The sequence below is a fragment of the Actinomadura sp. 9N215 genome, from assembly GCF_044326345.1.
In the GTDB taxonomy this organism is placed as follows: domain Bacteria; phylum Actinomycetota; class Actinomycetes; order Streptosporangiales; family Streptosporangiaceae; genus Spirillospora.
This window is the reverse complement of sequence record NZ_JBIRBA010000043.1, coordinates 1-50,926: the sequence shown is the minus strand read 5'-3', so window position 1 is coordinate 50,926 and position 50,926 is coordinate 1. Positions and strand designations below refer to the sequence as shown.

At 69.3% G+C, this 50,926-nt stretch carries 52 protein-coding genes; 27 read left to right on the top strand and 25 right to left on the bottom strand.

Annotated elements, in window-relative coordinates; translation table 11 throughout:
• Positions 1-86: 86 nt before the first annotated feature.
• Complete coding sequence (locus ACH34T_RS42050) at positions 87-314, top strand: hypothetical protein (protein WP_396026612.1); 228 nt, start codon at positions 87-89, stop codon at positions 312-314.
• On the opposite strand, the gene ACH34T_RS42045 is transcribed toward ACH34T_RS42050, so the two are convergent.
• Positions 261-1,946 carry an alkaline phosphatase D family protein gene (locus tag ACH34T_RS42045; protein WP_396026611.1) on the bottom strand — a complete coding sequence of 562 codons (1,686 nt, stop codon included), beginning with the start codon at positions 1,944-1,946 and terminating at the stop codon, positions 261-263. The two genes, ACH34T_RS42050 and ACH34T_RS42045, sit on opposite strands and share 54 nt — an antisense overlap.
• Before the next feature lie 219 nt (positions 1,947-2,165).
• Here ACH34T_RS42045 and ACH34T_RS42040 point away from each other — a divergent pair, with 219 nt between their 5' ends.
• Positions 2,166-4,652: a HelD family protein gene (locus ACH34T_RS42040; RefSeq protein ID WP_396026610.1), complete on the top strand. Its 2,487-nt coding sequence runs from the start codon at positions 2,166-2,168 to the stop codon at positions 4,650-4,652.
• Between the two features lie 3 nt (positions 4,653-4,655).
• Here the strand turns inward: ACH34T_RS42040 and ACH34T_RS42035 are convergent, their stop codons facing one another.
• The 5 genes from ACH34T_RS42035 to ACH34T_RS42015 are packed head-to-tail and all read right to left on the bottom strand — an operon-like array spanning position 4,656 to position 9,269.
• Positions 4,656-5,600 carry a hypothetical protein gene (locus tag ACH34T_RS42035; RefSeq protein ID WP_396026609.1) on the bottom strand — a complete coding sequence of 315 codons (945 nt, stop codon included), beginning with the start codon at positions 5,598-5,600 and terminating at the stop codon, positions 4,656-4,658.
• Between the two features lie 4 nt (positions 5,601-5,604).
• Positions 5,605-6,747, bottom strand: coding sequence for a protein phosphatase 2C domain-containing protein (locus tag ACH34T_RS42030; RefSeq protein WP_396026608.1), 1,143 nt, complete (start codon positions 6,745-6,747; stop codon positions 5,605-5,607).
• Positions 6,737-7,408 carry a VWA domain-containing protein gene (locus tag ACH34T_RS42025; RefSeq protein WP_396026607.1) on the bottom strand — a complete coding sequence of 224 codons (672 nt, stop codon included), beginning with the start codon at positions 7,406-7,408 and terminating at the stop codon, positions 6,737-6,739. Before ACH34T_RS42025 ends, ACH34T_RS42030 begins: the two co-directional genes overlap by 11 nt.
• A 17-nt stretch (positions 7,409-7,425) precedes the next feature.
• Positions 7,426-7,878, bottom strand: coding sequence for a hypothetical protein (locus ACH34T_RS42020; RefSeq protein ID WP_396026606.1), 453 nt, complete (start codon positions 7,876-7,878; stop codon positions 7,426-7,428).
• Complete coding sequence (locus ACH34T_RS42015) at positions 7,875-9,269, bottom strand: hypothetical protein (RefSeq protein WP_396026605.1); 1,395 nt, start codon at positions 9,267-9,269, stop codon at positions 7,875-7,877. Before ACH34T_RS42015 ends, ACH34T_RS42020 begins: the two co-directional genes overlap by 4 nt.
• Positions 9,270-9,773: 504 nt before the next feature.
• Here ACH34T_RS42015 and ACH34T_RS42010 point away from each other — a divergent pair.
• Complete coding sequence (locus ACH34T_RS42010) at positions 9,774-11,711, top strand: Xaa-Pro dipeptidyl-peptidase (RefSeq protein ID WP_396026604.1); 1,938 nt, start codon at positions 9,774-9,776, stop codon at positions 11,709-11,711.
• 59 nt (positions 11,712-11,770) lie between these two features.
• Here the strand turns inward: ACH34T_RS42010 and ACH34T_RS42005 are convergent, their stop codons facing one another.
• Together ACH34T_RS42005 and ACH34T_RS42000 are read right to left on the bottom strand one after the other, a co-directional pair.
• Complete coding sequence (locus ACH34T_RS42005; protein WP_396026603.1) at positions 11,771-13,438, bottom strand: flavin monoamine oxidase family protein; 1,668 nt, start codon at positions 13,436-13,438, stop codon at positions 11,771-11,773.
• A 248-nt stretch (positions 13,439-13,686) separates the two neighbouring features.
• Complete coding sequence (locus tag ACH34T_RS42000; protein ID WP_396026602.1) at positions 13,687-14,769, bottom strand: DNA polymerase domain-containing protein; 1,083 nt, start codon at positions 14,767-14,769, stop codon at positions 13,687-13,689.
• Between the two features lie 51 nt (positions 14,770-14,820).
• Here ACH34T_RS42000 and msrB point away from each other — a divergent pair, with 51 nt between their 5' ends.
• The gene (gene msrB, locus ACH34T_RS41995; RefSeq protein WP_396026601.1) at positions 14,821-15,222 is read left to right on the top strand and encodes a peptide-methionine (R)-S-oxide reductase MsrB; all 402 of its coding nucleotides are present in this window, start codon (positions 14,821-14,823) and stop codon (positions 15,220-15,222) included.
• A 65-nt stretch (positions 15,223-15,287) separates the two neighbouring features.
• Here the strand turns inward: msrB and ACH34T_RS41990 are convergent, their stop codons facing one another.
• The 3 genes from ACH34T_RS41990 to hemG all read right to left on the bottom strand — a co-directional run bounded on the left by ACH34T_RS41990 (position 15,288) and on the right by hemG (position 18,082).
• The gene (locus ACH34T_RS41990) at positions 15,288-15,881 is read right to left on the bottom strand and encodes a hypothetical protein (RefSeq protein WP_396026600.1); all 594 of its coding nucleotides are present in this window, start codon (positions 15,879-15,881) and stop codon (positions 15,288-15,290) included.
• A gap of 73 nt (positions 15,882-15,954) precedes the next feature.
• Positions 15,955-16,653 (bottom strand): hydrogen peroxide-dependent heme synthase, encoded by a 699-nt coding sequence (hemQ, locus tag ACH34T_RS41985; protein ID WP_396026599.1) that lies wholly within the window; start codon positions 16,651-16,653, stop codon positions 15,955-15,957.
• Positions 16,610-18,082, bottom strand: a complete 1,473-nt coding sequence (gene hemG / locus ACH34T_RS41980; RefSeq protein WP_396026598.1) for a protoporphyrinogen oxidase — start codon at positions 18,080-18,082, stop codon at positions 16,610-16,612. The genes hemQ and hemG overlap by 44 nt, the downstream gene beginning before the upstream one ends.
• A 147-nt stretch (positions 18,083-18,229) precedes the next feature.
• Here hemG and ACH34T_RS41975 point away from each other — a divergent pair, with 147 nt between their 5' ends.
• Complete coding sequence (locus tag ACH34T_RS41975; protein ID WP_396026597.1) at positions 18,230-19,321, top strand: DUF4349 domain-containing protein; 1,092 nt, start codon at positions 18,230-18,232, stop codon at positions 19,319-19,321.
• Here the strand turns inward: ACH34T_RS41975 and hemE are convergent.
• The gene (hemE, locus tag ACH34T_RS41970) at positions 19,318-20,334 is read right to left on the bottom strand and encodes a uroporphyrinogen decarboxylase (protein ID WP_396026614.1); all 1,017 of its coding nucleotides are present in this window, start codon (positions 20,332-20,334) and stop codon (positions 19,318-19,320) included. The two genes, ACH34T_RS41975 and hemE, sit on opposite strands and share 4 nt — an antisense overlap.
• A gap of 195 nt (positions 20,335-20,529) precedes the next feature.
• Between hemE and ACH34T_RS41965 the strand changes: the two genes are divergently transcribed.
• The 4 genes from ACH34T_RS41965 (at position 20,530) to efeU (ending at position 23,977) form a co-directional block, all read left to right on the top strand.
• Positions 20,530-20,766 (top strand): hypothetical protein, encoded by a 237-nt coding sequence (locus tag ACH34T_RS41965; protein WP_396026596.1) that lies wholly within the window; start codon positions 20,530-20,532, stop codon positions 20,764-20,766.
• Between the two features lie 208 nt (positions 20,767-20,974).
• Positions 20,975-21,541 (top strand): DUF3000 domain-containing protein, encoded by a 567-nt coding sequence (locus tag ACH34T_RS41960; protein WP_396026595.1) that lies wholly within the window; start codon positions 20,975-20,977, stop codon positions 21,539-21,541.
• A 283-nt stretch (positions 21,542-21,824) separates the two neighbouring features.
• Entirely contained in the window at positions 21,825-23,024 is a 1,200-nt protein-coding gene (locus tag ACH34T_RS41955; protein WP_396026613.1) for an HRDC domain-containing protein, read from the top strand.
• 92 nt (positions 23,025-23,116) lie between these two features.
• Positions 23,117-23,977, top strand: coding sequence for an iron uptake transporter permease EfeU (gene efeU / locus ACH34T_RS41950; RefSeq protein ID WP_396026594.1), 861 nt, complete (start codon positions 23,117-23,119; stop codon positions 23,975-23,977).
• On the opposite strand, the gene ACH34T_RS41945 is transcribed toward efeU, so the two are convergent.
• The 5 genes from ACH34T_RS41945 to ACH34T_RS41925 form a co-directional block, all read right to left on the bottom strand.
• Positions 23,974-24,336 carry a hypothetical protein gene (locus ACH34T_RS41945; RefSeq protein WP_396026593.1) on the bottom strand — a complete coding sequence of 121 codons (363 nt, stop codon included), beginning with the start codon at positions 24,334-24,336 and terminating at the stop codon, positions 23,974-23,976. The genes efeU and ACH34T_RS41945 overlap by 4 nt on opposite strands.
• Positions 24,337-24,412: 76 nt before the next feature.
• Entirely contained in the window at positions 24,413-25,606 is a 1,194-nt protein-coding gene (locus ACH34T_RS41940; RefSeq protein WP_396026592.1) for an ABC transporter permease, read from the bottom strand.
• Entirely contained in the window at positions 25,603-26,391 is a 789-nt protein-coding gene (locus ACH34T_RS41935; RefSeq protein WP_396026591.1) for an ABC transporter ATP-binding protein, read from the bottom strand. Before ACH34T_RS41935 ends, ACH34T_RS41940 begins: the two co-directional genes overlap by 4 nt.
• Positions 26,388-27,434, bottom strand: coding sequence for a peptidoglycan-binding protein (locus tag ACH34T_RS41930; RefSeq protein WP_396026590.1), 1,047 nt, complete (start codon positions 27,432-27,434; stop codon positions 26,388-26,390). The genes ACH34T_RS41935 and ACH34T_RS41930 overlap by 4 nt, the downstream gene beginning before the upstream one ends.
• A complete protein-coding gene (locus ACH34T_RS41925; RefSeq protein WP_396026589.1) occupies positions 27,431-27,949 on the bottom strand; it encodes a hypothetical protein in 519 nt (172 codons plus the stop codon). The genes ACH34T_RS41930 and ACH34T_RS41925 overlap by 4 nt, the downstream gene beginning before the upstream one ends.
• A 237-nt stretch (positions 27,950-28,186) precedes the next feature.
• Between ACH34T_RS41925 and ACH34T_RS41920 the strand changes: the two genes are divergently transcribed.
• Both ACH34T_RS41920 and ACH34T_RS41915 read left to right on the top strand, forming a co-directional pair.
• Positions 28,187-28,408 (top strand): hypothetical protein, encoded by a 222-nt coding sequence (locus ACH34T_RS41920; RefSeq protein WP_396026588.1) that lies wholly within the window; start codon positions 28,187-28,189, stop codon positions 28,406-28,408.
• On the top strand, positions 28,401-29,000 hold the full coding sequence (locus ACH34T_RS41915) for a DUF2637 domain-containing protein (protein WP_396026587.1): 600 nt from the start codon (positions 28,401-28,403) through the stop codon (positions 28,998-29,000). Before ACH34T_RS41920 ends, ACH34T_RS41915 begins: the two co-directional genes overlap by 8 nt.
• A gap of 301 nt (positions 29,001-29,301) precedes the next feature.
• On the opposite strand, the gene ACH34T_RS41910 is transcribed toward ACH34T_RS41915, so the two are convergent.
• Complete coding sequence (locus ACH34T_RS41910) at positions 29,302-30,036, bottom strand: hypothetical protein (RefSeq protein WP_396026586.1); 735 nt, start codon at positions 30,034-30,036, stop codon at positions 29,302-29,304.
• A gap of 227 nt (positions 30,037-30,263) precedes the next feature.
• The gene (locus tag ACH34T_RS41905; protein ID WP_396026585.1) at positions 30,264-30,995 is read right to left on the bottom strand and encodes an XRE family transcriptional regulator; all 732 of its coding nucleotides are present in this window, start codon (positions 30,993-30,995) and stop codon (positions 30,264-30,266) included.
• Positions 30,996-31,168: 173 nt separating this feature from the next.
• Between ACH34T_RS41905 and ACH34T_RS41900 the strand changes: the two genes are divergently transcribed.
• From ACH34T_RS41900 to ACH34T_RS41885, 4 genes are all read left to right on the top strand, one after another.
• On the top strand, positions 31,169-31,450 hold the full coding sequence (locus ACH34T_RS41900) for a hypothetical protein (RefSeq protein ID WP_396026584.1): 282 nt from the start codon (positions 31,169-31,171) through the stop codon (positions 31,448-31,450).
• 83 nt (positions 31,451-31,533) lie between these two features.
• Positions 31,534-31,890, top strand: coding sequence for a hypothetical protein (locus ACH34T_RS41895; protein WP_396026583.1), 357 nt, complete (start codon positions 31,534-31,536; stop codon positions 31,888-31,890).
• Position 31,891: 1 nt separating this feature from the next.
• The gene (locus ACH34T_RS41890; protein WP_396026582.1) at positions 31,892-32,347 is read left to right on the top strand and encodes a GntR family transcriptional regulator; all 456 of its coding nucleotides are present in this window, start codon (positions 31,892-31,894) and stop codon (positions 32,345-32,347) included.
• 49 nt (positions 32,348-32,396) lie between these two features.
• Positions 32,397-32,963, top strand: coding sequence for an HD domain-containing protein (locus tag ACH34T_RS41885; protein WP_396026581.1), 567 nt, complete (start codon positions 32,397-32,399; stop codon positions 32,961-32,963).
• 69 nt (positions 32,964-33,032) lie between these two features.
• Here ACH34T_RS41885 and ACH34T_RS41880 read toward each other — a convergent pair whose 3' ends face one another.
• The 5 genes from ACH34T_RS41880 to ACH34T_RS41860 form a co-directional block, all read right to left on the bottom strand.
• The gene (locus ACH34T_RS41880; RefSeq protein ID WP_396026580.1) at positions 33,033-34,805 is read right to left on the bottom strand and encodes a hypothetical protein; all 1,773 of its coding nucleotides are present in this window, start codon (positions 34,803-34,805) and stop codon (positions 33,033-33,035) included.
• Positions 34,806-34,866: 61 nt separating this feature from the next.
• On the bottom strand, positions 34,867-35,334 hold the full coding sequence (locus ACH34T_RS41875) for an ABC-three component system middle component 2 (RefSeq protein ID WP_396026579.1): 468 nt from the start codon (positions 35,332-35,334) through the stop codon (positions 34,867-34,869).
• Positions 35,331-36,353 carry an ABC-three component system protein gene (locus ACH34T_RS41870; protein ID WP_396026578.1) on the bottom strand — a complete coding sequence of 341 codons (1,023 nt, stop codon included), beginning with the start codon at positions 36,351-36,353 and terminating at the stop codon, positions 35,331-35,333. The genes ACH34T_RS41875 and ACH34T_RS41870 overlap by 4 nt, the downstream gene beginning before the upstream one ends.
• Before the next feature lie 577 nt (positions 36,354-36,930).
• On the bottom strand, positions 36,931-37,407 hold the full coding sequence (locus ACH34T_RS41865) for an NUDIX domain-containing protein (protein WP_396026577.1): 477 nt from the start codon (positions 37,405-37,407) through the stop codon (positions 36,931-36,933).
• A gap of 4 nt (positions 37,408-37,411) precedes the next feature.
• Positions 37,412-38,155: an XRE family transcriptional regulator gene (locus tag ACH34T_RS41860; protein ID WP_396026576.1), complete on the bottom strand. Its 744-nt coding sequence runs from the start codon at positions 38,153-38,155 to the stop codon at positions 37,412-37,414.
• Positions 38,156-38,334: 179 nt separating this feature from the next.
• Between ACH34T_RS41860 and ACH34T_RS41855 the strand changes: the two genes are divergently transcribed.
• From ACH34T_RS41855 to xerC, 6 genes are all read left to right on the top strand, one after another.
• Positions 38,335-38,544, top strand: a complete 210-nt coding sequence (locus ACH34T_RS41855; RefSeq protein ID WP_396026575.1) for a hypothetical protein — start codon at positions 38,335-38,337, stop codon at positions 38,542-38,544.
• A gap of 163 nt (positions 38,545-38,707) precedes the next feature.
• Positions 38,708-38,896, top strand: a complete 189-nt coding sequence (locus ACH34T_RS41850) for a hypothetical protein (protein ID WP_396026574.1) — start codon at positions 38,708-38,710, stop codon at positions 38,894-38,896.
• A 29-nt stretch (positions 38,897-38,925) separates the two neighbouring features.
• Positions 38,926-39,270 carry a hypothetical protein gene (locus ACH34T_RS41845; protein ID WP_396026573.1) on the top strand — a complete coding sequence of 115 codons (345 nt, stop codon included), beginning with the start codon at positions 38,926-38,928 and terminating at the stop codon, positions 39,268-39,270.
• Positions 39,271-39,329: 59 nt separating this feature from the next.
• Positions 39,330-41,057, top strand: coding sequence for an FtsK/SpoIIIE domain-containing protein (locus ACH34T_RS41840; RefSeq protein ID WP_396026572.1), 1,728 nt, complete (start codon positions 39,330-39,332; stop codon positions 41,055-41,057).
• 161 nt (positions 41,058-41,218) lie between these two features.
• Positions 41,219-41,404 (top strand): helix-turn-helix domain-containing protein, encoded by a 186-nt coding sequence (locus ACH34T_RS41835; protein WP_243719723.1) that lies wholly within the window; start codon positions 41,219-41,221, stop codon positions 41,402-41,404.
• Between the two features lie 122 nt (positions 41,405-41,526).
• The gene (gene xerC, locus ACH34T_RS41830; RefSeq protein ID WP_396026571.1) at positions 41,527-42,672 is read left to right on the top strand and encodes a tyrosine recombinase XerC; all 1,146 of its coding nucleotides are present in this window, start codon (positions 41,527-41,529) and stop codon (positions 42,670-42,672) included.
• A 175-nt stretch (positions 42,673-42,847) separates the two neighbouring features.
• Here xerC and ACH34T_RS41825 read toward each other — a convergent pair whose 3' ends face one another.
• Complete coding sequence (locus ACH34T_RS41825) at positions 42,848-43,294, bottom strand: hypothetical protein (protein ID WP_396026570.1); 447 nt, start codon at positions 43,292-43,294, stop codon at positions 42,848-42,850.
• Positions 43,295-43,502: 208 nt separating this feature from the next.
• On the opposite strand from ACH34T_RS41825, the gene ACH34T_RS41820 reads away from it, so the two are divergent.
• The 6 genes from ACH34T_RS41820 to ACH34T_RS41795 all read left to right on the top strand — a co-directional run bounded on the left by ACH34T_RS41820 (position 43,503) and on the right by ACH34T_RS41795 (position 50,865).
• Positions 43,503-44,405 (top strand): SMP-30/gluconolactonase/LRE family protein, encoded by a 903-nt coding sequence (locus ACH34T_RS41820; RefSeq protein ID WP_396026569.1) that lies wholly within the window; start codon positions 43,503-43,505, stop codon positions 44,403-44,405.
• Positions 44,406-44,504: 99 nt separating this feature from the next.
• Positions 44,505-45,338 carry a hypothetical protein gene (locus tag ACH34T_RS41815; RefSeq protein WP_396026568.1) on the top strand — a complete coding sequence of 278 codons (834 nt, stop codon included), beginning with the start codon at positions 44,505-44,507 and terminating at the stop codon, positions 45,336-45,338.
• 58 nt (positions 45,339-45,396) lie between these two features.
• Positions 45,397-46,059 (top strand): response regulator transcription factor, encoded by a 663-nt coding sequence (locus ACH34T_RS41810; protein ID WP_396026567.1) that lies wholly within the window; start codon positions 45,397-45,399, stop codon positions 46,057-46,059.
• On the top strand, positions 46,056-47,420 hold the full coding sequence (locus ACH34T_RS41805; protein WP_396026566.1) for a sensor histidine kinase: 1,365 nt from the start codon (positions 46,056-46,058) through the stop codon (positions 47,418-47,420). The genes ACH34T_RS41810 and ACH34T_RS41805 overlap by 4 nt, the downstream gene beginning before the upstream one ends.
• A gap of 104 nt (positions 47,421-47,524) precedes the next feature.
• Entirely contained in the window at positions 47,525-48,727 is a 1,203-nt protein-coding gene (locus tag ACH34T_RS41800; protein ID WP_396026565.1) for a thiolase family protein, read from the top strand.
• 50 nt (positions 48,728-48,777) lie between these two features.
• Positions 48,778-50,865, top strand: coding sequence for a 3-hydroxyacyl-CoA dehydrogenase NAD-binding domain-containing protein (locus ACH34T_RS41795; protein WP_396026564.1), 2,088 nt, complete (start codon positions 48,778-48,780; stop codon positions 50,863-50,865).
• The last annotated feature ends 61 nt before the right edge of the window (positions 50,866-50,926 follow it).

Here is a 50,926-nt window from a genome sequence, read left to right as displayed (position 1 = left end):
GCACAAATGAGCGCCCGCGACCAGATCCTCCACGCCACCCTCCGCCTCATCGGCGACCAGGGCATCGGCCCGGGTCCAACCGCGCCGTGGCCCGCGCCGCCGGCGTCTCCCTGGGCTCCCTCACCTACCACTTCCCGAGCCCGGCAGACCTGCTCCGCGAGGCCCTGCAAACCGTCGTGGAAAACGAAATAGCCCGCAGAACCCCGCACATGAAAACCCGCGCCGGCCCCCCCCCCCCCGCCGCCCCCGTGCAGGATGGTCTAGGGGCGCTGGGTCTCGTTCTGGACGGTCTGCCGGATCAGCTCGTCGTCTGACCGAGACCGCGCCGCTCCTTTGGGCGAGTCGTACGGGCGCAGGTAGGTCTGCTTGACGCCGGGCACGCGGTCCTCGACCACGAACGTCGCCTTGGTCGACGCCTTCGCGTCGTGGTTCCGGACGGTCGGCAGCGTCTTGAAGTCGGCCTTCAGCTCGTCCTTGCCGATCTTCGTGAGGACGTAGCCGCGCTGGTTGTTGTAGAACCGCAGATGCGGGTTGATCTTGAGGAAGGGCTGGTCGGCGGGGTTGGAGTCCGCCCCGTCGCCGCCGCTGGTGATGGACGAGCACACCAGCTCAGCGCCGACCGTCTTCGAGCCGGGGTCGTCGTAGTCCGCCTTCAGGTCGCTCGCCCAGTGGGCGTGGACGTCGCCGGTGAGCACGACCGGGTTGCGGACCTTGGCGTCCAGCCAGCCCTTGGTGATCCGGTCGCGGGACGCGGCGTAGCCGTCCCAGGAGTCCATCGAGGTCTTCTTGACGGGCCCGGCGGTGTTGTCGCGCTGCGCGAAGAACACCTGCTGGCCGAGGACGTCCCACTGGGCGCGGGAGTGGCGGAACCCGTCGAGCAGCCAGCGCTCCTGCCGGTCGCCGGTGATGGAGCGCTTCGGGTCGAGCGCGTCGGGGCAGTCCTTGTAGCCGTCGCCGCAGGCCTGGTCGTCGCGGAACTGGCGGGTGTCGAGCATGTGGAAGTTGGCGAGGCGTCCCCAGGAGACCCGCCGGTAGACCTGGATGTCCGGGCCGCGCGGGATGGAGCGGCGGCGCAGCGGCATGTTCTCGTAGTACGCCTGGAACGCGGCGGCGCGGCGGGCGCGGAACGCCTCGGGCGACGGGGTGTCGGAGTTCGCCTCGGGGACGTCGTCGGCCCAGTTGTTCTCGACCTCGTGGTCGTCGAACACGACGAGCCACGGCGCGGCGTGGTGCGCGGCCTGCAGGTCCTGGTCGGACTTGTACTGGGCGTGCCGCAGCCGGTAGTTGGCCAGCGTGACGGTCTCGGGGCCCTCGTGGTCGCGGACGTTTCCGCCCGGGATGGTGTAGACGCCCTTCTTGTACTCGTACTGGTAGTCGCCGAGGTGCAGGATCAGGTCGGGGTGCTCCTCGGCGAGCCGCCGGTAGGCGGTGAAGTAGCCGTGCTCGAACTGGGAGCAGGACACGAAGCCCATGGCGAGGGCCGGGCCGTACGTGGACGGGTGCGGCGCGGTGCGGGTCCGTCCGACCGGGGACACGTGGTTACCGGCGCGGAAGCGGTACCAGTACTCGCTGCCGGGGCGCAGGCCGTTCAGCTCGATGTGGACGGAGTGCGCGGAGCGGGCCCTGGCGTCGGCGGTGCCGCGGCGCACGACGCGGCGGAAGCGCTCGTCGGACGCGACCTCCCACTGGACGGGGACCGTCGAGGACGGCATGCCGCCGAGGCCGTCCTCGGCGAGGGGGTTCAGGGCCAGCCGGGTCCAGAGGACGAAGCCGTCCGGGCCGGGGTCGCCGGACGCGACGCCGAGCGTGAACGGGTCGCGCGGAAGGTTCCGGGGGCTGGGGGCGGCGTGCGCGGGGCCGGGGGCTCCGGCCGCCGCGACGGCGGCGGCGAGCCCGCCGGTGACGAGGAAGGTTCGCCGGCTCGGCGGACGTGCGATGTCGGCCATGGGGGTAGCGACCTTTCGGGAGATCCGGCATCAATCGCCGAAAAGCCTCACGAAGGCCGGTGACCCGCGGGTACCGCCGGGATGACGTCCACCACAACAACGATGATCTTTTTGGCCGGACCGGAAGATCGCGTACAGCGCGCAGGAAAGGATGGTAAGGTAGCAACTTACGAGTTGCACACAGAACTTCCACCCTATGAATAGGAGTGTACCTCAGGCATGGGACTCCGTCAAGCGGGCGCTGTCAACCCCCAGCGCGAGGAAAGCGGAGAACGCGCGCGGCAGGCCGCGATCCGCACCGAGCAGGAGTACGTGTCCCGCGTGTACACGCGGCTCGACGCCGAGCGGGAGAAGGCCGCCGCCGCGCTGCGCGAGGGTCCGGCCGCGGGCGGCGGCGCCGCGTTCCAGGCCCGGGTGGAGAGCACCGTCGCCACCGACGAGGCCGCACGCCGCCTCGCCCGGCTCGGCGGCGTCGAGCACGGCCTGTGCTTCGGCCGGATCGACCACCGCGCCGACGCGGACGGCCCCGGCGACACGTTCTACATCGGCCGCGTCGGCCTCCGCGACGAGGACCACGAGCCCCTCCTGATCGACTGGCGCGCCGCCGCCGCCCGCCCGTTCTACACCGCCACCCCCGGCGCGCCCGGCACCCTCGCCCGGCGCCGCCACCTGCACCTGCGCCACCGCGAGGTCGTCCGGCTGGACGACGAGGTGTTCGACCTGGAGGGCCTGGACGAGTCCGAACGCGGCGGCATCGTCGGCGAGGCCGCGCTGCTCGCCACGCTCCGCCGCGGCCGGACGGGCCGGATGAGCGACGTCGTCGCCACCATCCAGGAGGAGCAGGACCAGGTGATCCGCTCGGGCCTGCAGGGCGTGCTCGTCGTCCAGGGCGGTCCCGGCACCGGCAAGACCGTCGCCGCCCTGCACCGCGCCGCCTACCTGCTCTACACGCACCGGGACGTCCTCGAACGGCGCGGAGTCCTCGTCGTCGGCCCGAACGCCACGTTCCTGCGCTACATCGAGCAGGTGCTGCCCGGCCTCGGCGAGACCGACGTCGCCCTGGCCACGGTCGGCGAGCTGTACCCGGGCCTGAAGGCGACCGCGAGGGAAGAACCCGCGGTCGCCGTCGTCAAGGGAGACTTCCGCATGGCCGACCTGGTGCGGGAGGCCGTCCACGACCGGCAGCGCGTCCCCCCGGACGGCCTGCACGTCGAGACCGACGGCCTCACCCTCGTCGTCGACGCCGAGACATGTGAACGGACACGCGACCGCGCCCGCGGCCTGCGCCTCCCCCACAACGTCCAGCGGCGCCGCTTCGTCCACGACCTGCTGGAGGCGCTCGCCGTCAACCGCGCCGAGCAGTACGACCGCATCATGGACGAGCCCCTGGAAGACATCGCCAAGAACGGCGGCCTCCCCGGCTGGCTCCAGGAACTCATCGACGAGGCCGAAGAAGAACCCCTCCTGGACGACGCGGAACTCCGCCTCGCCAAGGAGACCCTCTGGCAGGACCCTGCCGTCCGGCGCGCCATCAACGCGCTCTGGCCCGAGCTGACCCCGGAGCAGCTCCTGACCGACCTCTACGCCGACCCCGAGTCCCTCACCCGCATCGGCCCCCGAGCCGGCCTGACCCCCACCGAATCGACCCTTCTGCACCGTCCTCCAGCCCCCACCCACCACCATCCAACCGACGAGCTCCGCTCGACGAACAGTTCGTCCATTGCTCCGTGGACGGTCTCCGACGTCCCGTTGCTGGACGAGGCCGCCGACCTCCTCGGCAAGGACGACTCCGCCGAGAAGGCCCGTGAGCGCGCGGCCGCCGCCGCACGCGCGCGGGAGGCGCTGTACGCCCAGGAGGTGATCGAGTCCACCGACACCGGGAACGTCGAGAGGCTCACCGCGAGCGACCTGATCTCCGGGAGCGACCTGGCGGAGCGCCACCACGACGGCGGCCCGCCGCTCACCACCGCCCAGCGCGCCATGGCCGACCGCGAATGGGTGTACGGGCACGTCATCGTCGACGAGGCGCAGGAGCTCTCCGAGATGGCCTGGCGCGCCGTCATGCGGCGCGTCCCGACCCGGTCCCTCACCGTCGTCGGCGACATCGCCCAGACCGGCAGCGCCGCGGGCGCCGCGTCCTGGGGGCAGATGCTCGACCGGTACGTCCCCGGCCGCTGGCGCGAGCAGCGGCTCCTGGTCAACTACCGCACCCCGGCCGCGATCATGAAGGTCGCCGCCGGCGTGCTCGCCGCCGTCGCGCCCGGCGAGACGCCGCCCGAACCCGTCCGGGACGACGGCCCGCCGCCCACCGCGGTCGAGCTGCCGGTCGCGGAGCTGCCCTCGCTCGTCCGGTCCGAGTTGTCGAGCATCGCCGCGGGGACGCCCGACGGGATCGGCGGCGCCTTCAAGGAGGGGCGCCTCGCCGTCATCACGTCCGGGGCCCGGCACGCCGCCGTCCTCGCCGCCCTCCCAGACGCCGCCGCGGGCGCGACCCCCGAGGCCCTCGACTCCCCCGCCGTCGTGCTGACCGCCGAGGAGGCCAAGGGCCTGGAGTTCGACTCCGTGATCATCGTCGACCCGGCCGGGGTGCTGGCGGAGTCCCCCAAGGGCGGCCAGGACCTCTACGTCGCCCTCACCCGGGCCACCCGCCGCCTGACCGTCGTCCACGCCGGCGACCTGCCGCCCCTCCTGGCGAACCTGGGCTGACGCTCAGACCGGGGGCAGCTGGATCATCGGACGCTGCCCCCGCCTGCCGTCCATGGGGGCCTCGGGAAGGCTCGGCGGCCTCCGCACCGGCGGCAGCGGGCCGAGCTCGATGACGCCGCGCTCGTCGAGCGCCCGCGCCCAGTGCGCCGCGTCCGGCCGCAGGCCCCGGCCCTCCGCCGCCTCCGCGAACCGGGCGGCCACCTCGCCCGCGATGCGCTCCGGAACGCCCGGCACGTACTCGACCGCCCCTCCCGGACGCAGCGCGGACGTCCGCGTCAGGACGCGCGCCACCAGCAGGGCCAGCTTGTACCGGTCGGTGTCCAGGTCCGGGCCGGTGACCGGCTGCTCGGGATCGTCCCAGTCGAGGGTGGACGGCTGCTCAAGGACCGGGTGCGTGCCCGTCGCGCGGATCCCGTCGCAGTCGAGGAGGAAGACGTCCCCGCCGGGCGACCACAGCAGGTTGTTCATGGACACGTCGCCGACCACGAGCCGATGGGAGTGCAGCAGCCGGAACAGCGCCACGGCGTTGCGGACGATCTCCAGCCGCCCGTCCGCGCCGGGCGGCGTGATCTCGCCCCACATCGCCTTCGGCTCGAAGAGCAGGTACTGGAATTCGCGGAGCTTCATCCCCGGGGCCGCCCTGCCCCAGAATTCCGGGGGCACCCTGCGCATCACGAAGCCTTTGACGACCCCGCCGTCGAGAACGCGCGCGAGCGGCCAGGCCGCCTGCCGCAGCAGCGCGGCGCGGTCGTCCCCGGACAGCGCGCCGGGCAGCTCGACCAGCCGTTTCAGGGCGTCGCCGTTCACCTTCCCAGGTTGCAGGTACTCCTTGAAGACGTGTCCGCTGCCGTCCCCGCGCACCTCAAGGACCCTCCCCTGCCCGCCGGTGCCGATCTCCGCGCCGAGGGTGAGTTCGTCCAGCGGCAGCTGCGTCCCGTTCGGCCACATCCCGCTACCGCCCCCAGACGCAGACGGCCGAGCGGTCGTCGCCGAAGGACTTCGCCCGGAAGCCGAGCTGCCAGCCGAACTCCAGGACGCCGGGCACGTCGGGACGGGACCAGCACCCCTGGAGCTGCTCCCGCACCTCGTCGCTGCGCATCGGGTTCGACAGGCCGTCCGTGCACAGGACGAGCACGTCGCCGGCGCCGATCTCACCGACCTCCGTGCGCACGGCCCGGGGATCGCCCGGCAGCGCGTCGGTGGCGGTGTCCAGGATCGCCCCGTCGGACGGGCCGGCCGGGCCGATCTCGCCGAGCACGCCGTCGCGCAGGAGGAAGGCCGTGCTGTCGCCCAACCGCAGCAGCGCGAACCGGTGGCGCCCGTCGGCCGGCGCGAGGTCCACGGCGGCCGCCACGAGCGTGGTGGACAGCGCCTTGGCGGGCACGTTGCGCCGCTCCGCGTGGTGGACCATCGCGTCCGCGATCCAGCGCGCGGTGGCGGCGAACACGTCGAGGTGCTCCCACGTCCAGCGCGCGGAGGACCTTTCGATCTCCTCGCGGAGCAGCGCGCAGGCCAGCGCGGAGCCCTCGTGCGAGTTCGGCTGGCTGCCTACGCCGTCCGCGACGCAGGCCAGGAGCGCGTCGCCGCCCGCCAGCGTCATCGGCCAGAGCGCGACCGAGTCCTGCCGCGGCTCGCCGTAGTAGCGGTGCTCGTCGCCGCGCAGCGACGCGGCCCGGACGGCGAGGTGGTCGAAGTCGGCGCCGTCCAGCACCATGTCGGGCACCGCGGCGCTCGCGCGCGGAAGCCCCCGCGGGACCCCGCCCTTCGGGTGCGGCCGACGGTACTCCGGCGGGCTCTCGAACGGCTCGCCCGGCAGGTGGGGAGCGGCGGGCGCGAGCCGCACGGAAGGCGCGCCCTGCACCGGAGGTGGGGGCTGCACGGGAGGTGCGGGCTGCACGGGAGGCGGGGGCTGCGCGGGCTGCATGGGGGGCGCGGGCTGCGCGGGCTGCGCGCCCTCCGGTTGGGCGGGGATCTCGCCCCAGTGCTGGGGCGGACCGTTCAGCACCGGCGGAGGCTCGCGCCGCCCCGCCGGGCGCGCCCGGTGCCGCCAGTCCTCGTCCTCGGGACGTTCCGGCACGGGGCGATCAGATGACATCGGCCGGAATCGTGGTGAAGCCGGGCACCTCGTCGGGCATCGCGAGGCTCATGCCGCCGTCCGAGCCGCCGGAGGTGCCGGACCGGACGATCGAGCGGATCAGCGACTGCGCGAACTCCTTCAGCGCCTGGTCGGGCGTCAGCGTCTCGTCGGAGATGAAGGCCCGCACGGTGGCGATCTGCTTGAGCGTCTCGCTGTTCACGTCGCCGAACCCGAAGGCCAGGATGTTGGGCCGGGGCCCCCATGCCGGGTCGATGACGCGCCGGTACGCCATGTCCCAGTCGGCGCTGTCGTTGGGCTGGCCGTCGGTCAGGAAGAACACGGCGGGACGGAGGACCTGGTGCCCGCCGGCCTTGAGCCGGTCGATGTCCGCCTCGATGGTCGAGCGGAGAAGGTCGAAGGCGCTGCTGTAGGACGTGCCGCCGTCCGCCGTCAGCTGGGGGATCTGGGTGACCTCGCTCAGATCCGAGAGTTCGAGCAGGACCTGCGCCTCCTGGCTGAAGCTGATGAGGCAGAACCGGGTCTTGTCCGCGACGACCGGATTGCTGCCGATCTCCTCGTGGAGCCTCGGCAGGGAATCGTTGATGGCCTTGATCGGCTCCCCGCTCATCGACCACGATTCGTCGCAGACGAGGTAGAAGGGAAGTACCTGTTCGCTCATCCTTGGGCCTCTCGGGGTCAGTTCTTGTGGAAAAGGTAGATGTTGAGCAGCACTTCTCCGCCGGAGGCTCCGAGGAGCTGGAAGTCGCGGGTGGCGACGTCGGCGAAAAGCGTTCCGTCGGCTCGTTTCAGCAGTTCGTTGACGTCATGGGCGAAGGCCTCGCCGCCGTTGTTCTGCGCGCCGAACGTCAGCACGATGCCCGCTTTGCGGCCGCGCAGGGCGGGCTCCGACCGGATGGCGCGGCGCAGCGCCTGGATCGCGCTCCCGCTGCCCTTCTTGGCGTCGTCCGAGTCGACGGAGAGGGTGACCTCCACGAACCGCCGTTCCAGGGCCTGCCGGGGCGGCGGGGTGGGGCGGGCGACCGGACGGGGCGGCGGGTCCTGGGTGCCGAGCGCGACGATGGCGAACGCGAGGAGCAGGTCGGCGAACAGCCATCCGGCGATGGCGGTCACCGATGTCCGCAGGTTCATCGGAACAACCGCCGCCTCAGTCCGCCCGACCTGGCGAGCTGGTCGCGGAGGAGGTCCACCGAGTTCCGGAGTTCGGCGAACTCGTCGGTGACGGCCCTCGTGCGCTCGTCGGCGAGGGGGAGCCCGGTGAGAAGCCGGTCCATCTCCGCCTTCATGGCGGTGATCGCCGTGCCCATCCCCTGTTCGAGGTCGCGGGCCGTCGCGGGCAGGTCGTCGAACGCGGCCTTCGTGGCCGTGATGAGCTGCTCGATCGAGCCGACGATCAGGCCGAGGTGGTCGGCGGCGGCCTCGTGGCGGTGCGAGTACATGGCGCCTTCGGTCCGCCACTCGTCGAGGGCCGTCCGGATCGCGGCGCCGCTCGTGTCGAGGGCGGCGGTGATGCGGTCGCCGAGCCGGTCGCGGTCGGCGTCCGCCGCGGACCGCAGCTCCGTGGCGGCCTCCGCGATCGCCTTGCGCAGCCGCTCGGAGTCGGCCGTGGACGAGCGGGTGAGCCCGGCGGCCGCGTCGGCGACGGACGTGGCGGCGGACGAGACCTCGGCCAGGCTCCGGCCGACGCCCTCGATCGCCTTCTCGACCCGTCCGGCGGCCGCGCGCATCGCGTCGTCGCTCTTCAGCAGCGCCTCGGCGAGCTGCTCGACGCGTTCCATGCCGGCGCGGGTCTGCTCCACGGCGTCGTGCGCCGCGCGCTGGAGGTCGCCGGCCGCCGCGCCGGCCTTCCCGGCCTCGTCGGCGGCGTCCATGAGCCGCTGCGCCGCGTGGTCGGCGCGGGAGGCGTCGTCCATCCGGAACAGGCTGAGGTGGAAGTCGGCGGCGGTGAGCGCACCGGCCAGCTCCCGGGTGAGGCGCGTCCGCTCCTGCGCGTCGGCGCGGTCGGAGCTCCGGCGGACCAGGGTCTGGCAGACCGAGACGAAGATCAGGATCACGATCGCGAGCAGCGTCCACAGCGCGATGCGGTCGAAGTAGAACCCTCCGCCGAGACGGCCGTTGAAGCCCGTCTGCCACTGTTCGAGGAAGGACTTGCCGGTGAGCGTGGGGTCGCCCCTGCTGCTCCGGTAGGCGCTCGTCGCCTTGTAGAGGCCGATCCAGGTCAGCATGATCGGCACGAAGATCAGCACGGCGGGGAGGAGGTCGAGGACGGCCGCCGTCCAGCGCCGCGTGGCGTTCTCCGGACGGTCGCCGACCGTGTCGTCCCGCAGGAACGCGGCGTACAGGTCGACGGCGGCCCACCGGCCGAGATCCGTCTCCGCCGCGAGGTCGTCGGCGAGCCGGCCGAGCTGGGCCGACCGCGCCTCAAGGCGTTCCTCCGCCGCCAGGGCCTTCAGCCGTTCCACCGTTTCGTCGCGCTCGAACCGGTCAGGCGGGGCGACCGCCCGGCCCATGGTCGCCGTCAATGAAACGCCCCCGTATTTCTGTCCTGGTCGGGTCATGTCATGCGAGGCCATACACATCCGACATGAATCGAATATACGGATTGTGGTTGATCGGCTCCGCCGTCGACCGCGTCCCCGATCACAGTGGCCGCATTCGGACGCTTTGCGCAAAGGACCGGCGCGCGCGGGCGCGTCCGTGATAAAGCCATCCCGTTGATCAAGATCGACCACTCGTATTACGCTGGGAGACGCCGGGTCGCGCACCCCGGCCGACGAGCGCCGAATTGCGCGGCGATCATGTTGGGGGCGGCTCCCGCCCACCGGCGGCGGGAGCGGAGGCGGGACGGCGTGGCCGCGACGTGCGGAGATCGCAAGGGCAGGACGTGACCAAATCCGGCCCGAGTTAGGCGAGCGCCGACCTTTACCCGGCGTCCCCGGACGAGGAGCCTGTGCCCCCGTAGAGATCATTTATCTTTCCGGAGGTGCGGGTTGGCCAGGCGATCCCTGAGACGGACCCGGCGGACGATGACGGTGGCCGTGCTGACCGGTGCGGCGCTCACGGCGGCCGGCGGGGTCACGGCGTACGCGCAGGCGCCCCCCGAGATCGTGGTGAAGGGCGGCGTGACCCAGCCGGTCTTCTCCTACAAGGACGCGATCCGCGAGCACGTGTACGTCGAGACCGATCTGGACAGCGACGGGGACGGCAAGCGCGACCGCGTCAACGTGGACGTCATCCGGCCCAAGGAGACCGAGCGCGGCCTCAAGGTCCCGGTGATCATGGACGAGAGCCCGTACTACGACAACGCCGGACGCGGCAACGAGAGCGAGCTCAAGACCTACGACGCGAACGGGAACCCGGTGCGGTTCCCGCTGTTCTACGACAACTACTTCGTCCCGCGCGGGTACGCCTACCTCGCGGTCGACATGGTCGGGACCACCAAGTCCGACGGCTGCCCGGTGAGCGGCGGGCCGTCCGACGTCCTTGGCGGCAAGGCCGTCGTCGACTGGCTGAACGGCCGCGCGAAGGCGTACCGGGCGGACGGCAGCCCGGCCAAGGCCACCTGGACGACCGGCCGCACCGGCATGATCGGCAAGTCCTACGACGGGACGCTCGCCAACGGCGTCGCCGCGACCGGTGTGAAGGGCCTGGAGACGATCGTCCCGATCGCGGCGATCAGCAGCTGGTACGACTACAGCCGCATGAACGGCGTGAACTACTGGACGAACGAGCAGCCGTGGCTCGCCGACTACGTCGACACGGACCCGTTCGAGAAGTGCGCCGCCGTCCGCGCCGACCTCGGCGAGGGCGAGGACGACGCGACCGGCAACTACAACGCGTACTGGCGGGACGCCGACTACCGGCACGGCACGATCGGCGACGTCCGCGACGTGCGCGCCAGCCTGTTCGCCTACCACGGCGTCAACGACCTGAACGTGAAGGACAACCACTTCGCGCTCTGGTGGCGGGAGCTCGCGAAGCGCGGCATCGACCGGAAGGTGTGGCTGTCGCAGCGCGGCCACGTCGACCCGTTCGACATCCGGCGGGACGACTGGGTCGCGACCCTGCACAAGTGGTTCGACCACGAGTTGCACAAGGTCCGCAACGACGTGATGCGGGGGCCGCGCGCCGACATCGAGATCGGCCCCGACCAGTGGATCACGCAGCGGGACTGGCCGTCCCGGGACGCGCACGAGATCACCCTGCGGCCGGGCGCGGACGGCTCGCTCGGCCCGAAGCGCGCCGGGAAGGGTGCGACGGCCACGTTCACCGACGAGCTCGGACCGCGCCGGCTCGGCCACAGCGAGGGCGAGATGGTCAGCGACCCGGGGACGGCGAAGCCGTTCAGGACCGCCTTCGTGTCGGGTCCGCTGCCGCTGGCCGGACGCCTGTCCGGGACGCCCGAGGCCCGCCTGCGGATCAGCCTGGACAAGCCCACGTCCAACCTGACGGCGCTGCTCGTCGACTACGGCGAGGACACCCGCGTCGACTACCTCGGCCCGGGCTCCGGCATCAGGACCCTCACCACCGAGGACTGCCACGGCGAGAGCGCGCCCGGCGACGACGCCTGCTACAAGCAGACGGTGGTCAAGACCGTGAAGTCGCCGGTGAACGTGGTCGCCCGCGGCTGGCTCGACGCCCAGAACGACGGGTCGCTGAGCGACCCGACGCCGTTGAAGCCGGGCCGCTACTACGACGTCCGGTGGGACACGCTCAGCCAGGAGTACGTGCTGAAGAAGGGCCACCGCCTGGCGCTGATCATCGCCGGGACGGACTCCGACTACAACACCGATACGCCCACGGAGGCGAAAGTGACGGTGGACCTGCGCGGCAGCTCCATCACCATCCCGGTCGTGCTCGGCGGCGGGGACGACGACGCGACCGCGCTCGTCCCGCAGCCGAAGACGACGTGGCGCGGCCCGTCCGACGTCACGCTGCCCGTCCAGGAACGCGAGTTCCACTGATCCATGGGGAGGCCGCCGCCCGCAGGGGGCGGCGGCCTCGCCATGCTGGAGCCCCTTAGTCAGCGGCCGGTCGTCACGAGCCTGGAGTTCGGGGCGCGCTGGACGCTCACGCGCCCGGGACGCCGGCCGCCGTGAACGGACGCGAACGCCCACTCCGCCGACATCATCGCGCCCTCCTGCCAGCCGGGCAGCGGGGTGACCTGGTCTCCGATCACCATGAAGGTGCCGTTCCCCTGGAAATTGATCAGCGACTCGTACCATTCCCGGTGATCGGAGATGGTGTGGTCCCAGTGAGCCCATGCGCCAAGCTGGAACGGCACCTTGTGCCAGGCGACGGACACGCCCTGCCGCTCGGGGACGATCGACCGGTCGGCGAACTCGGAGTGCAGTCGCGCCCCCGCGGCACGGGCCGTCTTCAGGCGCTGGTCGTGCGGGCGGTCGCCGAACGTCAGCCCGCTGTCGTAGGCGCAGTAGGCCCCGAGCAGGACGCCCTTGTCGTCAGGGGACAGGTAGTTGGTGGACGGATACCAGATCTGCTGTGTCTCGCCTTCGACCCAGCTGATGCCGCCGTAGATCTGGTACTTCTCCGATTCCCAGAAACGCCGGTTCGCCTGCCAGCCCAGCTTGCAGGCGGGTGCGAACCCGAGGCCCGCGACGGCGCGGCCGAAGTCGGCGGAGAACCCTTGGAGATCGACGCGCTGCCGCAGGACCGGCACGGGGATGCTGCTCAGGCAGTAGTCGAACGTCTTGGCGTGCTCCCCATCCGCGTCCTTCCACGCGACCCGCACCCCGTCCTCGACCAAGCCGATGGCGTGCACGGGAGCGTTGAGCGTGATGACGCCGGCGGGCAGCGCGGACGCCAGCCGGCGGACGATCATGTCCATCCCGCCGACCGGCTCGAACAATGAGCCCTGGTAATGGTAATCGAGCTCCCAATAGTATCGGGTATCCCAGAATGCGCTCTCCAACAGGTCCGGAAGAGACAGCGGGTCTTTTCTCTCAAGTTCCCGCGGGACGCTGGGCGGCCTGGCCGTCCCCGAGCGCAGGGATCCGCGGTAGTCGTGGCCGGCCGCGTCGAGATCGCCGAACTCGTCCAACAGGGCCAGCAGCCTGGCACGCTGGGCCTCGCTCAATTCGCCGTCGAGCAATCCCTTCCTGACGGCGGCCGCCGCGTATTCGGCGACATATCCGCGGACGTCGTTGGCGATCTGGCCGCTGCGGACGGGTGCCCGCCCCCACAGCCGCTCGGTCTGGTACAGGTTCGCGTTGGACTGCATGATGTACTGCTCAAGCGGGATCCGATACTTGCGGCACGTGCCGATGACCCGCTGGTTGTGGTAGGGGATGCGCGCCGGGCCGAGGTTGACGTAGAGGCCGCGGTCGAGCCGGCACGTCTGGGTGCGGGCCGATCCGTCCGCCCATACCTCGGTGATGGTGTCGCCGCGCCGGGCGGTGAGGCTCCGCCCGCCAATGCGGCCCTGGGCCTCCAGGATGGTCACCCTGTATCCCGCCTCGATGAACTTGAGCGCGGCGGTCACCCCGCTGACGCCCGCGCCGAGGATCGCGACGGTCTTGCCGCCGCCCGTCCTGCGCGGCGGTCTCAGCAGGCCGGTCGGCGCCGGCGCCGCATGGGCCGGAACGACGCCGGTCATGACCTGCAGCAAAGTGGCGGACGCGGCCACGCCGAGGAATGTGCGGCGTGAGGAGCCATTGTGTGGCTGGTCCATCATGCTCCTTCTGGGAGACGTCGACGGCAACGCTTGATCGCCCGTCGGACGGACAGCACGCTAAATGACCCGGGCAATTACTGAAAGGCGCGAATTGTGACCAATTTGATCATCAACGCAAGGGAGCCAGCTCACCCCGCCGAAACTGAATTGTCCGGAATCGGCCAGGGCAATTCTGCGGGCAGAACCCGCTGCACGAAAGTGCCGACAATGGCGCGGCGGCGGCTCGATCGCGGCCCGCCGGCCGGTCAGCGGTTGCCGGTGTCCTTGCTGGGCTGGACGCGCTTCGGCTCGCCCGGCATCTTCGGGTAGTTGGGCGGATACGGCATGTCGCCGAGGCCGTGGTCGCGCTCGTCGCGGTCGGCGAGGTCGAGCAGGCCCTCAAGCGAGAACGCCTCGTCGTCGATGGCGGCGTGCACGTCGCCCAGCTCCGCGAAACGGGCCGGCATGGTCGCGATGGTGAAGTCGTGCGGGTCGGCGTCGGCCAGCTCGTCCCAGGTCAGGGGCGCCGAGACGGGCGCGTGCGGGGCCGGCCTGACGCTGTAGGCGGACGCGATCGTCCGGTCGCGCGCGTTCTGGTTGTAGTCGATGAAGACCTGCTCGCCGCGCTCCTCCTTCCACCACCGGGTGGTGACCTCGTCCGGGACGCGGCGCTCCACCTCGCGGCCGAACGCCAGCGCGGCCCGGCGGACCTCGGTGAACGTCCAGCGGGGCTCGATCCGGACGTAGATGTGCACGCCGCCCTTCCCCGACGTCTTCACGAAGCCGGTGAGCCCCAGCTCCGCCAGCAGCTCGCGGGCCGGGCCGAGCGCGACGCGGACGGCGTCGGAGAAGTCGGTGCCCGGCTGCGGGTCGAGGTCGACGCGCAGCTCGTCGGGGTGGTCGACGTCGCCGTCCCGCACGGGCCACGGGTGGAACGTCAGCGTGCCGAGGTTGGCCGCCCACGCGATCACGGCGACCTCCGTCGGGCACACCTCGTCGGCGGAGCGTCCGCTGGGGAAGGCGATCTTGGCCGTCCGGACCCAGTCGGGCGCGCCCTTCGGGACGCGCTTCTGGTAGAACGCGTCGGACTTGCCGGCGCCCCCGCCCTGCTGCCCGCGCGCGTAGTCCTCCCGGGTGGCCATCCGGGCGCCCTCGAAGACGCCGGCGGGCCAGCGCTCCAGCGTGGTCGGACGGTGGCGGGTGGCGCGCAGGATGCCCTCCCCCACGGCCACGTAGTACTCGACGAGCTGCCGCTTGGTGTAGCCGTGCTCGGGAAAGTAGACCTTGTCGGGGTTGGACACCTTGACGAGCCGATCCCCGACCGGGATCTCGATGTAGGGCGAGGCCATAGCAGCACGTTAACCCACTGGTCGGACAGGGCGGCGGGTACGGTCGACGGTATGGAGAAGATCCGCAAGAGCGAGGATGAGTGGCGGGCGGAGCTCAGCCCCGAGGAGTACCGCGTGCTGCGGGAGGCCGGCACCGAGAAGCCCTTCACCGGCGAGTACACCGACGCCAAGACCGTCGGCGTGTACCGGTGCCGCGCCTGCGGGACGGAGCTGTTCCGCTCGGAGACCAAGTTCGAGAGCCACTGCGGCTGGCCGTCGTTCTACGCGCCGTCCGACTCCGACAAGGTCACCCTGATCGAGGACCGCTCGCTCGGCATGGCCCGCACGGAGGTGCGCTGCGCGGTGTGCGACTCGCACCTCGGCCACGTCTTCCACGGCGAGGGCTACGACACGCCGACCGACGACCGGTACTGCATCAACTCGATCTCGCTCACCCTCGAACCCGCCGAATAGGCGGCCCGCGCGCCTGCCGCGACGGGCTCACGGCGGCTTCCGGTTTCCGGCTTCCGCACCGGCCGCTAGCGGGTCTCCGCGACCTCGCAGTCGTCCTTGTCGCTCTGCTTGTTGGCGAGGACGACGCTGCCGTTGTCGGCGCTCTCCCCGTGGACGAAGACGCGGGGTGCGTCGTCGCCCGCGTCCCGCAGGAACTGGGTCGTCCATTCGCACAGGTCGACGGCGGGCGCGGAGTTCTCGTCCTCCTCGCCGAGATCGGTGTAGACGCGGACGAACGCGCCGCTGCGGCGGACGTCCGTGACGTGCTTGACGACCTTCTTGCCCGGGTCCCTGGTGGCGAGGTACGGGACCGCGCCGCTGACCTCGTCGGGATCGCCGACGGCGCCGGTCGTCTCGTACGCGGACGGGGACGGCGCCGCGGCGGTGCGGGCGACGGCGGCGGCATCGGAGCCTGAACCGGGCTCGGAGCCGCCGGGCAGCGCCAGCAGCACGGCGGCCGCCGCGAGCGCCGCGGCCGCCGCGCTCCCCGTCGCGGCCGCGGCCAGCCGGCGGCGGGGCGACCGGCGCGGCCACGCGGCCAGGCGCGTCCAGCGGATCTCGAACTCGGAGGGCGGCCGCGCGTGACGTCCGCGGGTCCGCCCGTCGGGAGACTTGCTCACGGACGGCACCCTACTCAGGTTCCCGCGCGTCTTCGGCCGGATTGACGCGTTCCCACCTGCGGGGACGGAACACTCAGGCGAGGCCGGCGACGAGTTCGGCGAGCGGCTTGCGGCGGCCCGTGTAGAACGGGATCTCCTCGCGGGTGTGCAGCCGGGCGCTCGCGCCGCGCAGATGCCGCATCAGGTCGACGATGCGGTGCAGTTCGTCGGCCTCGAATGCCAGCATCCACTCGTAGTCGCCGAGCGCGAACGACGCCACCGTGTTGGCCCGGACGTCGGGGTACTCGCGCGCCATCTTGCCGTGCTCGGCGAGCATGGCGCGGCGCTCCTCGTCCGGCAGCAGGTACCACTCGTAGGACCGGACGAACGGGTACACGCACACGTAGTCGCGCGGCTCCTCGTCGGCGAGGAACGCCGGGATGTGGCTCTTGTTGAACTCGGCCGGGCGGTGCAGCGCCATCTGCGACCACACCGGCTCGCTGGCGCGGCCCAGGAACGTCCGGCGGAACCGGGTGTAGACGTCCTGGAGCTCGTCGGACGTGGGCGCGTGCCACCAGAACATGTAGTCGGCGTCGGCGCGCAGCCCGGCGAGGTCGTAGGCGCCGCGGGTGGTGACGTCCTTCTGGGCGGCCTGGTCGAGGACGTCCTGGACCTCGGCCACGTCGTGCCCGCCTACCGTGCCCGGTCTGGCGAGCCGGAAGACCGACCACATCGTGTAGCGGATGACGTCATTGAGTTCGCGTGCCTTCGGCTTGCCCGCCGGCTGCGTCATGGGGTGCTCCTTCTCGGGTGCGCAGGTCGTCCAGGATCCGGGCGGCGGCCGCGCGCGCCGAGGCGATGCACGCGGGGATGCCCAGGCCGTCGTAGGCGGCGCCCGCGACGGCGAGCCCCGGCTCTCCGGCGACCGCGGCCCGGATCTTGGCCACGCGGTCGGCGTGGCCCACGTTGTACTGGGGGAGGCCGCCACCCCACCGGGTCACCCGGCTCTCCACGGGCGGACCGGCGACGCCGCAGGTCGCGGCCAGCTCGGCCGTCGCGGCGGCGATCAGCTCGCCGTCGGTCCGCTGCAGCGTGCGCTCCTCGCCGAACCGGCCGATGGAGCAGCGCACCGCGATGATCCCGGCGTCGCGGTCGCGCAGGTGAGGCCATTTCACCGAGCTGAACGTGACGGCCTTGACGCCGCGTCCGCCGCGCTCCGGATCGCTCTCGACGGCCGGGACGAGGTAGCCGCTGCCCTTGGGGAGGCGCGGGAACGCGGAGGCCGGGCAGGCGAGCGTGACGATCGCCATGCTGGCGTACTCGATGCCGGCGAGCTCGCGGGCGGCGGCGGGGACGTCCGGCTTCAGGAGCCGGGACGCGGGCGCCGCCGGAACCGCGACGACGACGGCGTCGGCGTCCAGGTACTCGGGGTCGCGGGTGGGGCCGACGGTGAGCCGCCAGCCGCCGTCGCGGCGGCGCAGCTCGCGGACGGTCGCGCCGGTGCGGATCGTCGCCCCGGCGGCGGCGAGGTCGTCCGCGACCAGGTGCGGGAGGGCGCCGAGGCCGTCCGGCAGGGTGGCGAACACCGGTCCCGGGTTCGTGGGCGCGGCTTCCCGGACGCCCTGCACGGCGCCGATCAGCGACCGGTGGCCGCGGGCGGCGGCGGCGACGGCGGGCAGCGTCGAGTCGAACGACAGCAGTTCGGCGCGTCCCGCGTACACGCCGCCGAGCAGCGGCTCGACGAGCCGGTCGACGACCTCGCGGCCGACGCGGGCGCCGATGAACGCGGCGACGGAGACGTCGTCCCCGCGCGGCGTCTCCGGCAGGACGAGGTCGAGCGGGACGCGTGCCAGCCCCGCCGGGGACAGCACCTGGGACGCGGCCAGCGCCCGCAGATCGGACGGGACGCCCATCACCTGCCCGGACGGGATCTTCCGCAGCGCCCCCCGGCTGAGGATCGCCGAGGAGGTGGTGCCGGGGTTCACCAGGTCGTCGCCGCGGCCGAGGTCGCGGACCAGGTCGAGCCCCTCGGGACGGCGCGCGAGCATCGCCTCGGCGCCCTCGTCCACCGGGACGCCGGCGATCTCGCTGACCCGCAGCTTGCCGCCGATGCGCGGGGAGCCCTCCAGCACGGTCACGCGCACCCCGCCCTGGACGAGCAGGCGCGCGGCGGCGAGGCCCGCGATGCCGCCCCCGACGACGACGGCGTGGGACGTGGACATGCCCCCAGCCTCCCAGACGCCTCGCGGGACCGCGCACCGGGTCCGGCGCGGGCGGCGCGGACGCCGTGACGTCCGTGTGCCCTGTTCGTGCCCTGATCGCTACGCGTTCGCCGGAACTGTGACCTGCGCCATCTCCGTCCAAGGCCCATGCGGATCGTCAGGAATGTCAGGCAGGTCACGTACGCGATGGTCGTCCTGCTGCTCGCCGGGACGCTGGCCGCCTGCGGGGGCGGCGGCGACCACGGCGGGAGCGAGTCGAAGGCCGTGGACCAGGGGGGCGCGGGCGCGCCGGCGGCCACGAGCGGCACCCGCAACGGAGCGGACGGGACGGGCGGGAGGAACGGGGATCCCGGCGCCCGGAAGGGGCCGCAGGCGCCCCTCGACAGCGGGCGCGAGGTCGTCCACACGGCCCAGCTCCGGGTGCGGGCCGGGGACGTGGACGCCTCCGCCACGAAGGCCAAGCAGATGGTCGCGGCGGCGGGCGGCTACGTCGAGCGGGAGTCGAGTTCGAGCGAACCGGCCCGTTCCGAGATCGCCCTGAAGATCCCGTCCGCCCGGTACACGGAGCTGCTGAACCAGCTCAGCACGCAGCTCGGGACCAAGCTGTCGCTGTCCCAGGAGGCCGAGGACGTCACGGGCGAGGTCGCGGACGTCGAGGCCCGCGTCCGCTCCGCGGAGGCGACGCTCGTGTCGTTCCGCAAGCTGCTGGAACGGGCGAACTCCGTCAGCGAGATCATCAACGTCGAGCAGGAGATCGCGGAGCGGGAGTCCGACCTGGAGGCGCTCCAGGCGCGCGAGAAGTCGCTCAAGAACCGCACCCAGTACGCGACCGTGACGGTCACGCTGCAGAGCGAGCCCGCGGCGCCCAAGAAGGACGACGACGGCGGGTTCGTGGACGCGCTCGGCGACGGGTGGAGCGCGTTCGCCGCGTTCGTGACCGGCGCGGCCATCGTGCTGGCCTGGCTCCTGCCGTTCCTCGTCATGGCCGCGCTGATCGCCGTTCCCGTGCTGGCGTTCCGGCACCGCCTGCGCGAGCGGTTCGGACGCGGCCCGGGTCCGACGTCGCCCCGCAGGCCGGGCCCGCCGCCGCCCGGCCCGGAGAAGGCCGCCGTCGGCTCCGGCCCGTCCAGCGCATCTGGCCCGTCCAGCGCATCCGGTCCATCCGGCCCGTCAAGCCCGCCCGGCGCGTCAGGCGCGTCAGGCGCGGGATCGCCGAAGGGGCCGCCGCCGCCCGCCTAGGGCGTGTCCTCGGTGCTCGCCTCGTGGACGAGGTCCGCGAGGCGGGCCAGCACGTCCGGGTCCGTGGACGGCAGCACGCCGTGCCCCAGGTTGAAGATGTGGCCCTCGGCGGTGCGGCCGCGGGCGAGCACGTCCCGGGCCCGGCGCTCCACGGTCTCCCACGGGGCGAACAGAAGCGCCGGGTCGAGGTTGCCCTGCAGCGCCTTGCCGGGGTCGACGCGGCTGACGGCCTCGTCCAGCGGCACCCGCCAGTCGACTCCGACGACGTCCGCGCCCGCCTCGCCCATCGGGCCGAGCAGCTCGCCCGTCCCGACGCCGAAGTGGATGCGCGGGACGCCGAGCGGCTCGGTCTCGGCGAAGATGCGGCGGGTGTGCGGCAGCACGGACTCGCGGTAGTCCTGCGCGGCGACCGCGCCCACCCACGAGTCGAACAGCTGCACGGCGCTCGCCCCGGCCGCGACCTGCACCTTCAGGAACGCGATCGTGAGGTCGGCGAGCCGGGACATGAGGTCGGCCCACAGCTCGGGCTCGCCGTACATCATGGCCTTCGTGCGCTCGTGGTTCTTGGAGGGACCGCCCTCGATCAGGTACGAGGCGAGCGTGAACGGCCCCCCGGCGAACCCGATCAGCGGAGTGGAGCCGAGCTCTCCGACCAGGCCCTCGACGGCCTCGGTCACGTACGGGACGTCGTCCGGTTCGAGCGGGCGCAGCGCGTCCAGTCCGGCCGCGTCGCGGATCGGGTCGGCGATGACCGGGCCCACGCCCGGCTTGATGTCGAGGTCCACGCCGATGGCCTTGAGCGGCACCATGATGTCGCTGAAGAAGATCGCCGCGTCGACCGCGTACCGGCGCACCGGCTGCAGGGTGATCTCGACGATCATGTCGGGGCGGGCGCAGGACTCCAGCATCGGGACGCCGTCGCGCAGGCGCAGGTACTCCGGCAGCGAACGTCCGGCCTGCCGCATGAACCACACGGGCGTGTGCGGCACCGGACGACGGCGGCAGGCCAGCAGGAACGGACTCTCAGCGGGGCTCTCAGTCACGCTGCGATGGTGCCACGAAAAGGCGGGACCCCACGAAACGACGGTGAGAAAGCACGGGAACGGCCCCCGGAGCGGCACGAACTTCCGGACACGCCGAGCGAAGTCCCGCATTCTGTCACCGCCGCATGCGAACGTGATGCGTGTCATAGCCGAGGGAGGTCCCCCTTGTACTGTTCCACCTGCGGTGATGAACGCGTGTTCGAGCAGCCGCCGTGTCCGGACGGTCATGGTGCGGAGTGTCCCGAGCGGGCCTGCGTGGAGTGCGGAGCGGCCGTCCTGGTCGGTTCGCCGCTGACCGCGCCGGGCGCCACCGGGCTCCCCGCCGCCCCCGCTCCGGCTCTGGCCGCCCTGGCGTCAGGCTCGTCCGCCGTCCGCGCCGCCACCGTGCGGGCCGTCGCCTGAACGGCCCGGCCCCCGAAACGAAACCACCTGTGCTGTGCCTGTTTCCCCTCCGTGTTCCCCCGGCGCCGCCGCCGACGTCCCCGCCGGGCACGTCGCCGCGCGCGGCGGCCCATCGTCCCGATCCCGACATCGCCCACCTGAGATCCCACCCGGGATCCGACCCGCACCACGCCCCCGACCACTCCCCCGCGATCAGGCCGGTCCACCCATGAACCCACCTGCCTTCCAGCGGGCCCTCGACACGCTGCGTGAGATCCTCGACGGGCCCGGCGTCCGGCCGGAACTCGACCTTGAGGACATGCCCGCCCCGCAGAGCCTCGCGCCCTACGCGGCGGCCCTGTCCGGCAGCGTCTACCGCGACGACGACACCGAGGTGGCCATGGGCCGCCTCATCGTCCTGTACGACCCGGACGGCGAAAGCGGCTGGACGAACGGTTTCCGCGTCGTCGCCTACATCCGCGCCGACCTGGAGCCCGACATCGCCGCCGACGAGCTGATCGGCTCCGTCGCGTGGGACTGGCTGCTGGAGTCGCTGGAGCCCGCCGGGTACGCGGGCGTGTCCGGGACGATCACCCGCGCGGTGTCGGAGAGCTTCGGCGACAAGCGCGACGAGCCGTCCACGACCGAGCTGGAGCTGCGCGCGTCCTGGTCCCCGACGGGCGACGACCTCGCCCCGCACGTGGTGGCCTGGTGCGAGGTGATGTGCACGACGGCTGGGCTGCCGCCGGCCGGCGTCGCCGCGCTGCCTGACCGGCCGAACGGCGCAACCGGTTGAGCGACGTACGGTAGGGGACGTGAGCACAGCGTCCGAGACCGACGCGGCGGGAGTGCGCACGGGGGCAGGCAGCCTTCTTCGTCCGTCCGTGTCCCGGAAGCCTCGCACGGCTCGTCGGCCCGAAGATGAAAAAGGTTCAGTGGGAGTGTCCGAAACGCGCGCCACCGGTCCCGAGCGGGAGACCGGTGCTGAGACCACGGCCGCGACGCGGTCCGGGACCGTTCCAGAGCAGGCCGCGGCGCGGCCGTCCACCGAGGACGGTGACGGTCCCCCGCCCGTCCCGCTGCTGGAACCGCGCGAGGGCGTCCCGCCCGTCATCACCGACGACGCGGATCTGGAACGTGTCATCGCGGCGTTCGCCGCGGGCGCCGGGCCGGTCGCCGTCGACGCCGAGCGGGCGTCCGGCTACCGGTACGGGCAGCGCGCCTACCTGATCCAGCTGCGCCGCGCGGGCGCGGGCACGGCCCTGATCGACCCGATCTCGCTGCCCGACCTGTCCGGGCTCGACGCCGCGATCGCCGACGCCGAGCTCGTCCTGCACGCCGCCAACCAGGACCTGCCCTGCCTCGCCGAGGTCGGGCTCGTCCCGCGCCGGCTGTTCGACACCGAGCTGGCCGGGCGGCTGCTCGGCTACCCGCGCGTCGGGCTCGGGTCCATGGTCGAGAACGTGCTGGGCTTCCTGCTGGAGAAGGGGCACTCGGCGGCCGACTGGTCGACGCGCCCCCTCCCGGAGGACTGGCTCCGCTACGCCGCGCTGGACGTCGAGCTGCTGGTCGAGCTGCGCGACGCCCTGCACGACGAGCTGGAGGCCGCGGGCAAGCTGGAGTGGGCGCTGGAGGAGTTCGCCGCGATCCTGACGACGCCGCCGAAGCCGCCGCGGGCCGACCCGTGGCGCCGCACGTCCGGCATCCACCGGGTGCGGAACCGGCGGGCGCTCGCCACCGTCCGGGAGATCTGGGAGGCCCGCGACAAGATCGCCCGCGAGCGGGACCTGTCCCCTGGACGGGTCCTGCAGGACGCCGCGATCATCGAGCTGGCGCAGCGCGCCCCGCGCACGCCCGCCGAGCTGCAGGCGCTGCCGACGATGCGGGGACGCGGCGCCCGCCGGCACCAGTCCGCGTGGCTGCGCGCCGTCGCCCGCGCCCGCGAGCTCACCGACCGCGGGCTGCCCGAGCCGACCGTGCCCGGCGACGGCCCGCCGCCCGCGCACCGCTGGGCCGACCGCGACCCGGAGGCCGCCAAGCGCCTCACCGCCGCCCGCGCCGTCATCGCCGCCCTCGCCGACGAGCACTCCATGCCGTCGGAGAACCTCATGCAGCCCGACTCCGTCCGCCGGCTGGCCTGGACGCCGCCGCCCGAGGCGTCCGCCTCGGCGATCGCCGCCGCGCTCCGCGACCTCGGCGCCCGCCGCTGGCAGGTCGAGCTCACCGCGAAGTCCCTGGCCCGCGCGTTCCTCCGGCTGGAGCACAAAGGGGATCTCTGAGCCCTTGCCGGGGCCGGCCGCGCGACCCACACTGGCTTAGGTTAGGTTTGCCTAAAGTCGGCTGACCAGCCGGGATCCGGAGGAGCGCGGCGATGCTCGTGGGCAACTTCCTCATCGGGCTGCGCGAGGGCCTGGAGGCCGCCCTCGTCGTGAGCATCCTCATCGCCTATCTCGTCAGGACCGGCAACCGCCGCGCCCTCGTCCCCGTCTGGACGGGCGTCGCCGTCGCCGTCGCCCTCGCCGCCGGGTTCGGGATCGCGCTGAGCGCCGCGTCCTCGGAGATGCAGTTCAAGACGCAGGAGCTGTTCGGCGGGATCCTGTCGATCGTCGCGGTGGGGCTCGTCACCTGGATGGTCTTCTGGATGCGCAAGGCGGCCCGGTCGATCAAGGCGGAGCTGGAGGGCAGGCTGGAGGGCGCGCTGGACGTCGGGCCGCTCGCGCTCGCCGCCGTCGCGTTCATCGCCGTCGGGCGGGAGGGCCTGGAGACCGCGCTGTTCCTGTGGACGAACATCTCCAGCTCGTCCGGCGGGTCCACGCAGCCGATCATCGGCGCGCTGCTCGGCCTCGCCGTCGCCGTCGCGCTCGGCTACCTCCTCTACCGCGGCGGCCTCAGGCTCAACCTGAGCCGGTTCTTCACCTGGACGGGCGCGGCGCTCATCGTCGTCGCCGCGGGCGTGTTCGGCTACGGCTTCCACGACCTGCAGGAGGCCGAGGTGTTCCCCGGCCTGAACGCCGTCGCGCTGGAACCGCACGTGTTCTTCGCCAGGTTCGGCGAGGCGGGCGACTGGATGCAGACCGTCGTCCAGGGCGTCCTGAACGTCACACCGCAGATCACGTGGCTGCAGCTGGTCATGTGGGCCGCCTACCTGGTGCCGGTGATGGCGCTGTTCCTGCGCGGCGCGTCGCCGTCCGCGCCCGCGCGGCCCGCGACCACCGAGCCCGTCACCCCCTAGAGGTCGGGGAGGGGGTCCTCCGGGAGGCTGTCGCGGGCGAAGATCTCGGCGTCGGCCGCGTTGACGACGGCGACGTACTCGTCGTCCAGCTCGAACACCGCGCCCCCGAACTCGAACGACGCGCCCACGTTGGTCTCCACCGGCCCGATGCGGGTGCCGCGCGGATAGCTGCCCCAGACGGTCTTCGGCGTGCTGCGGCTCATCACGCCGGTGGAGATCACGGCGACCTGGTCGTCGGTGACGACGAAGAGGAAGCCCGCGCCGCCGCCGTACGACGTCGCGGGGAAGATGTAGCGGAGCTCGCCGTCGATCCCGAGGAACTCCCGGCATCGCTCACGGAGCGGGCGTGGCACCGGCACGGCTGTGAGACACCTCCCCCAGGCGAGACAGCGTCGGCGCCCCAATCATGCACCCGTCCGCCACGGCGTTCCAGGGTCAGGCCGCGGCCAGGGCGGTGGTCGGCGGCAGCCGCGCCGCGCGCATCGCCGGGTACAGGCCCGCGGCCGTGCCGATCGCGAGCGTCGCGGCGAGCGCGCCGCCGAGCGCCCACACGGGGACCACCGGCGGCCAGCCCTTCCACCAGGCGAACCCCGCGGTCACCGCCGCGCCGAGGACGACCCCGACGGCGCCGCCGAACGCCGACAGCAGCAGCGATTCGGCCAGGAACTGCGTCCTGACCTGCCCGCGCGTCGCGCCGAGCGAGCGGCGCAGCCCGATCTCGCGGCGCCGCTCCAGCACCGAGATCACCATCGTGTTCGCGACGCCGACCCCGCCGACGAGCAGCGCGACCGCGCCGAGCCCGAGCAGCAGCCCGGTGAACGCGCCGGTCGCGGCCGCCTTCGCCGCCAGCGCGTCCGAGGGGCGGCTGATCTCGACCTCCTCGGGACGCTCCGGGTTGACCGTCCGGGCCAGGACGGCCCCGACGTCGTCGACGGCGGCGTCGGCCGACCGCTCGTAGATCGTCGTCGGATGCCCGTCGAAGCCCAGGTGGCGGCGCGCCGCGTCCCAGCCGACGAGCGCGGACCGGTCGATCTCCGGCGCCAGCTCCGCGGGCCGCAGCACGCCGAGGACGACGAACCACCGCCCGCCGATCCACACCTGGCCGCCCGCCCGGTCCAGGCCGAGCCGCCGCGCCGCCTCCGCGCCGAGCACGACGCCCGGATAGCGGGCCGTGGCGGCGTTGAGCCAGCGTCCGCTCGCCGTCGCCACGTCGAGGGCGCCGAGCAGGTCCGTCGTCGCGGCCTGCACGGAGATGCCCTGCGTGACCTCGTCCGGGATGCGGTCGGTGCGGCGGACGGTCGCGTCCACCGAGCCCGTCGCGCCGACCGCCGTGACCGGCCCGATCCGCCGCACCATCTCCGGCGCCGCCTCGGGCAACGCGGCCTTGTCGCCGAACAGCGTGTCGCCCGGCTTCGCCGTCAGCAGGTTCGTGCCGAGCCGGTCGAGCCGCCGCAGCAGGTCCTCCTTCCCGGACGCCGAGATCCCGATGACCGCGACCATCGTGGCGATCCCGATCGCGATGCCGAGCGCCGACAGCACGACCCGCGCCGGACGCGCCCGCAGCCCGCCGAGCCCCACGCGCAGCACGTCCCCCGGCCCGAGCCGCGCCGGTTCCAGCCCCGCCCTCATCGCTCACCCACCCCCGTACCGAACACTCCCGCGCCAGACGCCCCTGCGCCCGGCGCTCCCGTGGCGGGCGCTCCTGTGGCGGGCGCTCCTGTGGCGGGCGCTCCCGTGGCGGGTGTTCGCTCGTCGGCCACGATCAGGCCGTCCCGCATGCGCACCCGGCGCCGTGTGCCGGACGCCACGTCCAGGTCGTGCGTGATGATCGCGACGGTGGTGCCTGCGCGGTTCAGCTCGTCCAGCAGCGCCAGCACCTCGGCGCCCGCCGCCGAGTCGAGGTTGCCGGTCGGCTCGTCCGCCAGCAGCAGGCCGGGCTCTCCCACCACCGCCCGCGCCACCGCGACCCGCTGCTGCTCGCCGCCGGACAGCTGGTGCGGCCGGTGGCCGGTCCGGTGCCCGAGCCCGACCCGTCCGAGGGCCGCCCGCGCGCGCTCCCTGCGCTCCCCGCGCCCGGCCCCGCCGTAGAGGAGCCCGTCGGCGACGTTGTCGAGCGCGCTCACCCCCGCGGCCAGGTGGAACTGCTGGAACACGAACCCGATGCGGCGCGCCCGCAGCGCCGACAGCGCCCGGTCGCTGAGCCCCGCCACCTCGTGCCCCGCGACCCGCACGCTGCCCCTGGTCGGACGGTCCAGCGTCCCGATCATGTGCAGGAGCGTCGACTTCCCCGACCCCGATGGCCCGACGATCGCGGTCAGCTCCCCCGCCTCGATCACCAGGTCCACGTCCCGCAGCGCCGTGACGCCGCCGCCGTACTCCTTGGCCACCCCGGCCAGTTCCACGATGTTCGTCATTCGGCGGGCACCCCGACCTTCACGCCTTCGGCGATGCCGTTCCCGGCGACCTCGACCCGGCCGCCGCCGAACGCCCCGGCGTCGACGGGCACGAGCCGCCGCCGCCCGCCGTCCACGACCTCGACGCCGAAGCCGCCCCCGCGCAGCGCCAGCAACGCCTCCACCGGCACCGACAGGACGCCTTTCCGCCGCTCGCTCTCCAGCTCGACGCTGACCGGCGCCTCGTCGAACCGTCCCGTCCCGGCGCTTCCGAGCGCGATGTCGACGCCGATCGTGGTCTTCTTGTCCTGCCCCTCCCCGGTGCTCTCCGCGACCTCACTGATGCCGCTGATCGTCCCCGCGACCTTGGCGCCGCCCGGCAATTCCACGGAGACCTTCGCGCCTTTCCGCGCGAGGTCCTGCTTGTCCGCGTCCAGGTCGACATGGACGACCCGCCGCGTTCCGGCCACCGTCAGGACGGGCTGCCCCTTCGCCGTCTGCTTCCCTTCCGGGGCCTTGACCTCCCGTACCTGCACGGGCCCGTCCAGAAAGGCGACCTGCGCGCCGTCGACCATTCCGGTCTGCTCAAGGCCGCGGTCGTCCTGCCATTCCTTGACGGCCGCCTCGGTCGCCCCGGTGAACTCCTCGTCCACGGTCATGGCGCCGTATCCGAGAGAGCGCAGGTTCCGTTCGAGCTGCCGCACGTCCTTGCCGGAGTCGCCATTCTTGAGCACCCGGTACATGGGGCTGCCGCCGTACATGAGCGTGAGGGGCTCGCCCGCGACCTTCAGCAGCGTCCCGCCCCGTTTGACCGTCGCGCCCTCCTCGGGCGCCCACGTCACGACACCGGACGCGCCCGTCCACACCTCTCGGACGTCGCCGTAGGTGAGCTTCCCGTCGACCGTCTCGGTGTCCACGAGATCGCCCCGGCCGACCGCGACGGTCCGCAGCGGCGCCTCGTGCCCGGTCTCCGCCTCGTCGCCGTCCGCCGACCAGGCGAGCACGCTCCCCCCGCCGGCCACCACCACGACCGCGACGCCGCCCGCGACAATGCCGCGCCTCACTTCCGGACTCCCGGAAGGCTGCCCTTGCACGCCTCACGCGCCTTTTCCGCCGCGCCCTGGTCGATGCCCCCGGACGGCATTTTGATCTGCCCGTCCGGCCCCGGATCGGGCACATTCACGCCGTGCTCGCGCATGCACTGCGCGAATTTGACGAACTGGTCCCGCACCTTCGGGTCTTTCATGTCGGGGAGCTTCCCGCCCGCCTCCAGCCACGACCGGCATTTCTCCAGAGCCGCCCCCAGCTTCTTCCGGTCGCTCCCTTTGCCCAGCCGCATCGACTCCGCGTCCCCGGCGCCGGGATCGGGAACGTCCACCCCGTTCTCCCGCATGCACTGCGCGAACTTCAACTGCGCGTCCTCCGGCGAAAGCGACTTCCCGGACGACGGCGAAGCCGACGCCCGAGCCGCCCCCGACCCGCCCGCGCTGGCCACCCCGCCCCCGCCATCGCTCCCACACCCGGCAAGCCCGACCACGACGACCACCGCGATCACCACGCCCCGAACCCGATGCCCCATCACTCCCTCTCCGCCGAGGCCACACACCCCGGACGAAGAACACACCACCAACCAGAGGGTTAAACCCGCATTAACCGTGCAGCCTCCGCCGGAATCGGATCACGTCGGGAGACATCGACAAGGAGCCCTCTCACCAGCAAAAACGTCCGGGTGAGTCGCGGCGAGTCGGACCGGATCGAGCCTCATTGGCTCCCGGCCCTGGCTCCCGTGGCTCCCCGGACGAGAGAGGAGGCGCTCATGTCCCTAGAGATCACCGAACACACGATGACCGTCGTCCTGAAGGGCGAAACCATCGCCACCGCCACCCGCACAGACTGCGGCTGGCACGTCACCACCAGCCCCCGCCCACTCGACCGAAACTCCGCAATCACAGCCTTGATGCTCACCGAACGACTCATCACCCACGGCGAGGACGACCCCTGCGTGATCGAGTGGCGAAGGGAGTTGTCCCGTGACTGACCGGCTCATCAGAATCACAACCGCGCTTGCCGTGGTGGCGGTAGCCGCCGTCGCAGCCGTCATCTCGTACCGCCACGCCTACGAACTCGTCCACTCGCACGGCGAGACGGGTCCGACCGCACGCCTCGTCCCGTTCACGGTGGACGGCCTCATCTGGGCAGCGTCCATGGTGATGCTGGACGCCAGCCGCCGAAAGCAACCCGCACCACCCTTGGCCATGTGGAGCCTCGCCGTGGGCATCGTGGCAACGGTCGGCGCCAACGTGGCACACGGCGCGTCCCACGGCGTCATAGGCGCGATAGTCAGCGCATGGCCAGCACTCGCCCTCGTGGGGAGCTTCGAACTCCTGATGACCCTCACTCGCAGCGCTGCACGTGGTGGCCTCATCGAGGACGAGGAACACACCGCGCCGGAACATCCTCGCACCGAAGTGGAGCAGACGCCGGAACAGGCAGTCTTGGACGAGTACAGAGCGAGCTTGCAGGGCCCTGGCCGTCCGGTCTCCCAGCGCCACCTCGCCGAGAAGTACGGCATCGACCGCCGCAAGATAAAACAGATCATCACCAACGTGGAGGAACCCGCCTCAGAGTGAATAGCAAGGAAGCCCCAGTCACGTCCCAACTCGGGCTGTGGCTGGGGCTTCTACGTGCCGCCAACGCCCACTTGATCGTGCTTGGCCTGGCCCGAGATCGGACTCAAACCACCGGCCAACGTCGTTGGTCAATCTCTACCTAATTCAACACGCCCCGCCCGGCCCCCCGCTCGTGCCGGCCTGGGTCGTCCCAAAGGTGGCCCCTCTGTCGTCCTACGCGTCCTCCGAGCCAACAGTTGATCACCGGCTCGGTGGACAGCAAGCACAGAATTCGATGCTTAAGCGTAAACAGGCCAGCGCATTACTCCTCCAGCCATCCCCATCTTTCTAGAGCACCAGGGTCAATATCCATCTCTAGAAGAAGGTTTATATGGTCTACATCATGCGCCTGACGATCTGCCTCGGAAATTGCAGGAAAAGAGGAACTGAGCAAACTATGCGCCTCCGAAAGAACTGAACTGATCCTCGACCAGGCTCGGTTTGAAGCAGTGAAAACGTCCTCATTTTCACTTATCTCGGACACCAAGTAAGTGCGCCTAACGCCAAGCTGCTCATTCAATGCTGAATGTCCTTCGTCAAGCATAGAGCCGAGCCACTTGGATTGAATAAACGAAAGTATGTCACCACTGTCGGCATCGTGATCCACATCAATCCGGCTAGCCAACTTCAATTTCCGGCCCCGAAAAAGTCCGGTTTCGATCCTACTGCCATGCAGTAGCGATCGGTGATGAATAACAATGTTCCTGCTATTATTGAATTTAAGTAGGACAGGATCTGCTTTGAAGCGCTCAAACATCTGCCCAACCCAGACCTCATGCCCATTAGCCTTCATTTCAGTTCGCAACATTTCCGCAACTGCCTTCAAGGCGCTAAGGAATGCGTTCGTACTGTACCTGAAAATGGCCGGGTGGTGATAGGTGTCCATCATTTGGTGAAGGAACCAGTGGGCCTCCTCGAAGCGATCATGGGCCATCGGGAGCGGGCAGTTTGCATCACCAGTTACGACTGTTTCCGCATGGTCTTCATTGGTCACCATATGCCAGATTGTTTCATATCAGCAGCTTGACGGCCATTGATTTACATGCTCAGGAGCCTTATCAGTGGCCAGAGTTGGACGGTTGCGAACCTGCTCGGGGGACAGGGCTCGTAGCTTGGATTGGGCCCAGGCACCGAGTCGGCGGCGTGGGCGGCGGGTCTCGGGCCGCCCCGATGATGTGCGGCAACTCTGCACAGACTCCGAGTGCAAAGAACACGGGACACGCCCTAGGCCATCGGGGAGGCTCCGGACCATACGCGCTCGAAGCTCTCCAGATAGGTGCTCGCCATGTCGCCGTCTCCTGCCCGCCGCAGGTGCAAGATCGGCGCGTGGGATGCGGCGATGCCGTAGGCGTGTGGGTTGATCAGTAGGTCGTGATCGGCGCGGTAGATCGAGTTATACAGGACAGTGTCATGCAGCCGGATCTCTACGCCCTCCACGTCCTTTAGGGCCTGGTAGTGGACGAGGGCGTTTCGGATCTTCGCGGCCATGGATTCGCCTACGCCCTCATCGCTGCCACGCTCAGCAACGCACGTCCCGTCCGGGTCTCCGAGGAGAATGCGCACGCTGACGCCGTCACGTGCTCTCTCGGCAAGTGCCCGCATGATGCCGGTGTCCTCGGCGAGAAAGAGTCCCGCGTAGGCCAGGATGCCGATCTCGTCCCGCGCCCTGCTGAAGAGCTGCTGCCACACCGGACGAGGCACGGCCCACCGGTGCGGGTAGGTCGCAAGGATCTCGACCACTGGCGTCTCTGCCTGGACGTTCGCGATCGTGAGTTGTGGCCAGAGGTCCGCCTCGTCTCGTCCGACGAGTGACGCGATCCTCGTCCGGTGGCGTGGGTAGGGCACGCGTCCGGCGACCCATCGGTGGACGGTCTTGGGGTCGACGCCCAGCCGGGCCGCAGCGCCGGCTTCGGTCATGTGCGCGTCGGCAAGGGCACGTCGCAACAAGTCGTTCATCGAACCTCCCGCATGCGCAAGGGACAACGACGCGGGAACGACGCTAACAGAAGACGTCCCTAGACGTCCCTAGATGCCGATGGAGAGGTCCCGACCAGGGCGAAAGGCTCAGATCACCGGCGAAGACCGCGCCTCTTCGCCGATGACCCACACGCAAGCCAAGGAGACGACCCATGCCCAGCGAATGGCCCCAGCAGGCCACTTCGACCCAACACGACACCGATTCGAAGCGTTCGGCGGACGAGGCACTCGCCGCGTTGCGCCGGGACTTCACCGGTCACCGGATCTGGCGCGGCGTGAAGCGGGACGGACGTCCCGGGGACTGGGTCGCGAGCTTGCACGACAAGTCCGCCGGAGTCGACCCCACGGTGATCCGGTCGAGCGCCGCCGAGCTGCGCGAGGCGCTCGTCAACGAGGCCGCCCGCGCCGTGGTCGTGCGCGCCGGGACCTGGTGATGGCGCGAGACTCGCAGCCGTCACCAGAGCGGACCGCCAAGGGGAGGGCGGTCCCAGGGGGAGGGACGGAGGTGGCGCGGTCGGTGCGTAGCAATCCCCCGGAGGCACCGGCCGCGCTGCCTCTGCCCACCTACAGCGGCCTATGGCGAGGACTCTGGCACCTCGCCCGCCTCGCCCACGCCCTTCGCCGCGACGGCTGGACAACCGAAATCCGCACCGGCCGACACCGCCCAATGCTGCGCGTGTACCCCAAGGATGCCCCGACCATCGGCGAGAGCATCTCCGTGGCATGGGGCAACGGCGAGTGGTGGTATCAGTCGAGCACCGGCCTGTGGCTGACGCCCTGCAACCGCGTCGACCTCGCCGCAGACAAGCTCAACATCCTTCTCACGCCCTGGGTCTCGGCGGCATTCGACGCCCTCAGAGACGACCAGTTCTGACATGGCCCGCCGCACGGCATGGGGCGCGTACGTCCAGATCACCAACGCGCTACGGCAACGCATCACAGACGGCACCTACGCCCCCGGCACCCGCCTACCGGGCGAGGCCGCGCTCTGCGCCGAGTTCGGAGTAGCCCGGAACACCGTGCGGCGGGCCCTGTCCACCCTGCAAGCCGACGGCCTCATCACCGTTCGCACCGGCGTCGGGCGCTACGTCCACGACCCGGCCACCCAGCCACGCACCCGCTCCGAGGACATCACCGCGAACCTGCGCCAGCAGATCGAGACCGGTCACCTCCAACCAGGCGACCCGTTACCAAGCGAGGCTCAACTCGCCCGACGCCACGGCGTATCCCGCTTCACAGCGCGCACGGCCCTCCTCGCCCTCGAAGCCGCCAGCCTGGTCACATGTTTCCATGGCAAGGGACGCTACGTCCGCCAAGACGTCCCCAGATGATCCACACACGCCCGTGGACGTCCACACCCACCCTCGTAGCGTCGACCCCATGAAGAAGAACACCGTCGCATGGGCACGCAACCTCGCACGCAAACACCTAGAGACCCCCCTCCCCCGCCGCTGGGCCCACACCCAAGGCGTAGCCCGCCAAGCGCGCACCCTCGCCCCAATCCTCGGTGACCAGGCCGAACTCCTAGAAGCCGCCGCCTGGCTCCACGACATCGGTTATGCCCCCGACCTCATAGACACCGGCTTCCACCCCCTAGACGGTGCCCGCTACCTACGTGACACTCACCACGCCGACGCCCACCTGTGCCGCCTTGTAGCTCACCACTCCTGTGCACTAATTGAGGCCCGCGAGCGCGGCCTAGCCACTACCCACATCCGCGAGTTTCCACTCCACACAACCTATCTGGAATCCGCCCTAACTTACTGCGACATGACCACAAGCCCCGTCGGTGAACTAACAGACGTAGACACTCGCATCGCTGAGATCCGCACGCGCTACGGACCCGCTCACATCGTAGCCCGCTTCATCAACCGCGCCGAACCACGCCTAGTAAGCGCAGTTTACGAGATCCATCAGAAGACGCACCATTTGAGAACGCAGCATTAGCCGAACAGCCTGCTTCTCGCAGACAGGTTGCATGAAGGTTGCGAATGGAGGTCTGCATCGCAGGCAACTCTAATCCGGCTTAGGGAAAAAACCGGATCTCCCCCCGGCGCTGCCGACGAAACAGTATGTCCGCGCCTGGGAATCAACATCGACAGGGGGGTCCCCGTTCTCGATGATTACGACCTGCCCTGGATAGTCGAGCATATCCCGATAGAAATGATCTACCACGTTGGTTGTCATATCAACGTCGTCACCGATGGGCCCCCCGATCGGATCTCGATAAGTAACCACAGGAGAATCGAGAACAATAAAACCGAGCCGGGGTCTAGAATTTTCAGAACAGTATTTGGCAAGCGCAGTCGTAAACGCCGAATGCAAAACTGAGCGCACGCCCTTTCCGCGCTCGGAGCGGAGTCGGCCACCCGCACGTACGTCCATCTCATACTGGTCGTACTCGGCAAATTCCACGGAAGGGACTTGCCAAGCCTCCAGCGTACGACGGAGCGTCTCATCGAAAACAGACATAACTCTACTGGGAATGTGTCCAGCCGGCCGCCGAGAGGACACTGCTCCCGCTGCGTCCAATTGCGAGCGTCGTTCCTCAAGCTCCTCGATTCGTTCATGCAATTCCAGATCTCGCTCAATGGACGAGCGAACTCGCAAGCTTTCCTCCATGCGCTGGCGCAGGGGTGAAATTTCCTGCTCGACTGCGTTGATCTCCTCAGCCCTCCGCGAATTTTCCTCCAGTAGTGACATTCGCTGAGCGCCTAGCTCGTCAAACTCAATGCGCAAGTCTTGGATCGTCGGCCGAAGATCTGCCAGTAAAGTGTTGGTCTTCGCAGTCTCATTTCGTACCGCGACGTGGAGCTGCGTAGCTTCGTGCTCGCCGTGGCCCGGGTTTTGGTGTTCCACTTCGGCACCACAAAACACACACGTACCTGCCTGGAAAAATCCAAGAATGCTGCCGGCTTCGGTCACCATTTCCAGACGAGCCAGATCAGACTCGTACTGGGCCTCCAGGAGGAGGAACCTGGTCACTAGGTCACTAATCTCCGCCAAACGCGATTCGAGTCGAGCCAATTCCTCTGCTGCTTGCATTCTCGCTGTAATCGCATCCAGATGGCGACCTGTGATAACTTGCAAAGCGTTGGAATGCTCATCAATTGAAGTTTGCAGGCGTATTTGCCGGTTGCGCAACTCCCTGGGATTTTCGCTACTAGTCAACTTTTGATGCAGATCAACTACGATCTGATCGAGCAGAGAAATCTGACCCTTATTTACCCGACGCTGTCCTGCGTTAGGACCTCCAACAATATCAGGATCGTCGTCTCCGGTAAGCAGAAGTCTCATAACTGATGCAGCAGCGGTCTTGCCGCTAGCAGATCTCGAACGGCGTACCGGGGAAAGTGGGTCAACCATACGCGTTTCAGGGATGACTGAAAGGTGAACAAGATCGCTGAGACTCAATGTTCGAGCGTTACCAGCTTCGTTCTTGCGAATCTTTAGCCTACCCAGGCCCATCTGATCGAGCAGGAAGATAGACAAACTATTCTTACTTCTCACTGTGTGAGTCGCCGTGACTTGCGTGTCCGGCGTTCGGACGACAAGGCTCCTCAGATCTTCATGATGAATATAGATATTGTTGCCGCCTGGAGTGCGCAGCAGGGTAAGTGGGGTACCATTCGGAAGGAGCAATCCAAGAAGGATTTGGCTATAACCCTCCGCTTCCGTGGGCAATGCCAGCTTCGAGCCTCCAAGCATGTACTCGATCGACTCTGCAATTAGCGACTTACCGGTATCACTAGCGCCATAAACCACGGTAAGTGTTTGATCAAACTCCACGCTCGCCGGAGGTTTACCTACCCCAGCGTAAGTAAGATGAGTCAAGCGCAAGTCAGTCACATTACCCGCCCCCCAGATACTCGCCGTGTGAGCGGTTCACAATATCTCGGGTAGCATCACGCGCATTGACTGTAGGGAAGTATTGGTGAACCACCCACTCGGCGCGTTCGCGTAGGGCCTCCACATAAGGAGCCTCAAGCACGTCAACGAAGACTGGCCCACGATCGGTAGCTGCATACATGAGACCCTCACGTCGATCTTCGATGCCAGCCAGACCAGCTCTGATCAAAACCAACAACCCCTGCTCTAAGAGCCGCCTTTTCATTCCGATCTCTCCTGCCTGTGCTGGCAGATTTGGATGCAAGCTGGGTGGACCGCCAAACTCACCGCTGTGGAGCAAAACGTGATCCAGTACTACAAGTTGTGCAAGGTCGAGGGATTCAGGATGTTTTTCAGCCAAAAGAACAAGAGCACGCACTCCTACTTCTAGTGGGCTATTGAGTGGAGTCGCTGCTATTTCCGCGGTCACCCGCCTTCTCCTTGGCACCAAATCAAACGATCCTGGTTCGCCAAGTGATGGCAAACACCTTTGCGAGCATTTGGTTCCACAAAGGGAGTCAAGATTGTCGGGGTCAGCTGCACAACCCCTGCAGCGGAAGTGACCGCTGCATGGCGGTCCCATCCGTCAGGATAATGACATTCCGCCACCTCTATGACCATGTCGTAAACATCCTGCATCACTCTTTCAAAGTGTCCCGGTGTAGTCGCGTCACGGGCGAATACTCGCAATGATTCAGCGGCATAGAAGGCTTCACGCTGCCGTTTTAGATGCGCGGCAGCCGACGCTACATCAGAAACGTGCTCAAGAGCCGCTATGGCCTCAGGAAATCTTTCTCGATAGACGTCAACAAGTTGCTGGATATAACGGGTTTCCACTTCGCTGTGCTGCGTGGGTGGAATTATGTTTTCAGGCCCACGAGAAAGAGGGGCATGCGGGAAACGCGAAGTCCAGTGACGAGTGGTCTGGTGAAGTTCAAGCATCTCATCAAGGTCAACGCTTTCGAATATGGAGAAATCAGTGGCGCCGGCCAGCTCATAGACAACTTTTCGCTCCTCATCACTTAGATCCGCCACAAGCCTATCCCCGGTTTTGGCAAATTCCGCGAGGAACCTGCCTCGACTGTCGCCCGGTTTGGCAAGTTGACGTTGGAGACTGCGAGCGATTATAGGGGCAACAAAGACATATCTTGTCGGTATTGTGAAGTGACCAGCCGCGGCGGCTACAAACATTTTGCGCATTTCCTGAGCCGCAGTAGACCAAGTAACTGCAGAGCTATAGCGCTTGCACTGATAGTTATGCCAATCTCCCTCCAGTCGCTGTGGCGACAAATAACCTGCTACATCGATACCATGATCTCCAGAACCGCCGTGCCTCTCAACTAGAACGTACTTATTTTTGAGAGCCGGGATCCACTCTTTTACGAACTCTTCAAACTCCTCCGGATCGTAGAAGGGGACAAGCTTCTTCGGCGGCGGTATTGGTGCCATACGCAACGTATGAGGTAGCACTGTCAGGGGAGGCAACGGCTCACCGACCGGCTCATTCGCTTGTGGATCCGGCACCCTACCCCCGCTCAACTCGACACGCGTTTTCAGATATCACTCCGCGGCCGCCTGCGGAACACCACAGGGTTGCCTCAGATGGTCTGGCCGCACAGCTAACTTGCAGATTGGCCCGCTGGGGCTCGTAGAGGTGACCTTGCTCTCGGAAGGCCACGACGCCTCTTGCAGGGCGATCTCTCAAGGGCGGCATACGGACGATCATCGCCTTGATCATTCTCGCTGTGAGGGTGCCGATCTGGATGGAATGTACTGGGTATTTTCGCCAAGGCCGAAGACCGTCATGCCGATGTGACCGATGTTGGCCACCACCTGAGGTGTACTCGGCAAACCGGTGAAGGACTGGGGAGCCCCAACCAGCGCCTCGTGGACTCAATGGGCTTGCGAACCAGTGCTGCGGCGAAGATCGCGGACCAGGTCACGCAGTGAGGCACCTGGGCTAGCGGGCGACGGGGAATTGGCTAGTTCTGCGGGCAACCGTGTCCGCCAGATGCGCCAATTATCGCTAGTGCACGATCGGACTATTTGGAGCCGTTAGATAGCTTCTGAGGCGAAGCATCATTGATTGATCTATCTGAAGTTTGGGGATTCTGGTCGAGGCGATCCAGCGGACCTCACTCGATTCACTGCTGGGTGTGGGTTGGCCACTGATGGGACGGGCAATGAGGACGATGCTGAACTCCTGGCGGACTTCGTTGTTGCTGGTGTAGTGGATTATGTGTTTGGGGTCGCTGTAGATGCCTACTAGGCCGGTGATCTCTACGTCGATGCCGGTTTCTTCTTTGGTTTCGCGGATGGCGGCTTGGGTTACGGACTCGCCTAGGTCTATTGCGCCGCCTGGTAGGGCCCAGTTGCCATTGTCGGTGCGGCGGATCATGAGGATCTCGCCCTTGTCGTTCTCTACGACGACGTTGACGGACGGGACGAGGCTGTTGGCCTTGGGGGCGTTGGGATCGTCGTAGTAGTCGATTCTGCGGCCCATGTGATCAGTCCCCCGGTATGGGTGTGGCGGTTTCCCAGACGCGTTCGAAGCTCTCTAGGTAGGTGTTCACCAGGTCGCCGCCGGCTATGCGGCGTAGGTGCCAGACGGGGGCGTGGGCAGCTGTGACGCCGTAGACGTGGGTGTTGATGAGGAGCTGGTCGTCTGCACGGTAGATGGAGTTGTAGAGGACCGTGCGATGGGAGCGGAACTCGACGCCGTCTTGTTTGCGGAGGTTCTTGTAGAGGACGAGGGCGTTGCGGATTTTTGCGGCCATGGCGTCGTCTACGCCCTCGTCTGTGCCGCGTTCAGCTACCTGCGGGCTGTCTGGGTCGCCTAGGAGGAGGCGAACGCGGACGCCAGCTCTGGCTTTCTCGGCGAGCGTTCGTTGGATACCGGCGTCTTCGGAGAGGAAGAGGCCGGAGTAGACCAGGACGCCGATCTCTTCCTTGGCCGCGGCGAAGAGACGTCCCCATGCGTCCCTTGGGACGGATGTTCGGTGCGGGTAGATCGTCACTAGTTCGCTGCTGGACGCTGCGGTGACTTGCTCATTGGTGAGCGCGTCCGGCCAGAGGAACGTTTCGTCTACGCCTAGGCGCGAAGCTACTGCGTAGCGGTGGCGTCGGTATGGAGTGCGGTCTTTGGTGATCCAGCGTTCTACCGTCTTGGGGTCCACGTCGATCGACTCGGCGAGCGTGGCGATAGTCAGGCCCTGCTCTAGCAGAGTGGCGCGTAGGCGTTCGTTCGGCATGCACCCGTCCGAGATCCGGGACGTCCTAGGACGCGGTCAACCCTATGAGGACGTCATGAACACGTCCAGTCATGTAGTGATCTCGTCCCCCAGGTCAAGCGCACGCTCTTTCTCGTAGGTCACCGACCGCCCGGAACCGCCCCCGCCGGATACGGGCCTTACGAGAGGAGTGATCGCACATGATCCTCGTCCTGGCTTCGATCCTCGCCGTCTTCCTCGCCGGCGCCATCTGCGGAATCTTCGCCATGCTCGTCATCGGCATCCACGCCGAAGAGCGCCGGGTGATGCAGGGGCGCGGCGAGTCCTCCCCCAGCGGTACGGCCTCGCGGCGTCTGCTCAGCACCCAGACGTGCGACGACACCCCGGACCACGTCCCGGCGGGGCGGTGAGTATGCGGCGAATGCCTCGCGTCATCACCGGCCACTCGTGCGCGTGTGGCGCGCGGGTCGAGCCCGGTAACCGGCGGTGCCGCAAGTGCCGCGCCCGCGCCCGGTGGCTGCGGCGGGGGCGCGGTTCGCGGTACCCGGACCTGTGGCTGTGAGGGGTGAGGCCGTGAACGTCTCGGTTCCCCTGGTCGTGATCCTCGGCGCCGTGGTGTGGGTCGCGTGGCGGTACATGGGGCTACGTGGCTGGCACATCGCCGTGTGCCTGCTCTTCGGATTCTTCCTCGCCGCGACCAGTGCCGCGCCGGAGATCCGCCGACTGGTCTCCGTACTCGTCCAATCCGTCTCTCAGCACTGACGTCCCCGACCGAAAGGAGGGATGCCCTAGTGCCTGACATACCGCCAAGCGTCAAGGTCAACGTTCAGGAGGTCCGTACGCGTAACCTCGCCGCGCGGGAAATCGTCTCCCACCTGTCAGCCGCGATGCCGGCCATCGAGGATCTCTGGATTCGCCTGAACGGCGCGCTCGCCGACGTCCCTGCCCTTGTCTCCGAGATCACCCGGCTTGCGTCCGAACTGGCCAAGGTACGGCGGGACCGCGCGAACCTGGTGGCCGCCGGACGCGCCACCCTCAACGCCCAACGCGACGCCGAACCGGATCCGCTGTACTACCTGCGGGACGAGCTACGCGCGCAGGGACATCTGCCCCCGGACACTTGGGGGCGTTCATGAATCGCACAAGGCAGATGCGGCGGCAGGCTCGGAAGATTCGTCGCAATGGGCTTCAGCCCATGGTGATCATCGACCGTGACGACCAGTTCCCGGACGTCGCCGCTGTGCTCGTCGCGCGTGCCCTGTGGCGCTATCGGTCCGAGCTGGCACCGGTCTACCTGGTGACCGCGCTCGCCCTTGGGGGTGCGCTCCTGCACCTCACGCACGCGGAATGGTGGCCGTGGCCGGTGGGTATCGCAGTGGTGGCCGCGTGGGCGTTCGCCACGTTCGGGGAAAGGGTCGGGCTCGCCCTGCGAGTGGAGCGGGTTTATGCCGCTACCGTCGCCATGGTTGGCGGTGGGTGGCTGGCTGCCGCTACCGCGCTGGGCGTCACTTTCCGTCCGCTTCCCCTCATGCTCGCCGGTGGCGGATTCCTGCTCGCCGTTCCCTGGTGGACGCATCGGAGAAGGCGCGCCAGAGTGCACGTTGATCGGCAGTTGACCGCGTGGCCGGAAATTGCGCAGGCGGTTGGGCTTGCAGGCTCACGCGCACAATCCGCGGTAGTGGACGTATGGGGATGGCGTGCACGGTTCGCCCTGGCGCGCGGTCAAACGATCCAGGATGTCATCGGGAAGATTTCAGCGATCGAGTCAGCGCTTGGGACGTTCCGGGGTGCTGTGCGTGTCTCTCCGACGCGCGACGACAAAGCCAACCGGTTCGAACTGCGGGTACTCGACACCGACCCGCACGCCGATGCGATTCCGTGGCCTGGACCGTCCGTCTCGTCCATTACCGAGCCGATCGACCTCGGGCCGTTCGAAGACGCGACCGGCGCGCGCGTCCTGCTGCTGCGACGTCACGGGCTTTTCGGAGGTGTGGCCGGTTCGGGCAAGAGCGGTGGAATCAATGTCCTGATGGGGAACCTCAGCGCGTGCCGTGACGTGGTCGTGTGGGCTATCGACCTCAAGCGCGGCATGGAACTCCAGCCGTGGGCATCGTGCATCGATCGACTCGCCACCACACCGGAACAAGCCCGCGCCATGCTGCGCGACGCCGTCACCGTTCTTGAGGCGCGCGCCGAATGGCTCACCGCGCATGGGCGGCGCGTATGGGAGCCGACACCGGAGCTCCCCGCGCTCGTCATCATCGTGGACGAGTACGCCGAACTCGCCGACGACGCCCCGGATGCCACCAGCGACACGGACTCAATCGCGCGGCGAGGACGCGCCGTCGCCGTGACGCTGATTGCGGCTACTCAGCGGCCCACACAGAAGGCCATGGGGAAGGGTGCCGTCCGCTCTCAAATGGATGTACGCGTCAGCTTCCGCGTCCGGGAACGTAAGGACGTCGATCTCATCCTTGGGCAAGGCATGCTGAACGCTGGATGGCACGCCCACACCCTCCACGCTCCCGGAAAGTTCCTACTCTCCGCACCCGAACACGACACACCCCGACGAGGCCGCGCCTACCTGCTCACCGATGCCACCGTGGCAGAGACAGCAGAGCGGCACGCTAGCGTCCGTCCGGTCCTGGACGAGGTCTCCCTTCGTGCGCTGGACGAGGCGCGCATGACGCCCGTATCCGAGCCGTCCATCCCCGTGATGCCGCCCAGTGACGACACGGCCGAGACCGTTCTGAGGGAAGCCCTGGACGGCGCGCCGGACGAGGGCCTTCCGATCGCTCACCTTCTGATGATCACGCAGATGAGCCGACCCACTCTCTACCGCCGCCTCGCCGAACTCGTGAAGACCGGCCGGGCCGTCCAAGTCACGCGTGGCCGCTACAAGGCGGCCGATCACGTCCGGTAGTCGTCTCAACGTCTCGTCTCACGCGCACGCCTGCACGTAAGGGCGGGAGAGACATCCGTGAGATGAGACGGAGACGAGCACTCACCGTAGCCAAGGAGATGATCAACAACCCAACACCACATGACCTGGGATGACGCCCGGGTGAGAGGAGGTGGTGTCTCGTGCAGGCGTACACCGTTGAGCAAGTGGCCGAGATCCTCAACATCGGACGGGACAAGGTCTACTTCCTGATTCGTACTGGCCAACTCCGCAGCATCAAGATCGGCAAGCTGCGCCGCATCACTGACCGGCACCTCGCCGAGTTCGTCACCTCCCTCGAAGAACCCGCCCTCGAAGAGACGCACTGACCCCACCTGCCGGGAGGTCCGTCCGGTCACTCGCCCGAAACGGACCTCCCAACCTTGGGACGTCTTGGGACGTCTTGAGTTAGAGTCTGTGGTGACCTCGATCGATACGAGGGAGGGATCCGTTGGCAAAGATCCTCATCGGCAACTACGACGCAACCATCTATCCGGAGGGCAATGGCTACACGGGGGCTATCTCGCTCGGGTTCAAGCCGGACGGGACGCGCAACCGCCAAAAGAGGAAGGGGAAGACGAAGGAGATCGTCAAGGCGAAGCTGAAAGACCTGGTCAACGAGCTTGAGAAGGGAGTCCAGGCCGATCGCAACTACACGGTAGAGAAGGCTGCGGATGCCCTGCTCTCCCACCTTGCCAAGCAAGGCAAGAGCAAGGCGACGATGCGCACCTATCGCGGCCTTGTCGATCACCACATCATCGCCAAACTCGGCAAGATCAAGGTCACGGACCTCACGGCGGACGACGTCGAGACGTGGCTTGGCCAATGCGCCGAAGTGATGTCCACGCAGACGCTCAAGATCGTCCACGGCCTTCTCCGCCGGTCGATCCGGCTCGCAGAGCGGCGCGACAAGGTGGGACGGAACGTGGCCCTACTGGTCGACACTCCGCAGGGGAAGCGGCCTGCGCGACGGTCGCGGTCCATGTCCCTCAAGCAAGCGACCAAACTGCTCAAGACCGCACAGGATCCGAAGCACCGACTTGGGGCATACGTCATCCTCGCAATTGTCTCCGGTCTTCGCACGGAAGAACTCCGGGCGCTCACGTGGGCGAACGTGGATCTCAAGAAGAAGGTCGTCTACGTCCTCCGCTCCGACCGCGAAGGAGGCGACACGAAGACCGAGAAGAGCCGCAGAGGCATCGCCATGGCGGACATGGCCGTTGACGCGCTCACGACACTCCGCAAGCGTCAGGCCGCCGAGAAGCTCGCCGCAGGGGACGCGTGGCAGGGACACAACCTCGTCTTCTGCAAGGAGGACGGGACGCCCTACACAAGCGATGACGTCCTACGCCGCTTCCAGCGCATCACACAAGCGGCTGGCATCGGTGCCACGTGGGTGCCGCGCGAACTGCGGCACACGTTCGTGTCCATCATGAGCGACAACGACGTAGCCCTAGAGAAGATCAGCGACCTCGTAGGCCACTCAGACACGCGCACCACCCGAACCGTCTACCGTCACCAACTCCGGCCCGTGATCACCACCGGTGCCGAGAAGATGAACGTCATCTTCAAAGACAAGAAGAGCAGGTCAGCCTAGAGAATGGCTCCAGATTCGGCTCCCTCCGACGCTACCCGACCCGTTGAGCAGGCACGGAAGCAAGATCGAGACGAAACCCGCATTAACCGCGCGGCGTTGGTTCCCGCTCGGGCTCTTGTGGCTCCTCGGACGAGGGAGGAGGCGAGCATGTCGTCGGAGACCACCGGGTGACGGCTTATTCGGGTGGTCGCCACCTTCCCAGGTATGCGGGGCCGTCCAGGTGGTAGCGCTGGGGCTGGTCGGTTCCCCGCCATTCGGCCTGCATTCGCCGAGCGTCGGCCGGGACGATGCGATGAGGGGCCAAGAGTTCTTCTAGCTCGTCATAGCGTGCGTCGATCCCGCCTTGTCCCGGATGTCTCTCGACCGAGGTGGTCCTTGCCTCGTAGCGGTCGTTCCAGGCCACGAAGATCGCCCATTGCTCCCGTTCCATGGTCAGGGCGTCAGGGCTCGCCGGCCAGACATAGAATTCGTCATTCTCTCCGTAATCGTGCACGGCTCGGAAGTAGTGGGCGGCGCCCGCGATATCCGCCACGCCGCCTCGCGGCCCGTCGTACCAGTCGGACTCAACGTGAACACGCTCGTATCCGATGGCCGACAGGGCTTCTACCGTGCTCTGGCCCATGATCTCAGGCTACTCATTTCGAGCCGGACGCTCCGGCGCATGATCGAACTCGGCTCGAAAGCATCCGGCATGAGTAGGCTTAGCGTGCCGTTAATGCGTGCCATGGCGGTGTCTTCTGTCCGCTGAGCAGGGGCGTTGCGGATGCTATGGCATAACCCGCGTTCAATGGGTCTGGTTCGCGGGGGCCGGGTGCGGGACGTTGGTGGGCATGTGGACTCGAATTCTCATCACCACGTTGACGGCCGCGCTGCTGGTTCCCGGAGGGGCGGCCTCCGCGCACGCCGACAGGGCGGCGCCGCCCGACAAGATCCCGTTGCCTGCCGGGTTCCAGCCGGAGGGCATCGCGGCCGGGCCCGGGCCGGTGGCGTTCCTCGGCTCGCGGGCGACGGGCGCGATCTACCGGGCCGACCTGGACACCGGAAAGGGCGAGGTGATCAACAAGGGGCCGGGGACGCCGTCGCTCGGCATGAAGATCCGCGGCGAAATGCTGTACGTGGCCGGCGGGTCGGCCGGGGACGCGCGGGTCGTGGACACCAAGTCGGGGAACGTCCTGCAGTCGTACAAGCTCACGCAGGAACGGGCCTTCGTCAACGACGTCACCGTCGCCAGCGACGGCGCGTGGTTCACGGACTCGTTCAATCCGAGGCTCTACCAGATCCCGCTCGAAGGGTGCGGGCCGGTCAAGACGCTGCCGCTGACCGGGGACATCGTCTTCCAGGAGGGCTTCAACGCGAACGGCATCGCGGTGGCCCCGGACGGTAAGTCGCTGATCGTCATCCAGTCCAACACCGGAAAGCTGTTCAAGGTCGATCCGGGGACCGGGGTCACGAAGGCGCTCGACCTGCACGGCGAGACGCTGCGGGCCGGGGACGGCATCCTGGCCGACGGCAAGACCCTGTACGCGGTGCAGAACCAGCTCAACTCCGTGGCCGTGATCGAGCTGAACGACGAGGCCACCGAGGGGAAGGTCGTCAAGAAGCTGACCGATCCGCGGTTCGACGTCCCGACGACCGTGGCGAAGGCCGGGCCGCGGCTGTACCTCCCGAACGCGCGGTTCAGCACGCCGCCGACGCCGGAGACCCCGTACGACATCATCGCGGTCCAGCCCTGAGGACACGCATCCGGTACGTGCCAGCGACGTAGGCCTTGGGTGATCAACTGTCCGGATCCGGACCGCTCCGAAATGTAACCAAAACGCTAGAATCTCCCCGTGCCCAGGCATTCCGCTCCAGCATCGAGCGAGGACGTGCGGATGGTCGAGGCGCTCCGGGATCAGCGCCCGGGGGTCGGCGGCCACGTCTACAGCGTGTACGGGCCGGAACTCGTCGAGTACGCCGAGGTGCTCCTCGGCGACCATGACCGGGCGGTGGCGGCCGTCCGGTCGGCGGTTCTCATGCTGCGGGACAGGCCCGAGCTCGTACCGTCCCCGGAGGCCTTACAGGACTGGCTGTACGGGCTGGTGCGCCACCAGTGCCGGGAGGCGGAGGGCCGCGGGCGCCGCCGGCTGGTGGTCGCCGGGGTCGCGCTGACGGTCGGGATGCTCCTGCTGGTCGAGGTGACGTACGGCGGGAACGTGACCGCTCCGCCCGTGGCGATGCACACGCCGGCGAGGCCGTCCGAGCGGCCCGCGCCGAACCCTCCGCTGCCGCCGGCGCCGTCCCCAGGCGGGCATCGGGACGCGCCGGAGCCGATGAAGACCAAGCCCCCGCCCGTGGATCGGCACAAGCCGGCGGGCATGCGCGGACGGCTCGCGGTGGACGACAGACCCTGCCGGGCGTTCCATCTGATCGCGCTGCCCAGCACGTGCCACGTCCGGCTCACCGCCAGGGGCGGCCCGGTGACCTGGTCGGTGGCCGCGGTCCGGGCGAGCGGCGGGCGGATCTCGGCGGGCGGCGACGGGGAGCTGAAGCCCGGACGGTCGGCGTCCGTGCCGGTCACGGTGCGTCCGACCCTGCTGTGCCACCTGGGCGGTTCCGTACGCGGGACGGTGTCGTTCGCCCCTGGCGGCACCGCGACCATCGTCTACACCTGCCTCAGCCTGTAACTGCCGTGGTGCCGGGTCCTTACCGGCGTTTAACGTCCCGCAGGTCATGCTCGGCGGCATGCGTGTTCTGATCGTCGAGGACGAGCGGGTGCTCGCGGACGCGATCGCCGAGGGGCTCCGCGAAGAGGCGATGGCCGTCGACGTGGTGTACGACGGCGACGACGCGTTGGAGCGGGCCTCCTACAACGAGTACGACGTGGTGGTCCTCGACCGCGACCTGCCGACCGTCCACGGCGACGACGTGTGCCGCGACCTGGTGGAGCGGCGGAGCCCCGCCCGGATTCTGATGCTGACCGCGGCCGGCGACGTCGACGACCGGGTGGACGGGCTCTCCCTCGGCGCCGACGACTACCTGCCGAAGCCGTTCGTGTTCGGCGAGCTGGTGGCGCGGGTGCGGGCGCTGGGCCGGAGGTCGGGACCGCCGGTGCCGCCGGTCCTGGAGCGACGCGGGATCCGGCTCGACCCGCACCGGCGGAAGGTGGCGCGGGACGGCCGGGAGCTGCGGCTGACGAAGAAGGAGTTCGCCGTGCTGGAGGAGCTGCTGCGGGCGGAGGGCGGCGTGGTGAGCGCCGAACGGCTGCTGGAGCGTGCGTGGGACGAGAACATCGACCCGTTCAGCAACATCGTCCGGGTCACGATGGCGACGCTGCGCCGCAAGCTGGGCCAGCCGCCGGTGATCGAGACCGTGACGGGTTCGGGGTACCGGCTGGAGGCGCGATGAGGACGGCGCGGGCGTCCCGGCTGAGCGTCCGGACGCGGCTGACGCTGGTGTACGGGTCGCTGTTCCTGGTCACCTCGGCGATCCTGGTCGCGGTGACGTACCTGCTGACCGTCCGCACCATGGACCAGCGCCTCACGATGAGCGGCGACGACGTCACCCCGGCGACCTTCACGCGGCTGCGGAACATGGCGTCCGAGGGCGACGTGAGCGCGCTGGTGGAGTTGAAGGCGGAGGCGAACCGGCAGGTCGCCGAGCAGAAGCGCGAGGTGCTCGAGCAGCTGCTGCAGAGCTCCCTGATCACGATGCTGGTGCTCGGCGTCCTCGCCGTGGCGATCGGGTACGTGGTCGCGGGGCGGATGCTGCGCCCGCTGCACGCAGTCACCGCGACGGCGCGCCGGCTGTCGGAGAGCAACCTGCACGAGCGGATCGCCCTGGACGGCCCGCAGGACGAGATCAAGGACCTGGCCGACACGTTCAACCGGATGCTGGACCGGCTGAACCGCGCCTTCGACGCCCAGCGCCGCTTCGTCGCGAACGCCTCGCACGAGCTGCGCACGCCGCTGACCATCAACCGGACGGTGCTGGAGGTCGCGCTGGCCAGCCGGAGGTCCCCGCCGGAGACGAAGGCGCTCGCGGACGTGCTGCTCGGCAACACGGCCCGGCACGAGCGGCTCATCGAGGGGCTGCTGACGCTCGCCAGGTCCGAGCGGGACCTGGCCGCCCGGACCGCGACGCCGCTGCCGGACGTGGTGCGCAGCGCGCTCGACCATCTCGACGACCGGGCCGAGGAGGCGGCCGTGGACGTGGAGGCGAGGCTCGCGCCCGCCGTGGTGTCCGGCGATCCCGTCCTGCTGGAGCGCTGCGCGGTGAACCTGCTGGAGAACGCGGTGAAGTACAACGTCCGGGACGGGCGGGTGTGGGTCCGCACGGGCGTGCGGGACGGCACGGCGTTCCTGCAGGTCGTCAACACGGGACGGGCGGTCCCTTCGTACGAGGTCGGCGCGATCTTCGAGCCGTTCCGCCGGCTGCGCGCCGACCGCCCGGCCCCCCGCGCCCCAGCCCCCGACCGGACGGGCTTCCGCACCCCGGCCCGCGACCGAGACGGAGCGCCCGACCAAGGCGGAGCGCCCGGCCGAAACGGAGCGCCCGCCCGAGAGGGAGTGCGCGGCCGGGCGGGGTCCCGGGATCGGACGGGGTCGGACGACGGCGCGGGCCTCGGGCTGTCGATCGTCCGGGCGGTGGTCGACGCGCACGGCGGCACGATCGAGACCGTCCCGCGGGACGGCGGCGGACTGTCGATCACCGTGCGCCTGCCCCTGTCCGAGCAGCCGGTTCCGGCGGCCCTAGCCGCGGTGCCCTAGCGCGCCGTGTGCGGGACGTGCGGGGTGGTGCGCGGCGTCAGCGGTTACTGACGAGTAGCATTGGGGTCACGAGTCCAGCTGACCCATCGCAGGGAGGACGATCCGTGCCTCGCACCGCACGCGACGTCGTGTTCGTCGACGGCGTACGCACACCGTTCGGCAAGGCGGGCCCCAAGGGCCTGTACGCGGAGACCCGCGCCGACGACATGGTCGTCCGCGCGATCCGCGAGCTGCTGCGCCGCAACCCGTCCCTCCCGCCCGAGCGGGTGGACGAGGTCGCCGTCGCCGCCACCACCCAGACGGGCGACCAGGGCCTGACCATCGGACGGTCCGCCGCCGTCCTGGCCGGGCTGCCGAAGAGCGTCCCCGGCTACGCGATCGACCGGATGTGCGCGGGCGCGATGACGGCCGTGACCACGACCGGCGCCGGCATCGCGTTCGGCTCGTACGACGTCGTCATCGCGGGCGGCGTCGAGCACATGGGGCGGCACCTGATGGGCGAGGGCGTCGACCCGAACCCGCGGTTCCTCGCCGAGAAGCTCGTCGACCCGTCCGCGCTGGTGATGGGCTCGACCGCGGAGAACCTGCACGACCGGTTCCCCGGCATCACCAAGGACCGCGCGGACGCCTACGCCGTCCGCAGCCAGCGGAAGGTCGCCGCCGCCTACGCCGCCGGGAAGATCCAGCCGGACCTCGTCCCGACCGCGATCCGCTCCGCCGAGAAGGGGTGGGGGCTCGCGACGGAGGACGAGCCGCCGCGCCCCGGCACCACCTTCGACGACCTGGCCGGGCTGAAGACGCCGTTCCGCGCGCACGGCAACGTCACGGCCGGGAACGCCGCCGGGCTGAACGACGGCGCCACCGCCTGCCTCCTCGCCGCCGAGGACGTCGCTCACGAGCTCGGTCTCACCGCGCGGATGCGCCTGGTCGACTTCGCGTTCGCCGGCGTGGAGCCGGAGGTGATGGGCGTCGGGCCCGTCCCCGCCACCGAGAAGCTCCTCGCCCGCAACGCCCTGACCATGGACGACATCGGCCTCATCGAGATCAACGAGGCGTTCGCGGTGCAGGTGCTGGCGTTCCTGGAGCACTTCAAGATCGCCGACGACGACGCGCGGGTGAACCCGTGGGGCGGCGCGATCGCCCTCGGGCACCCGCTCGCCTCGTCCGGCGTCCGGCTGATGAACCAGCTGGCCCGCCTGTTCGGGGAACGCCCGGACGTCCGGTTCGGACTGACCACGATGTGCGTGGGCATGGGCATGGGCGGAACGGTCCTCTGGGAGAACGTGAACTGGGAGGGGTCCAAGTGAGCGACGCAGTCGTTCGGGGGGCCGGGGGGACGGCCCCCCGGAAGGACACAGTGAGCAGCCTCGGAGACCTCGTCGCCGACGAGATCGTGACGCACGCCCACGTCAGGGACGTGACGCTGCCCGACGGCGCGGGCACGCTCGCGCTCATCACGCTCGACAACGGGCACGACCACACCAAACCCAGCACGTTCGGCCCGGGCGGCCTCGCCGAGCTGGACGCCGTCCTCGGCACGCTCGCCGGACGCGACGACATCGCGGCCGTCGGCGTCACCGGGAAGCCGTTCATCTTCGCCGTGGGCGCGGACCTCAAGGGCGTCCCGCTGATCCGGCGGCGGGAGGACGCGGCGGCCATCGCCAGGCTGGGCCACGACGTGTTCCGGCGGCTCGGCGAGCTGGACGTCCCGTCGTTCGCCTACTACAACGGCGCGGCGATGGGCGGCGGCGTCGAGATCGGCCTGCACTGCACGTACCGGACGATCTCGTCCGGCGTCCCGGCGTTCGCGCTGCCCGAGACGTTCCTCGGCCTGATCCCCGGCTGGGGCGGGACGTACCTGCTCCCGAACCTGATCGGCGCGGAGAAGGCGCTGAAGGTCGTCATCGAGAACCCGCTGTCGCAGAACCGCATGCTGAAGGGCCCGCAGGCGTACGAGCTGGGCATCGCGGACGCGATCTTCGAGCCGGCCGACTTCCTGGAGGAGTCGCTCGCGTGGACGGCCCGCGTCCTGAACGGCGAGATCATCGTCCGGCGGGCCGAGATCGACAAGGGCAGGGCGTGGGACGACGCCGTCGCCATGGCCCGCTGGAACGTCGACGGCAAGCTGCACGGCGCGGCGCCGTCCTATCTGAAGGCGCTCGACCTGGTCGCCGCCGCCAAGGACCGCACCCGAGACGAGGGCTTCGCCGCCGAGGACGAAGCACTCGCCGACCTGATCATGAGCGACGAGCTGCGCGCCGGGCTGTACGCGTTCGACCTCACCCAGAAGCGCGCGAAGGAGCCGGCGGGGGCGCCGGACGCCGCCCTCGCCCGTCCGGTGACCAAGGTCGGCGTCGTCGGCGCGGGGCTGATGGCGTCCCAGCTCGCGCTACTGTTCGCGCGCCGCCTCGAGGTCCCGGTCGTGCTGACCGACCTCGACCAGGAGCGGCTCGACAAGGGCGTCGGCTACGCGCACGGCGAGATCGACAAGCTGCTCGCCAAGGGCCGCGTGTCCCCCGACAAGGCGAACCGGCTCACGTCGCTGATCACCGGCTCGCTCGGCAAGGACGCCTTCGCCGACGCCGACTTCGTGATCGAGGCCGTCTTCGAGGAGATGTCGGTCAAGCGGAAGGTGTTCGCGGAGGTCGAGGAGCACGTCTCCGCCGAGTGCGTCCTCGCGACGAACACCTCGTCGCTGTCGGTCGGCGCGATGGCGTCCGGGCTCAGGCACCCCGAGCGCGTGGTCGGGTTCCACTTCTTCAACCCGGTCGCGGTGCTGCCGCTGCTGGAGATCGTCCGTGGCGCGGCGACGGACGACGCGACGCTCGCCACCGCGTTCGCGACCGGCAGGGCGCTGAAGAAGTCGTGCGTGCTGGTCGAGGACGCACCGGCGTTCGTCGTCAACCGCGTCCTGCTGCGGCTGCTCGCGGAGATCGTCCGGACGGTGGACGAGGGCACCCCGATCGACGTCGCCGAGCGCGCCGCCCAGCCGCTGGGCCTGCCGATGCCGCCGTTCGTGCTGATGGGCCTCGTCGGGCCGGCGATCGCGCTGCACGTGAACGAGACCCTGCACGCCGCCTTCCCGGACCGGTTCCCGCTGTCGGACAACCTGGCGAAGCTGGTCGCGTCCGGCAAGTCCGGCGTGTACCGGCCCGACTTCACCCTCGACCCGGAGGCCGTGGAGATCTTCGGCGGCGGGGACAGCCCGTCCACGGAGGAGCAGGTCCTCGACCGGGCGCTGGCGGCGCTCGCCGACGAGATCCGCATCATGCTGGACGAGGGCGTCGTCGCCGCCCCGCAGGACATCGACCTCTGCATGATCCTCGGCGCGGGCTGGCCGTTCCACCTCGGCGGCATCACCCCGTACCTGGACCGGTCCGGCGTCTCGGAGAAGGCGACGGGCCGCCGTTTCCTGCCGCCGGGCGTCGCCTCCCTGGCCGGCTGACCCCCGCGCCGCACGAACGAGCCGCGGCGCGTTCACCGGAAGAGGGGCGGCGCGCCCCCCG

Coding starts and splice junctions, on each gene's coding strand:
- ACH34T_RS42045 (WP_396026611.1), bottom strand. CDS start 1,946: ATGGCCGACATCGCACGTCCGCCGAGCCGGCGAACCTTCCTCGTCACC.
- ACH34T_RS42040 (WP_396026610.1), top strand. CDS start 2,166: ATGGGACTCCGTCAAGCGGGCGCTGTCAACCCCCAGCGCGAGGAAAGC.
- ACH34T_RS42035 (WP_396026609.1), bottom strand. CDS start 5,600: ATGTGGCCGAACGGGACGCAGCTGCCGCTGGACGAACTCACCCTCGGC.
- ACH34T_RS42030 (WP_396026608.1), bottom strand. CDS start 6,747: ATGTCATCTGATCGCCCCGTGCCGGAACGTCCCGAGGACGAGGACTGG.
- ACH34T_RS42025 (WP_396026607.1), bottom strand. CDS start 7,408: ATGAGCGAACAGGTACTTCCCTTCTACCTCGTCTGCGACGAATCGTGG.
- ACH34T_RS42020 (WP_396026606.1), bottom strand. CDS start 7,878: ATGAACCTGCGGACATCGGTGACCGCCATCGCCGGATGGCTGTTCGCC.
- ACH34T_RS42010 (WP_396026604.1), top strand. CDS start 9,774: ATGACGGTGGCCGTGCTGACCGGTGCGGCGCTCACGGCGGCCGGCGGG.
- ACH34T_RS42005 (WP_396026603.1), bottom strand. CDS start 13,438: ATGGACCAGCCACACAATGGCTCCTCACGCCGCACATTCCTCGGCGTG.
- ACH34T_RS42000 (WP_396026602.1), bottom strand. CDS start 14,769: ATGGCCTCGCCCTACATCGAGATCCCGGTCGGGGATCGGCTCGTCAAG.
- msrB (WP_396026601.1), top strand. CDS start 14,821: ATGGAGAAGATCCGCAAGAGCGAGGATGAGTGGCGGGCGGAGCTCAGC.
- hemQ (WP_396026599.1), bottom strand. CDS start 16,653: ATGACGCAGCCGGCGGGCAAGCCGAAGGCACGCGAACTCAATGACGTC.
- hemG (WP_396026598.1), bottom strand. CDS start 18,082: ATGTCCACGTCCCACGCCGTCGTCGTCGGGGGCGGCATCGCGGGCCTC.
- ACH34T_RS41975 (WP_396026597.1), top strand. CDS start 18,230: ATGCGGATCGTCAGGAATGTCAGGCAGGTCACGTACGCGATGGTCGTC.
- ACH34T_RS41960 (WP_396026595.1), top strand. CDS start 20,975: ATGAACCCACCTGCCTTCCAGCGGGCCCTCGACACGCTGCGTGAGATC.
- efeU (WP_396026594.1), top strand. CDS start 23,117: ATGCTCGTGGGCAACTTCCTCATCGGGCTGCGCGAGGGCCTGGAGGCC.
- ACH34T_RS41940 (WP_396026592.1), bottom strand. CDS start 25,606: ATGAGGGCGGGGCTGGAACCGGCGCGGCTCGGGCCGGGGGACGTGCTG.
- ACH34T_RS41935 (WP_396026591.1), bottom strand. CDS start 26,391: ATGACGAACATCGTGGAACTGGCCGGGGTGGCCAAGGAGTACGGCGGC.
- ACH34T_RS41925 (WP_396026589.1), bottom strand. CDS start 27,949: ATGGGGCATCGGGTTCGGGGCGTGGTGATCGCGGTGGTCGTCGTGGTC.
- ACH34T_RS41920 (WP_396026588.1), top strand. CDS start 28,187: ATGTCCCTAGAGATCACCGAACACACGATGACCGTCGTCCTGAAGGGC.
- ACH34T_RS41910 (WP_396026586.1), bottom strand. CDS start 30,036: ATGGTGACCAATGAAGACCATGCGGAAACAGTCGTAACTGGTGATGCA.
- ACH34T_RS41905 (WP_396026585.1), bottom strand. CDS start 30,995: ATGAACGACTTGTTGCGACGTGCCCTTGCCGACGCGCACATGACCGAA.
- ACH34T_RS41900 (WP_396026584.1), top strand. CDS start 31,169: ATGCCCAGCGAATGGCCCCAGCAGGCCACTTCGACCCAACACGACACC.
- ACH34T_RS41890 (WP_396026582.1), top strand. CDS start 31,892: ATGGCCCGCCGCACGGCATGGGGCGCGTACGTCCAGATCACCAACGCG.
- ACH34T_RS41885 (WP_396026581.1), top strand. CDS start 32,397: ATGAAGAAGAACACCGTCGCATGGGCACGCAACCTCGCACGCAAACAC.
- ACH34T_RS41870 (WP_396026578.1), bottom strand. CDS start 36,353: ATGGCACCAATACCGCCGCCGAAGAAGCTTGTCCCCTTCTACGATCCG.
- ACH34T_RS41865 (WP_396026577.1), bottom strand. CDS start 37,407: ATGGGCCGCAGAATCGACTACTACGACGATCCCAACGCCCCCAAGGCC.
- ACH34T_RS41860 (WP_396026576.1), bottom strand. CDS start 38,155: ATGCCGAACGAACGCCTACGCGCCACTCTGCTAGAGCAGGGCCTGACT.
- ACH34T_RS41855 (WP_396026575.1), top strand. CDS start 38,335: ATGATCCTCGTCCTGGCTTCGATCCTCGCCGTCTTCCTCGCCGGCGCC.
- ACH34T_RS41840 (WP_396026572.1), top strand. CDS start 39,330: ATGGTGATCATCGACCGTGACGACCAGTTCCCGGACGTCGCCGCTGTG.
- ACH34T_RS41825 (WP_396026570.1), bottom strand. CDS start 43,294: ATGGGCCAGAGCACGGTAGAAGCCCTGTCGGCCATCGGATACGAGCGT.
- ACH34T_RS41820 (WP_396026569.1), top strand. CDS start 43,503: ATGTGGACTCGAATTCTCATCACCACGTTGACGGCCGCGCTGCTGGTT.
- ACH34T_RS41810 (WP_396026567.1), top strand. CDS start 45,397: ATGCGTGTTCTGATCGTCGAGGACGAGCGGGTGCTCGCGGACGCGATC.
- ACH34T_RS41805 (WP_396026566.1), top strand. CDS start 46,056: ATGAGGACGGCGCGGGCGTCCCGGCTGAGCGTCCGGACGCGGCTGACG.